This window comes from Caballeronia sp. BCC1704, assembly GCF_902833455.1.
Lineage (GTDB): Bacteria > Pseudomonadota > Gammaproteobacteria > Burkholderiales > Burkholderiaceae > Caballeronia.
Map to the genome: position 1 here is coordinate 114,359 of NZ_CADFFT010000005.1, position 57,671 is coordinate 172,029.

General features: G+C 62.9%; 50 protein-coding genes and 1 pseudogene (1 of these 51 cut by a window edge). 20 read left to right on the plus strand and 31 right to left on the minus strand.

Annotated features, from left to right (window positions below):
- Positions 1–365: 365 nt before the first annotated feature.
- Positions 366–1,163, minus strand: coding sequence for a PilZ domain-containing protein (locus tag HWX53_RS23605; protein WP_175945464.1), 798 nt, complete (start codon positions 1,161–1,163; stop codon positions 366–368).
- Between the two features lie 377 nt (positions 1,164–1,540).
- Between HWX53_RS23605 and HWX53_RS27965 the strand changes: the two genes are divergently transcribed.
- The 3 genes from HWX53_RS27965 to HWX53_RS23620 all read left to right on the plus strand — a co-directional run bounded on the left by HWX53_RS27965 (position 1,541) and on the right by HWX53_RS23620 (position 4,386).
- Positions 1,541–3,286 carry a methyl-accepting chemotaxis protein gene (locus tag HWX53_RS27965; RefSeq protein WP_175945465.1) on the plus strand — a complete coding sequence of 582 codons (1,746 nt, stop codon included), beginning with the start codon at positions 1,541–1,543 and terminating at the stop codon, positions 3,284–3,286.
- Positions 3,287–3,440: 154 nt separating this feature from the next.
- The gene (locus HWX53_RS23615) at positions 3,441–3,668 is read left to right on the plus strand and encodes a hypothetical protein (RefSeq protein WP_175945466.1); all 228 of its coding nucleotides are present in this window, start codon (positions 3,441–3,443) and stop codon (positions 3,666–3,668) included.
- Positions 3,669–3,705: 37 nt separating this feature from the next.
- Positions 3,706–4,386: a dihydrofolate reductase family protein gene (locus HWX53_RS23620; protein WP_175945467.1), complete on the plus strand. Its 681-nt coding sequence runs from the start codon at positions 3,706–3,708 to the stop codon at positions 4,384–4,386.
- A 28-nt stretch (positions 4,387–4,414) separates the two neighbouring features.
- Here the strand turns inward: HWX53_RS23620 and HWX53_RS23625 are convergent, their stop codons facing one another.
- The 4 genes from HWX53_RS23625 to HWX53_RS23640 form a co-directional block, all read right to left on the minus strand.
- Complete coding sequence (locus HWX53_RS23625) at positions 4,415–5,293, minus strand: hypothetical protein (protein WP_175945468.1); 879 nt, start codon at positions 5,291–5,293, stop codon at positions 4,415–4,417.
- 140 nt (positions 5,294–5,433) lie between these two features.
- Positions 5,434–6,342 carry a transglutaminase family protein gene (locus tag HWX53_RS23630; RefSeq protein ID WP_175945469.1) on the minus strand — a complete coding sequence of 303 codons (909 nt, stop codon included), beginning with the start codon at positions 6,340–6,342 and terminating at the stop codon, positions 5,434–5,436.
- Complete coding sequence (locus HWX53_RS23635) at positions 6,342–8,924, minus strand: circularly permuted type 2 ATP-grasp protein (RefSeq protein ID WP_175945471.1); 2,583 nt, start codon at positions 8,922–8,924, stop codon at positions 6,342–6,344. The genes HWX53_RS23630 and HWX53_RS23635 overlap by 1 nt, the downstream gene beginning before the upstream one ends.
- A gap of 40 nt (positions 8,925–8,964) precedes the next feature.
- Positions 8,965–12,429 carry a transglutaminase family protein gene (locus HWX53_RS23640; protein WP_175945473.1) on the minus strand — a complete coding sequence of 1,155 codons (3,465 nt, stop codon included), beginning with the start codon at positions 12,427–12,429 and terminating at the stop codon, positions 8,965–8,967.
- Positions 12,430–12,554: 125 nt separating this feature from the next.
- Between HWX53_RS23640 and HWX53_RS23645 the strand changes: the two genes are divergently transcribed.
- Entirely contained in the window at positions 12,555–13,616 is a 1,062-nt protein-coding gene (locus tag HWX53_RS23645; RefSeq protein ID WP_175945475.1) for a putative zinc-binding metallopeptidase, read from the plus strand.
- A gap of 9 nt (positions 13,617–13,625) precedes the next feature.
- Here HWX53_RS23645 and HWX53_RS23650 read toward each other — a convergent pair whose 3' ends face one another.
- Both HWX53_RS23650 and HWX53_RS23655 read right to left on the minus strand, forming a co-directional pair.
- On the minus strand, positions 13,626–14,696 hold the full coding sequence (locus HWX53_RS23650) for an alpha-E domain-containing protein (protein WP_175945476.1): 1,071 nt from the start codon (positions 14,694–14,696) through the stop codon (positions 13,626–13,628).
- A gap of 43 nt (positions 14,697–14,739) precedes the next feature.
- A complete protein-coding gene (locus HWX53_RS23655) occupies positions 14,740–16,212 on the minus strand; it encodes a circularly permuted type 2 ATP-grasp protein (RefSeq protein WP_175945479.1) in 1,473 nt (490 codons plus the stop codon).
- 425 nt (positions 16,213–16,637) lie between these two features.
- On the opposite strand from HWX53_RS23655, the gene HWX53_RS23660 reads away from it, so the two are divergent.
- The 3 genes and pseudogenes from HWX53_RS23660 (at position 16,638) to HWX53_RS23670 (ending at position 19,577) form a co-directional block, all read left to right on the plus strand.
- Complete coding sequence (locus tag HWX53_RS23660; RefSeq protein WP_175945481.1) at positions 16,638–17,342, plus strand: YceH family protein; 705 nt, start codon at positions 16,638–16,640, stop codon at positions 17,340–17,342.
- A pseudogene (mnmD, locus tag HWX53_RS23665) lies at positions 17,339–18,049 on the plus strand (tRNA (5-methylaminomethyl-2-thiouridine)(34)-methyltransferase MnmD); the annotation flags it as partial. The gene HWX53_RS23660 and the pseudogene mnmD, both read left to right, overlap by 4 nt.
- A 61-nt stretch (positions 18,050–18,110) precedes the next feature.
- Complete coding sequence (locus HWX53_RS23670) at positions 18,111–19,577, plus strand: amidase (RefSeq protein ID WP_175945485.1); 1,467 nt, start codon at positions 18,111–18,113, stop codon at positions 19,575–19,577.
- Between the two features lie 25 nt (positions 19,578–19,602).
- Here HWX53_RS23670 and HWX53_RS23675 read toward each other — a convergent pair whose 3' ends face one another.
- Positions 19,603–20,031, minus strand: a complete 429-nt coding sequence (locus HWX53_RS23675; RefSeq protein WP_175945487.1) for a DUF3331 domain-containing protein — start codon at positions 20,029–20,031, stop codon at positions 19,603–19,605.
- A gap of 321 nt (positions 20,032–20,352) precedes the next feature.
- Between HWX53_RS23675 and HWX53_RS23680 the strand changes: the two genes are divergently transcribed.
- Complete coding sequence (locus HWX53_RS23680; RefSeq protein ID WP_175945490.1) at positions 20,353–20,622, plus strand: DUF1488 family protein; 270 nt, start codon at positions 20,353–20,355, stop codon at positions 20,620–20,622.
- Between the two features lie 24 nt (positions 20,623–20,646).
- On the opposite strand, the gene HWX53_RS23685 is transcribed toward HWX53_RS23680, so the two are convergent.
- The 11 genes from HWX53_RS23685 to HWX53_RS23735 form a co-directional block, all read right to left on the minus strand.
- Positions 20,647–21,939, minus strand: a complete 1,293-nt coding sequence (locus HWX53_RS23685) for a cytochrome c (RefSeq protein ID WP_175945492.1) — start codon at positions 21,937–21,939, stop codon at positions 20,647–20,649.
- A gap of 11 nt (positions 21,940–21,950) precedes the next feature.
- Positions 21,951–24,191 (minus strand): xanthine dehydrogenase family protein molybdopterin-binding subunit, encoded by a 2,241-nt coding sequence (locus tag HWX53_RS23690; protein WP_175945494.1) that lies wholly within the window; start codon positions 24,189–24,191, stop codon positions 21,951–21,953.
- A 1-nt stretch (position 24,192) separates the two neighbouring features.
- Entirely contained in the window at positions 24,193–24,648 is a 456-nt protein-coding gene (locus tag HWX53_RS23695; RefSeq protein WP_175945496.1) for a (2Fe-2S)-binding protein, read from the minus strand.
- A 337-nt stretch (positions 24,649–24,985) separates the two neighbouring features.
- A complete protein-coding gene (locus HWX53_RS23700; RefSeq protein ID WP_175945498.1) occupies positions 24,986–25,270 on the minus strand; it encodes a hypothetical protein in 285 nt (94 codons plus the stop codon).
- Positions 25,271–25,361: 91 nt separating this feature from the next.
- On the minus strand, positions 25,362–26,453 hold the full coding sequence (locus HWX53_RS23705; RefSeq protein ID WP_175945500.1) for an alcohol dehydrogenase catalytic domain-containing protein: 1,092 nt from the start codon (positions 26,451–26,453) through the stop codon (positions 25,362–25,364).
- Positions 26,454–26,488: 35 nt separating this feature from the next.
- A complete protein-coding gene (locus tag HWX53_RS23710) occupies positions 26,489–27,523 on the minus strand; it encodes an NAD(P)-dependent alcohol dehydrogenase (protein WP_175945501.1) in 1,035 nt (344 codons plus the stop codon).
- Positions 27,524–27,590: 67 nt separating this feature from the next.
- A complete protein-coding gene (locus HWX53_RS23715; RefSeq protein WP_175945503.1) occupies positions 27,591–28,337 on the minus strand; it encodes an SDR family oxidoreductase in 747 nt (248 codons plus the stop codon).
- A 7-nt stretch (positions 28,338–28,344) separates the two neighbouring features.
- Positions 28,345–29,325 (minus strand): sugar-binding transcriptional regulator, encoded by a 981-nt coding sequence (locus tag HWX53_RS23720; RefSeq protein ID WP_175945505.1) that lies wholly within the window; start codon positions 29,323–29,325, stop codon positions 28,345–28,347.
- A gap of 35 nt (positions 29,326–29,360) precedes the next feature.
- Positions 29,361–30,242 carry a carbohydrate ABC transporter permease gene (locus HWX53_RS23725; RefSeq protein WP_244140234.1) on the minus strand — a complete coding sequence of 294 codons (882 nt, stop codon included), beginning with the start codon at positions 30,240–30,242 and terminating at the stop codon, positions 29,361–29,363.
- Positions 30,239–31,180: a sugar ABC transporter permease gene (locus HWX53_RS23730; protein WP_175945507.1), complete on the minus strand. Its 942-nt coding sequence runs from the start codon at positions 31,178–31,180 to the stop codon at positions 30,239–30,241. Before HWX53_RS23730 ends, HWX53_RS23725 begins: the two co-directional genes overlap by 4 nt.
- A gap of 29 nt (positions 31,181–31,209) precedes the next feature.
- Positions 31,210–32,580: a sugar ABC transporter substrate-binding protein gene (locus tag HWX53_RS23735; protein WP_175945509.1), complete on the minus strand. Its 1,371-nt coding sequence runs from the start codon at positions 32,578–32,580 to the stop codon at positions 31,210–31,212.
- Between the two features lie 257 nt (positions 32,581–32,837).
- Between HWX53_RS23735 and ugpC the strand changes: the two genes are divergently transcribed.
- Entirely contained in the window at positions 32,838–33,959 is a 1,122-nt protein-coding gene (gene ugpC / locus HWX53_RS23740) for a sn-glycerol-3-phosphate ABC transporter ATP-binding protein UgpC (RefSeq protein ID WP_175945511.1), read from the plus strand.
- A 308-nt stretch (positions 33,960–34,267) separates the two neighbouring features.
- Entirely contained in the window at positions 34,268–35,131 is an 864-nt protein-coding gene (locus HWX53_RS23745) for an EAL domain-containing protein (RefSeq protein WP_175945513.1), read from the plus strand.
- 43 nt (positions 35,132–35,174) lie between these two features.
- Here the strand turns inward: HWX53_RS23745 and HWX53_RS23750 are convergent, their stop codons facing one another.
- The 5 genes from HWX53_RS23750 to HWX53_RS23770 all read right to left on the minus strand — a co-directional run bounded on the left by HWX53_RS23750 (position 35,175) and on the right by HWX53_RS23770 (position 40,350).
- The gene (locus tag HWX53_RS23750; protein ID WP_241270131.1) at positions 35,175–35,471 is read right to left on the minus strand and encodes a DUF4148 domain-containing protein; all 297 of its coding nucleotides are present in this window, start codon (positions 35,469–35,471) and stop codon (positions 35,175–35,177) included.
- An 88-nt stretch (positions 35,472–35,559) separates the two neighbouring features.
- Positions 35,560–36,003 (minus strand): MarR family transcriptional regulator, encoded by a 444-nt coding sequence (locus tag HWX53_RS23755; RefSeq protein WP_175945515.1) that lies wholly within the window; start codon positions 36,001–36,003, stop codon positions 35,560–35,562.
- Positions 36,004–36,097: 94 nt separating this feature from the next.
- Positions 36,098–38,164 carry an EAL domain-containing protein gene (locus HWX53_RS23760; protein ID WP_175945517.1) on the minus strand — a complete coding sequence of 689 codons (2,067 nt, stop codon included), beginning with the start codon at positions 38,162–38,164 and terminating at the stop codon, positions 36,098–36,100.
- 117 nt (positions 38,165–38,281) lie between these two features.
- Positions 38,282–39,553, minus strand: a complete 1,272-nt coding sequence (gene cls, locus HWX53_RS23765; protein WP_175945519.1) for a cardiolipin synthase — start codon at positions 39,551–39,553, stop codon at positions 38,282–38,284.
- Between the two features lie 68 nt (positions 39,554–39,621).
- Positions 39,622–40,350: a DUF4410 domain-containing protein gene (locus tag HWX53_RS23770; RefSeq protein ID WP_175945521.1), complete on the minus strand. Its 729-nt coding sequence runs from the start codon at positions 40,348–40,350 to the stop codon at positions 39,622–39,624.
- A 239-nt stretch (positions 40,351–40,589) separates the two neighbouring features.
- On the opposite strand from HWX53_RS23770, the gene HWX53_RS23775 reads away from it, so the two are divergent.
- Positions 40,590–41,378 (plus strand): SDR family oxidoreductase, encoded by a 789-nt coding sequence (locus HWX53_RS23775; RefSeq protein ID WP_175945523.1) that lies wholly within the window; start codon positions 40,590–40,592, stop codon positions 41,376–41,378.
- Here HWX53_RS23775 and HWX53_RS23780 read toward each other — a convergent pair.
- From HWX53_RS23780 to HWX53_RS23790, 3 genes are all read right to left on the minus strand, one after another.
- Positions 41,375–42,808, minus strand: coding sequence for a UdgX family uracil-DNA binding protein (locus tag HWX53_RS23780; protein ID WP_175945525.1), 1,434 nt, complete (start codon positions 42,806–42,808; stop codon positions 41,375–41,377). The genes HWX53_RS23775 and HWX53_RS23780 overlap by 4 nt on opposite strands.
- Positions 42,809–42,810: 2 nt before the next feature.
- The gene (locus HWX53_RS23785; protein ID WP_175945527.1) at positions 42,811–44,022 is read right to left on the minus strand and encodes a putative DNA modification/repair radical SAM protein; all 1,212 of its coding nucleotides are present in this window, start codon (positions 44,020–44,022) and stop codon (positions 42,811–42,813) included.
- 95 nt (positions 44,023–44,117) lie between these two features.
- Positions 44,118–44,513 (minus strand): DUF3140 domain-containing protein, encoded by a 396-nt coding sequence (locus HWX53_RS23790; RefSeq protein WP_175945529.1) that lies wholly within the window; start codon positions 44,511–44,513, stop codon positions 44,118–44,120.
- Positions 44,514–44,653: 140 nt separating this feature from the next.
- Here HWX53_RS23790 and HWX53_RS23795 point away from each other — a divergent pair, with 140 nt between their 5' ends.
- The 3 genes from HWX53_RS23795 to HWX53_RS23805 all read left to right on the plus strand — a co-directional run bounded on the left by HWX53_RS23795 (position 44,654) and on the right by HWX53_RS23805 (position 45,993).
- A complete protein-coding gene (locus HWX53_RS23795) occupies positions 44,654–44,875 on the plus strand; it encodes a hypothetical protein (RefSeq protein WP_175945531.1) in 222 nt (73 codons plus the stop codon).
- Positions 44,876–45,019: 144 nt separating this feature from the next.
- Entirely contained in the window at positions 45,020–45,343 is a 324-nt protein-coding gene (locus HWX53_RS23800; RefSeq protein ID WP_175945533.1) for a hypothetical protein, read from the plus strand.
- A gap of 356 nt (positions 45,344–45,699) precedes the next feature.
- Positions 45,700–45,993 carry a hypothetical protein gene (locus HWX53_RS23805; RefSeq protein ID WP_244140235.1) on the plus strand — a complete coding sequence of 98 codons (294 nt, stop codon included), beginning with the start codon at positions 45,700–45,702 and terminating at the stop codon, positions 45,991–45,993.
- 86 nt (positions 45,994–46,079) lie between these two features.
- On the opposite strand, the gene HWX53_RS23810 is transcribed toward HWX53_RS23805, so the two are convergent.
- Both HWX53_RS23810 and HWX53_RS23815 read right to left on the minus strand, forming a co-directional pair.
- Positions 46,080–46,994: an aldose 1-epimerase gene (locus tag HWX53_RS23810; protein ID WP_244140236.1), complete on the minus strand. Its 915-nt coding sequence runs from the start codon at positions 46,992–46,994 to the stop codon at positions 46,080–46,082.
- Positions 46,995–47,035: 41 nt separating this feature from the next.
- Positions 47,036–47,836 (minus strand): phytanoyl-CoA dioxygenase family protein, encoded by an 801-nt coding sequence (locus HWX53_RS23815; RefSeq protein ID WP_175945537.1) that lies wholly within the window; start codon positions 47,834–47,836, stop codon positions 47,036–47,038.
- A gap of 190 nt (positions 47,837–48,026) precedes the next feature.
- Here HWX53_RS23815 and HWX53_RS23820 point away from each other — a divergent pair, with 190 nt between their 5' ends.
- From HWX53_RS23820 to HWX53_RS23840, 5 genes are all read left to right on the plus strand, one after another.
- A complete protein-coding gene (locus tag HWX53_RS23820) occupies positions 48,027–49,130 on the plus strand; it encodes a LacI family DNA-binding transcriptional regulator (RefSeq protein ID WP_244140237.1) in 1,104 nt (367 codons plus the stop codon).
- A gap of 120 nt (positions 49,131–49,250) precedes the next feature.
- Entirely contained in the window at positions 49,251–50,252 is a 1,002-nt protein-coding gene (locus HWX53_RS23825; protein WP_175945539.1) for an ABC transporter substrate-binding protein, read from the plus strand.
- Positions 50,253–50,320: 68 nt separating this feature from the next.
- Positions 50,321–51,883: a sugar ABC transporter ATP-binding protein gene (locus HWX53_RS23830; RefSeq protein ID WP_175945541.1), complete on the plus strand. Its 1,563-nt coding sequence runs from the start codon at positions 50,321–50,323 to the stop codon at positions 51,881–51,883.
- A complete protein-coding gene (locus tag HWX53_RS23835; protein WP_175945543.1) occupies positions 51,880–52,887 on the plus strand; it encodes an ABC transporter permease in 1,008 nt (335 codons plus the stop codon). The genes HWX53_RS23830 and HWX53_RS23835 overlap by 4 nt, the downstream gene beginning before the upstream one ends.
- Before the next feature lies 1 nt (position 52,888).
- On the plus strand, positions 52,889–53,845 hold the full coding sequence (locus tag HWX53_RS23840) for an ABC transporter permease (RefSeq protein ID WP_175945545.1): 957 nt from the start codon (positions 52,889–52,891) through the stop codon (positions 53,843–53,845).
- A gap of 31 nt (positions 53,846–53,876) precedes the next feature.
- Here HWX53_RS23840 and HWX53_RS23845 read toward each other — a convergent pair whose 3' ends face one another.
- Complete coding sequence (locus HWX53_RS23845; RefSeq protein WP_175945548.1) at positions 53,877–54,365, minus strand: low affinity iron permease family protein; 489 nt, start codon at positions 54,363–54,365, stop codon at positions 53,877–53,879.
- Positions 54,366–54,447: 82 nt separating this feature from the next.
- The gene (locus HWX53_RS23850; RefSeq protein WP_175945549.1) at positions 54,448–55,362 is read right to left on the minus strand and encodes a tetratricopeptide repeat protein; all 915 of its coding nucleotides are present in this window, start codon (positions 55,360–55,362) and stop codon (positions 54,448–54,450) included.
- A 561-nt stretch (positions 55,363–55,923) separates the two neighbouring features.
- On the opposite strand from HWX53_RS23850, the gene HWX53_RS23855 reads away from it, so the two are divergent.
- A protein-coding gene (locus HWX53_RS23855) for a response regulator (protein ID WP_175945551.1) crosses the window boundary here: on the plus strand, positions 55,924–57,671 show its 5' portion. It continues 3,118 nt past the right edge of the window; only the first 1,748 of its 4,866 coding nucleotides appear in the window; its start codon is at positions 55,924–55,926; its stop codon lies off the right edge, out of view.

The window sequence follows — 57,671 nt, forward strand, 5'->3', positions numbered from 1 at the left end:
GGACGGCCGGTTTCTACGCTGCCCCGGCGCTTAGAGTATGGACCACTAGAAGCAACGTTCAATGCGTTATTTGCATTCCGAACTATGAAGTGTGCGGTAGGCCACAGAACCGCCTACGCATGTGTGCACGCGCTCCACGATTGAAGCGCACGGCGCTCGAACGCGATCGTTCGAAGCTGCGCCCGCCTTTGCTTGTAGCATTTAAGTAGCTTGCGCGGTTTCGCCTCATGACGAGAACGGCCGGCTGACTTTGCGCAAGCACTGAGGCTGCGGCCCGCCTCGGGGCTCTAATTTCTTAGGACGCATTTCGTTGTACGAACGATGTGCCGTCGCCTCGCTCGTCGATGCGCCGATGGTTCGGACGCTCACTCCGACGCGCTGCCTGTCGCGGTCTCGAACATATGAATCCGGAGCAGCGCCGTGGTATCGACGGACCGGTTGCTGAACTCCGCCCCGACAAGCACGGCGCCCGCCGCTTGCCGCAGATTGCGCACGATGCAGTTGAACACTACCGCATGAACCTTGCCGTCTGCGCGCAGGCGCAACGCGAGTTTGAAGTGCTCGCCGACATTGACGAGCGCGTCCGCCAGACGCAAGGCCACACCGCCAAGGCTGACGTTGACCACTGCGACGTCGAAGCCCGCCGCGACACAATCGTTTCTGATGAGACGGCCTGCCAGTTCGGTCGAGACTCGAACGTCTTTGCGCACGACATGCGTCTGCACGGCCTGCGGATACGCGAGATAGACGACTTTCACAGGCGACTCACTCCGTCCGATCACCGTGCTTGCGAAGCGGTAGATCTTTCGCCCGAGAAGCCCCTTGCATTCGACGGACACGCCCGCGTCTAACAACTCGTGCATGCTCCCTGCGGTGACGACCAGCGCGCTGCCCGCCACGGAACCGACGAATTCGGCTTGCACCGGCGGGTGATCGCAGCCGACCAACGTCAGCTGCATGCTTTCCAGCGTTTTCGGCAAGGTGCCGGTGACGGCGGCCACACGATCGACCTTGGGACGGTGGATAGGCGCATCATGCTTCGCGGTCGATATCAACAGTTCGCCCGGCATGACGCCTTCCCCATGCGGCCGCTCGGTCGGCGCGTCTTCGTCGCGGAACCCGCCCGCTGCGAGAATCCGGTCGCGCTGGCCTTCCGATCTCACGCAGTAACCTCTCGTCAGGAGAAGTTTGCCGCTTGCTGAGTAGACGGCGAACGGAAGGGGCGTGCCGACTTGCAGTTCCTGTGCGCTTAGTTTGACCAATACCATGTTCGTATCTCGATGTGGCAGATGCCATCCCTCTACGCGGGGATGATTCGTATCTCCACGCGTACGTTAGCGCGCGGGCCACAGCGCTTAAGTACGGTAACGCGCATTCATCAGACTATATGCAGCACGACATGCCGCTTCGCTGTGACAGACAAAACAATCCTTTGTCCCGGCGCTCGGTCGGCTCCAGAGCAAACGTTCAACTTTCCGGGAAAACAGCCGATATCAACCCTGTCGGCAAAAATTTCACGTTGAACGCAAGGGCGAGACAAATGCAGAGAATGAGTTTGAAGGCAACACTGTGGAGCACCGTGGGATTCGTGTGGCTGAGTTTGATCGTGCTCTCGCTGTTGAGCGCGACCATGACGCGCACGTTGATGATGCAGGACCGGCAGCAGTCGCTGGCCGAGCAGGTCCAGTCCGCGGTAAGCGTGGTGAACTTCTACGTGCAGCAAGCGCAAAGCGGCGCGATGCCAGTTGACGAGGCCAAGCGCGCGGCCATCGCGCATCTGCGGCCGGTGCGCTATGGGCAAAGCGGCTATCTGCTCGTCGTCGACTCGACGATGCTGCAATTGCTCAACCCGATTCGTCCCGAGACCGAGAACAAGATCAACGATCTGGTCGACAAGACGGGGAAGCACTTTACGGCGGCGATCGTCAAGCACGGGCTCGACGGCACGCACGTGACCGATTATCTCTATCCGAAGCCGGGACAAACGGAGGCGCTGCCGAAGATCGCTTACGGCGAGTATGTTCGCGCGTGGGACTGGCACGTCTATACCGGCGCTTACGTCGACGACATCAATCGTGAATTCGGCCGGCGTCTCATCGCGATGCTTGCGATCGTCTGCATGGTCGGTCTTGCGTTGACCGTGGCGATGGGCTGGATCATCCGCAATGTACTGCGCAAGCTCGGCGGCGATCCTAAGGACGTCGCCGACGCATGCAAACGCATCGCTGCGGGCGATCTTACGCAGGCTGTGCCTGTCGCGGCGGGCGACGATGCGAGTCTGATGGCATCGGTGCGGGCCATGCAGGACCGGCTGCTGCAAACGATGGGTGCTGTGACTTCGTCTGCCAACGCCATTGCGGGCGCGACGAAGGAAATCGCGGCCGGCAACACGGATCTTTCGTCGCGCACGGAGGAACAGGCGGCGTCGCTACAGGAGACTGCGGCGAGCATGGAAGAACTGACCTCGACGGTCAAGCAGAACGCCGACAACGCGCGTCAGGCCAGCGATCTCGCCGAGAACGCGAGCGCCGTCGCCAACGAAGGCACGGCGATCGTCGGACAGGTCGTGGAAACGATGGCGGGCATCGAAGAAAGCTCGGGGAAGATCGCGGAGATCATCGGCATGATCGAAGGCATCGCGTTCCAGACGAACATTCTCGCGCTCAATGCCGCAGTCGAAGCGGCGCGCGCAGGCGAACAAGGCCGTGGCTTCGCGGTGGTGGCAGGCGAAGTGCGCAGCCTCGCGCAGCGTTCGTCGAGCGCGGCGAGGGAAATCAAGGCGCTGATCGAGACGTCGGGCAGCCGCGTCGGGGCGGGCACGGAGCTCGTCGCGAAAGCAGGGGAAACCATGCGCAGCGTGCAGTCCGCGATTCAGCGCGTGACGGACATCATGGGCGAGATCGCGTCCGCATCGCACGAGCAGAGCCGCGGCATCGAGCAGGTTAATCAGGCCATCTCGCAGATGGACGAAGTCACGCAGCAGAACGCCGCGCTCGTCGAAGAAGCGGCTGCAGCGGCCGGCTCGCTCGAAGACCAGGCCGAAGCGCTTCGCAAAGCCGTCGGCGTCTTCCGTACGAGCCCGAGCGCAGCCGTGGTCCACGCCCTCGCGGCGAAGCCTCTGCCGGGAGAAAGCCGCCCGCGCCCGGCAACGGCTGCGACAGTGCAACGCCCTGCCGCGCAGGCATTGCCGCGAACGAAGCCGACGCCGACGGCAAAGCGCGTCGAACCCACGGTGCCTAAGTCCATGGCGACTTCGACGGATAGCGGCGACTGGGAGACCTTCTAACGTTCTCGTTAGTCATCCTATTGAGCTGGACGGATCACGCACTTGTGATCCGGACCCGATACCACGCGCGCCTGCGTCGTTGAGCCACGACGGAGAGTTGGCTTGCCGCTTGCTACCAATCTGACGTGTCTAATTGACCGAATCGGAGGATACGATGACGACGCATGCCGGACGATCGCAGGAAGACCGCATTCAGGCAGAAACAGGGGAAAAACTGCCCGCACAGGAGCAGGCAGGCGGAAAGATGGCCGTGGAAGGCACCGAAGCGGGCAAGGACTCGAGCAGCGGCAAGCTCTCGGAGGCAGGAAAGGACGTCTGGCGTCAGGGCAGCACGATCGACCAGGAAGGGCCTTTGCCGCCGGACGAAAAGTCCGGCGCTTGAGACGCAAACTCAGTGCAAGACCGACACGGGGGAACCGATGTACATCGTCTGTCACATGATGTCTTCACTGGATGGCCGAAGCCTGACGGACGGCTGGCATCTCGACTTCGCCAGGCCTTGTTATGAGGAGACGGCCGCCAGCTTCAACGCGAATGCCTGGGTCTGCGGCCGCGTCACGATGCAGGAGATATCGCACGCAAAAGACCGGGAGTATCCACGCGGTCTCGCCAAGAGCGCGTTGCCACGCACCGATCATTTCGCCAAGCGCGACGCGAGCCAATACGCCGTGTCGATCGACCCCAAGGGCCGCGTCGGCTGGAAAACCAACACCGCGCTCGACTCGCATATCGTCGAAGTTCTGGCGGAGAGCGTGGAAGACGACTATCTCGCGTACCTTCAGTCGATCGGCGCGTCGTTTCTTTTCGGCGGCAAGGACGACATCGATCTTCACCGCGTCGTCGAGACGCTCGGCCGCGAACTGAAGATCGAGAAGCTGATCGTCGAGGGAGGCGGTCACGTGTCCGGGGCATTCGTCAACGCGCAACTGGCAGATGAAGTCAGCGTGTTACTGATGCCGCTCGTCGATGGACGTGAAGCGCATCCATCGTCTTTCGAAGTGGCAATGGATAAGTGGCAGAAGCCGGCTTATCTGAAGCTGGAGTCAGTCGAGAAGCTGGACAACGATGTCGTTTGGGTCCGGTACAAGCGCAAGGCTTGAGACTCGCTTATCGCGCGATAAGTGCCTTTCAAGAGGCGCGCTCCGACGCGCGCCGCTTGACTTCTTCCAACGGCGCTTCCGCAAGCCAGTGGCAATAGCCGCCGATTTTGCGGATATCGATATCTTCCAGCGCCATATGCGCGTACTCGCCGTTGCGAAAACGATGCTTCGACCAATACGTGTCCGTATGCCATGCATGGATGTGCAAGACGTCGTTGCCTAGCGCGCGATCCGCAAAGGAGAAGTGGTCCAGCAATCCGAGGGAACAGGCTTGCGGATAAGTTGATCGCAACGCGAGTTCGCCCGCATACATGGTCAGGACCTGCTTGCACCAGCCGGGCCACGCGCCTTCGAAATCGCGGAATTCTTCATCGAGCAGCCGGTTGCACGCTTCGCTCTGCGCGGCCAGATAGTGTCGCAGCCATTCTGAAGGCCCGAGCAGCGAAGCCCCGACGTTGTGAAGTCCGGTGTGCGGATAACCCCAACGTGCGGAGATTTCCGAAAGGCGTGCGCGAACCGAAGCATCGTAGGCATACGCGCCGAATCCTGCGCAAAGACCGGACGGGCGAAAGTCTTTCAGCGCCGGCGTAACGAACGTATCGCAGTCCGTCTTCAGAATGTAGTCAAAGCGGGCGCATGCCTCGCTCACCGCAGGGTCCGCAAGATTAGCGACGGAGTTGATGTAGCCGTATCCGTGCCACTGCGGATTGCGCTCCGCATAAGGTACGCTAGGTATGACTTCGATGCGAGCGTCCTCGGGCAACCGGTCTGCAAGCGCCGGGTGAGACACCGCAACGATTCCCCCAATTTCGAGTACGCCCGAATAGACGAGGCTCTTATAGAGCCAGCCGAATTCCTCGAGCATCTGCTCGCTGTTGTCGATATAGACGAGTATTCCAAGTTGCATGATGTTCTTCTCTCGGGCTTGCCGCGCCGTCACCGAAGCGGAGAGTCGAGAAAGCGGAGCGGCGACAGCAGCCCTCCATGCTATAGAAAAACGTTGAATCGCTGCCGCCGTCGCGCATAAAAGCACAACTATGCCGGCTTTTATAGCGCGAGAACGTTCACGGCAACGTCGACATGATGCGATCCGCCGCCGAGTATCATGCCGCGCAACAAGGACACGTCGCTGTAATCGCGGCCTGTTGCAAGCGTCACGTGGTCGAGATCGGCGAGCACGTCGTTGGTCGGATCGAGGTCGATCCACCCGCTTTGCGGGCAATGCACCGACACCCAGGCGTGCGACGCATCGGCGCCGATCAGTCTCGGTTGACCGGGCGGCGGGTCGTTGCGCAGATAGCCGCTCACATAACGCGCCGGCAAGCCTAACGTGCGCAGACAGCCGATCATCACTTGCGCGAAATCCTGACAGACGCCGTGGCGCAATTCGAAAGCGCGCGTGGCGGGCGTATCGAATGCGGTGGATGAAGGCCGGTATGTGAAGTCGGCATGAATGCGGTGCATGAGATCGATTGCGCCCGCGATCAGCGCCGTGCCCCGCTTGAAGCTCGGCAACGCGTATGCACGCAACGCCTGAGTCAACTCAATGTTGGGCGACGCATAACAGTATTCCGATTCACGGACGAACGCCGCACCGGCTCTATAGCGCAGCCGTTGCGCGACATCTTCCCAGGGCGACGTCACGTGCGGATCCAGGTTCGTCCAGCGTGGGCTGAGACGCACCGTGGTTTCGCTCGTCATCGAAAGACGCTCATGCGGCGCGTCCAGCGAGAAATAGAGCAAATCATTGCCGAATGCATCGACGCGGCTATGCACGTATGACGGCGCCGGTTCGATGCGTTCCGTATGAGCGATGACCTGCTGCCACGGAGTATGCAGGGGACGAATGGTGGCAAGGTGCTGCGCAATCTCGACCGGCGTGGAATAGCGATACGTCGTGCGATGCGTGACTGCGAGCGTCGTCGAGCTTGTCGCCTTTCCGGTCGTTGCGATCATTAGGACACCTGCGCAGCGATGGAATTCGCGTGACTGAAATAATGGGCGCTGACTTCATTCGATGCCGCGCTCACCGACGCAAGCAGCCGATCGCACAACAGGACGAGCGCGCCGAACCGCCCGTTCTCGTCTGCCTCGCACAAGGCATCGAGGGGTGGCAAGGTATCGATATCGAGCGAAATGCCCGTGAAATGCGCGCGACGTGCCGCGCCCGCGGTCTTCACCATCTCATCCAGCTTCGCGCGCAAGCGGGCCAGCACGCCATACAGTCCGCGCGGGTTTGTCGGGTCCACGACGATCAGGTCGATCAACGCGGCCGCTTCGAGCCGGCCGGGATAAAGCGAGCGATAGGTGAGCGTGGTGTCGAAGAGTTGCAGGAGCAAGTCGAAGCCAGCCGGATGCGTCAACGTGCCTTGCGCCGCGAACACGCGCAGAAACGTCGCCATCGTCGACACGCGCTCGATCATCCTGCCAATGAAAATCATGCGCCACGCTTCATCGCGTGTCATGCGATCGCCTTGCGCGCCGCTGATCGCGAGCAGTTGAGTCGCGAGATGTTCCAGCGCGCCGCTCAGCATTACGCGGTCATAGTCTCGCGGCATGTCGGGCGTGATGAGGCCGATGCGCGCCAGTGCATCGCGAAAGTCATTGCGCGCCGCGAGAATCGTGCGCCAGTGATCGGTGGAGAGCCGGTCGCGAATCTCGCCGCATGCATGCGCCTGATTCGCGAGATTGCCGCCGACGCTCGTGGCCGATGCCGCTTCCGCCAGTCCAGCGACGAGCACGCGCTCGAATGCGTGTGGCGAATTTCGCGCAAGCGTATCGATGGACGGAATGAGGCCGCATTGCGCGGCCAGTTCGACGAGCGTGGGGAACATCTCATCGGCATCACTGGCTTCGAGCGTGCCGAGCAACAGACGGCAAAGACGCACGTTGTTCTCCGCGCGTTCACCATAACGTCCGGCCCAGAACAGATTCTCGGCCGCGCGGCTCGACACCACGCGATGCTTGCGCAACTCACCGGGCGGCACGGGCGATGGACGCAGCGGCACCGCAGGACCCGGATGGCTGCACATCACCCATGTATCCACGCTGCTGCCACCGAATTGCATAGATACCGTGGCTCGCTTGTTCGCTGCGAGGCGCGTGAAGCCGCCGGGCATCACGCTAAAGCTTCCGTCGGGACGCGCTATCGCATAGGCGCGCAAGACGCACGAGCGCGAGCCGAGAGCGCCATCGTGGAAGCGCGGCGCGCTGGAAAACGGCAGATCCTCCTGCACGGTGAACATGTCGGGCGCGCGCTCGATGCGCTCACGCCATCCAGCAAGCGCCTGCGATCCTGCTTCGATGCCAGGTGCGCCATCCTCGTGCGAGCCGCCCCAGGTGGGCACCACGAAAGCGCGATCGAGCTTTTCGAAGGCTTCTTGTCGCGCGGCGTCTTCGCCGCACCACCACGTCGGCACGGTCGGCAGATGCAAATCCTCGTTCAGCAGCGCACGCGCAATGCCTGGCAGAAACGCATGAAGCGCAGGCGATTCCGTGAAGCCCGCGCCGGGCACATTAGAGACCGCTACGTTGCCCGCGCGCATGACCTGCAACAGTCCCGGAACCCCGATGGTCGAATCCGCGCGCAACTCGACAGGATCGCAGAACGCATCATCCAGACGCCTCAGCACGGCATGCACGCGGGAGAGGCCCGCCAGCGTTTTCAGGTACAGCTTGTCGTGGCGTACTGTCAGGTCCTTGCCTTCCACGAGCGTCACACCCAGATAACGCGCAAGGAAGATGTGCTCGAAGTACGTTTCGCTGAACGGCCCCGGACTCAACAGCGCAATGTGAGGCGCGTCGCCACGGGCGCTTTCGTCATCGCGCATGATGGCTCGGGCAGCCTGTGCCAGCGTCGCGACAAGTTGCGAATAAGTCGATGCAAGCCCGTTGATGCGCAGCGTCCGAAAGGCATCGCTTAAAAGACTCGCCACGATCATGCGGTTCTCGAGCGCGTAGCCCAATCCCGACGGCGCCTCCGTGCGATGCGCGATGACGGTCCATTCGCCCGAGGGCGCACGCGCGAGATCGATCGCGACAATCTGCAAATAGCCCCCGTTTGCAGGCACAAAACCTCTCACGGGGCGCAGATAGCCCGGATGCCCGAAGACGAGCGCAGCAGGCAAGAGCCCTCGTTGCAAAAGCGTTTGCGCACCGTACACGTCGGCAACGATGGCCTCCATCAGGCGGGCGCGCTGCGCAACGCCCCGTTCGATGACCGCCCATTCGCGCTCGTCGATCAATAGCGGCAAGAGATCGAGCGACCATGCGCGCGGCTCGCCGTTATCGGCATAGACGTTGTAGGTGATGTCGTTATCGCGCACCTGCCGCGCGACGGCTGCCACGCCGTCGTCGAGACGCGCGATGCCCTGCTCGCCGAGCAATTCGAAGAACCGGCGCCACGGCTCGCGCATGTGCCCCGAAGCGTCGCGCAATTCGTCCCAATGCCCTTCCCGCACAGGCAACGCGCGCAGGCGCGCCAAAGCGTCGGTGCGCGCGGCCGTGGTATCGAAAGGCAGTGTCGATTGAAACGCCAAGATGGCCTCACTTGTCATGCCTGCGCGTTTTCATTGGCTTTCATGTGCGGCGCAAGTCGAGCGTGAACGGAAATTCGAGGCTGGGCTCGCGTGTTCCCACATGCATCGCGCCCGGTGTATGACCACTCGCGAAGAAGCGCGCGCGCCGGCGACTCTCAGCCTCGTACGCGTTCACAGGGAACGTCTGATAGTTGCGGCCGCCCGGATGCGCGACATGATACTGGCAGCCGCCGATCGCGCGACCGGTCCATGTATCCACGATATCGAAAGTCAGCGGCGCATGCACGCCGATGGTCGGATGCAACGACGTCGCTTGCGCCCACGCGCGAAAGCGCACGCCCGCGACGAACTCGCTGACGCGCCCGGTGGGTTGCAGCGGCAAGCGTTCACCGTTCACAGTCACGACATGACGATTGCCGTTGAGCCCGAGGACGCGCACTTCGAGCCTTTCGACAGACGAATCGACATAGCGCACGGTGCCGCCGATCATGCCCTCCTCGCCCATTACGTGCCACGGTTCCAGCGCGTGGCGAATCGTCATCGCGATGCCGCCTGTTTCATATGCGCCGACGACCGGAAAACGGAATTCAAAATGCGGTGCGAACCAGTCCTTCTCGAAAGCGAAGCCCGCGTCGCGCAGTTCCGCGATGACATCCTCGAAGTCCATCTGCACGAAGGTGCCGAGCATGAAGCGATCATGCAGCTCCGTGCCCCAGCGCGTGAGCCGCGCCGTATAAGGCTTCTGCCAGAACCGCGCGACGAGCGCGCGCAGCAACAGTTGCTGCACGAGACTCATGCGCGCGTGCGGCGGCATTTCGAATCCACGCAGTTCGAGCAGACCGAGGCGGCCGGTGGGACCGTCGGGTGAATACAATTTGTCGATGCAGAATTCCGCCCGATGCGTATTGCCGGTCACGTCGATCAGGATGTTGCGCAGTATCCGGTCGATGAGCCACGGCGGCACTTTGGCACTGCCGCGCCCGCCGAGCAGATCGACTTGCCGCTGCAATTCGGCGAACGCGATCTCGAGCTCGTACACCTGATCGTTGCGCGCTTCGTCGATGCGCGGGGCCTGGCTCGTCGGTCCAATGAATAGCCCTGAAAACAGCATCGATAGCGACGGATGGTTGTGCCAGTACGCGATCAGGCTCGCCAGCAGATCCGGGCGCCGCAGAAACGGGCTGTCGGGCGGCGTCGCTCCGCCGAGCACGAAGTGATTGCCGCCGCCCGTGCCGGTATGCCGGCCATCGAGCATGAACTTCTCCGGACTCAGATACGACTCGTGCGCGGCGTCATAGAGGTATTCGGTGTGCTCGACGAGCTCCGCCCAGTTGGACGCCGGATGAATGTTCACTTCGATGACGCCGGGGTCGGGCGTCACCTGGAGCACCTTCAGGCGCGCGTCCCGCGGCGGCGGGTAGCCCTCGATGATGACCGGAATGCCGAGATCGGCGGCGGTCGCTTCCACCGCCGCGAGCATGTCGAGATAGTCGTCGAGCGCAACGAGCGGCGGCATGAAGACGTGCATCAGCTTGTTGCCCTTGCCTGACTTCTCGAGCGCTGCCGCTTCGACTTTCGGACCGGCCGCGCGCGCCGGGTCGCGTGCTTCGACGCAGATCGCCGTACGCGCGATCCAGCCGGCAGACTCGCCGCGCTCGGGCATGCGGCTTTTCGCGGCGGCGGTAGCGGCTTGCGTTGCTTCGCCGGTGGGGTCGTCAGTCGCGTCGCGCGGAATTTTGCCTTTTGCATGCTGCATGCCGAATGCATCATTACGGTCGGCGTACTGCATGCGCAGTTCGGCGGCGCGCCGCAGCGGCACCGACGGCGCGAACGGATCGTGTTCGTGCTGCCAGGGGTAGTCGGCTTCGGCAACCCATGGCAGCGAGTCCAGCGGCAAGCGATAGCCCATCGGCGAATCGCCCGGAACCAGGTACATCCGCTCATCGCGGAAGAACCACGGGCCGGTTGTCCAGCGGCCCGGCCGGTCACCCGCGCCTTCTTCGCGGGCAATCGGCAACGCGTAGCCCGTGACCGACGGCAGCCCTGCATCGAATACCCGGCGCAAGCGCACGCGCTCGAGTTCGTCGTCCAGGCGCGAGTCGAACGGGTCCACGTTGACGGGCAGACGGCGTTCGCGCCACAAGTAGTACCACGTGTCCTCGTAACCCGGCTGAATGTATTCTGCATTCAAAGACAGCTTGCCCGCGAGGTGACGGATAAAGCGGGCGGCGTCGTCCGCGGTGTAATTCGCGGTCTGCCTTTCGTCGGCGAAGAGCGTGGGATCGTGCCAGCAAGGCTCGCCGTCCGCGCGCCAGAAGAGCGACAGCGCCCAGCGCGGCAGTTGCTCTCCCGGATACCACTTGCCCTGCCCGATATGCAGGAAACCGCCCGCGCCATACTGCGCGCGCAGCTTGTCCATCAGCGATACCGCGTACGCGCGCTTCGTGGGTCCCAGCGCGTCGGTGTTCCACTCCGGTGCATCGCGGTCGCGCACGCAGACGTAGGTCGGCTCGCCGCCCATCGTAAGACGCACGTCCGACGCGTCGAGTTGCGCATCGACCTGTTCGCCCATGCGCAGCACGGCCTGCCAGTCGTCCTCGCTATAGGGCTTTGTCACGCGAGGCGTTTCACGCACGCGCGCGATCGACATGGAATGCCCGAACTCGACTTCGCATTCGTCCACTGCGCCGGAGACAGGCGCCGCGCTATCCGGCTCGGGCGTACACGCGACCGGTATGTGACCTTCGCCCGCGAGCAGGCCCGAGGTCGGATCGAAGCCGATCCAGCCCGCGCCCGGCAAAAAGACTTCGCACCACGCATGAAGATCGGTGAAATCGACGTCGGTGCCACTGGGACCTTCGAGCGACTTGACATCCGGCGCAAGCTGCAGCAGATAGCCCGAGACGAAGCGCGCTGCGAGCCCGAGATGCCGCAACGTCTCGACAAGCAGCCAGCCCGAATCGCGGCAAGAGCCCGCCGCGCTCACAAGCGTTTCTTCCGGCGTTTGCACGCCCGGCTCCATGCGAATGAGATAACGGATCTCACGCGAGAGGCGCTGATTCAGTCCGACGAGAAAGTCGACTGTGGGTTGCGCCGAACGGTCGATGCTCTCCACAAACGCGGCAAATCGCGGCGTCAGTTCGCGCTTGATCATGTAGGGCGCGAGGTCGTGCAGCAACTCGGGCGCGTAGCTGAAGGGAAACGATTCAGCAGACGGTTCGAGGAAAAAGTCGAACGGGTTGTAGACCGCCATCTCGGCCACGAGATCGACCGTTACCTTAAATTCACGCGTTTTCTCGGGAAAAACGAGGCGCGCCTGGTAATTGGCGAATGCGTCCTGCTGCCAGTTGATGAAGTGATCCACCGGTTCGACACGCATCGAGTAAGACAGAATCGGCGTGCGGCAATGCGGAGCGGGCCGCAAGCGAACGACTTGCGGCGAGAGACCGACGAGCCGGTCGTAGCGATAATGCGTAACATGGTTCAACGCGACACGTATGGACACACCGACTCCTTTTTCGATTTGCAGCTAACGACTGAACCCTGAACCTTTGCAAGAGGCACGTTGTTTGCAGCATGGCGCTGACTTCCGGGCAGCACCCGGACCCATCCCTCCTTCCGGCTCACACAATGAAGACCTTTCACTGCAACCGCTGCGATCAGCTTGTGTTCTTCGAAAACACCCATTGCGAGAACTGCGGCGCGAAGCTCGGCTATGTTCCCGAACTCAGTCAGATCAGTGCATTCGACGAGACGGAGGACGGCACGTGGAAGAGCCTGCATCCGCTCGCCAAAGATCAGCTCTATCGCCCGTGCCACAACTATGCGGTCGAGAATGTCTGCAACTGGATGGTCCCTGCGGATTCCGAAGAGCCGCTTTGTTCGTCGTGCCAGTTGACGAGCACCATCCCTAACCTTGAGACGCCCGGCAACCGCCTTTACTGGTATCGGCTGGAGACAGCCAAACGCCGCCTGCTCTTCACGCTCTCGGATCTCGGCCTGACCGTGCAGTCGCGTCAGCAAGACCCGGAACATGGCCTCGAATTCCAGTTCCTCGAAGGAGACGAGGAAGGACGCGGCGTCATGACAGGACACAACAACGGGATCATCACGCTCAACATCGCCGAAGCCGATGACGCGCATCGCGAGAAAGTGCGCTCCGCGATGCATGAGCCGTACCGCACGTTGCTCGGCCATTTCCGCCATGAAACAGGGCACTATTTCTTCGATCGCCTCATCGCGGACACGCCGCGCGTCGTGCCGTTCAGAACCGCATTCGGCGATGAACAGCAGGACTATGCGGCCGCGCTGGATCGCCATTACAAGGAAGGCCCGCCCGCGAACTGGGCAGAGAACTACATCAGCGCGTATGCAACGATGCATCCGTGGGAGGACTGGGCCGAGACGTGGGCGCATTACCTGCATATCGTCGATACGATGGATACGGCCGTATCGTGCGGCCTCGTTCTCGTGCCGGACAGCCCACATGAACCGACGCTCACGGACACCACGCCTATCGAGGAAAGCACGTTCGACGACCTCATGAAACGCTGGTTTCCGCTCACGTATGCACTGAACAGCCTGAACCGGAGTCTCGGCATGCCGGATGGTTACCCGTTCACGCTGGCCCCGCCCGTTATCGACAAGCTGCGTTTTGTTCATCGTGTCGTCGCTGCCGCGGCCAAGCGTTGAACGCACGGTTCAACTCGACGAACTCTGTGACTGCACCGGCGATTCCGCTTGCGACTGAGCTTGCGATCCGCCGTTCGTCTGAGTCTGGGTCTGGGTCTGGCCTTGGCTCTGACTCTGAGTGGGCGGCGGCAATTCAGCCGCTATTGGCAAGAGAAACTCGCGGCTGATGCTGCTCGCGAGCTCATTCACGCGTGCCAGAAAACTCACGAGGTACGCGTGCAAGCCCCCTTGCAGAATCTCGCCGATATCGCCGTTTCTAAGTTCCGCACTGAGTTGCGCCGCAAGCCGCACGGCTTCGGCATCGCGTCCCTTCGTCACGTGAATGATGTGCTGCTCGACTTCCGCGAGACTCGCCGCGAGCGAACGCGGCCAGTCGCGATACAGAATGAGCAGATCGGCAACGCGCTCGGGTGTGATGACATCGCGATAAACCTTGCGATAGACCTCAAAACCCGAAACGGAGCCGAGTACCGCTGTCCAATGGTGATAGTCGAACGGCTGCGCGGACGTGTCGGCGCGCTGCTCCATCATTTCGAACTTGACGTCGAGAATGCGCGCCGTGTTATCGGCACGCTCGACGAAAGTGCCGAGACGCATGAAGTAAAACGCGTCGTCCTTGACCAAAGTGCCGAGTTGAACGCCGCGCGACAAGTGCGAGCGGAACTTGACCCACTCGAAGAATTTGTACGGCTCGCGCTCCAGAATGCCGTCATCGAGCATGCGCTGACAGTCGAGCCATGTCGTATTGAGTGTCTCCCATAGCTCGCTGTTAGTGGAACTGCGCACGGCGCGCGCGTTCTCGCGCGCCGCACGCAGGCAACTGACGATGGACGACGGATTCGAGATATCGCGCGCCATGAAGTCGATCACGTCGCGGCTTTTCATGCTGCGATGCGCGGCGGAATAGATGCCGCTCAATTCGGAGATCGAGAGCATCGCCCGCCAGCCGAGTTCCGCATATTCGTCGGACTGAGGCAAGAGCGACAGTTGATAATTCGCGTCGAGCATCCGCGCGGTGTTTTCGGCACGCTCGGTATAGCGCGCCATCCAGAAGAGATGATCCGCGGTACGGCTCAGCATGGGTAGTCTCGCGTATGTATTGTGATGGTCTCGAGTGCGTGTTCTAGCGTTCCAATACCCACGTATCCTTGGTTCCGCCGCCTTGTGACGAATTCACGACCAATGAACCTTCGCGCAATGCAACGCGCGTCAGTCCGCCCGGCACCATGCGCACGTCCGTGCCCGACAGGACGAACGGACGCAAGTCGATATGACGCGGCGCGATGCCCGCTTCCACGTAAGTCGGACAGGTGGACAACGCGAGTGTCGGCTGCGCAATGTACTTCTCGGGATTCGCTTCGAGCACCGCCCGAAACTCGGCGATCTGCGCGGCCGTGGACGACGGCCCGACCAGCATCCCGTAGCCGCCCGCGCCATGCGTTTCCTTGACGACCAGTTCCGGCAAATGATCGAGCACGTACTTCAAGTCATCGGGCTTGCGGCACATCCACGTTGGCACATTGTTGAGTATCGGCTCCTGACCAAGATAGAAGCGCACCATGTCCGGCACATACGGATAAATGGACTTGTCGTCAGCGATACCCGTGCCCACCGCATTGCACAATGAAACGCGCCCTTCGCGATAAGCCGATATAAGCCCCGCTACGCCCAAAGCCGAATCCGGGCGAAAGACGAGCGGGTCGAGAAAGTCGTCGTCGACGCGCCGGTATATGACGTCCACTCGCTGCGGACCTTGCGTCGTGCGCATATAGACAAAGCCGCCGTCGACGAAGAGGTCTTGCCCTTCCACCAGTTCGACGCCCATTTGCTGCGCAAGGAAAGCGTGCTCGAAGTAGGCGGAGTTGTACATGCCGGGGGTCATCACGACGATGGTCGGATTGTCCACGCCGGCGGGCGCAGCCGCGCGCAACGTATCGAGCAGCAAGTCGGGATAATGCGCGATCGGCGCGACGCGATTGCGGGCGAAGAGATCGGGAAAGAGCCGCATCATCATCTTGCGGTTTTCCAGCATGTACGACACGCCAGACGGCACGCGCAAGTTATCCTCGAGGACGTAGAACTCGCCCTGACCGGCACGCACGATATCGATGCCGGCAATATGCGCGTAGATATTGCGCGTCACATCGACACCGCGCATCTGCGGCCGATACTGCGCATTGCCCACGATCTGCGCTTCCGGAATGATGCCCGCGCGAATGATGTCCTGATCGTGATAGATGTCGTGGATAAAGCGGTTGAGCGCGTTCACGCGCTGCCTGAGACCGCGTTCGAGCGCCTTCCACTCATCCGCCGGAAAAATGCGCGGAATGACGTCGAACGGAATGGTGCGTTCGGGAATGATGCCCGGTACGTCGCTCTTGCCATAGACCGCGAACGTAATGCCGACGCGGCGAAAGTTCAGGTCCGCCTCCGCGCGCTTGAGATCGATCTGCCTTTCGCTTTGCGCGCTCAACCACTCCATGAATTCGCGGTAGTGCGTGCGGGGTGCGCCCGCGGCAGGAAATGCCGACGCCGGTACTCCCCGCGCTTCGAGCTGGCTTTGCTCGAACATCTCGTTGAAGAATGCTTGCGTCATGGCGGGTCTTTCCTATCAAGTGCGTGCCGGGAACGGATCCCCTTGTGGTTTGTGTTCTGGTTGCACTCGCAATGACTTGAAGAGCCTGACGACGCGACGCACCGAATGACCGTGCGGCGCATTCGGCTTGCGGGTTTCATAGGCGACCTCGAAGCGCGATGCCTTCGGTCCTTGCATCCATTGCGCGGGCGGCCCAGTGCCGAGAATGGAACGAGCAACTTCGATGCCAAGTCGTAAGCAGACGTCCAATTCGTTGAACGCATGGAAGAAGCATCGAGCAATGAGTCACCGTTGCACCAAAAGAGCGCGGCCCCGCGCCTCTTGCACACTGCCATAGCCAATGTCATGCCGCACGACGGTGCGCTTCGTTGGCACGCGGCGGGCGCCGGTATCATAGGGATCTTGGCGAATCACTCTGACCGTTCATGAACACACCTTCTCAAAGCGCCCCTCGTTCCAGCTTGCGCGAACTCACTCCGCTCGAGGCGCGCGTGCTGGGCGTGCTCGTCGAAAAGCAGCAGACGGTGCCCGACACCTACCCTCTATCGCTGAATTCACTCACTGCGGGTTGCAATCAGAAGACCGCGCGTTCGCCGGTGATGAGCGTGACCGAAGACGAAGTGCTGACGACCATCGACGGCCTGAAGCGCCTTTCGCTTGTCATCGAGGGCAGCAGCAGCCGCGTGCCGCGTTTCGAGCACAACATCAATCGGGTGATGGGCATTCCCAGCCAGTCCGTCGCGTTGCTGGCGACGCTCTTCTTGCGCGGCCCCCAAACAGCGGCCGAACTGCGCGCGAACAGCGCGCGCTTGCATAGCTTCGCCGATATATCGTCAGTCGAAAGCTTTCTCGAAGAGCTCGCCGAAAGCGACCCGCCCCGCGTGGTCAAACTTCCGCGTACGCCCGGCGAGCGCGAGAGCCGCTGGATGCACTTGCTATGCGGAGAAGTGAGTCTGAGCGATGCGCCTTCGCAGGACGCGTCAGCGAGCCCGTCGCATTCACCGTCTGAATTCGAGGCGCTGAAGGCGGACCACAGGCGGCTTGCTCAAGAAGTGACGGAATTGCGCGCGATGGTCGAGCACATGGCGAGTGAATTGGGCATTGCACTGGACAAGCCATCGCAGACATGACGACGCCGATCTTGCCCGCGTCGCTCGCCTTTCGCGCCGACGGCACGCCGTTTTGTCCGAGGCACGACGATATTTATCACAGTGCGTCGGGGGCGCTCGCGCAAGCACGCTATGTCTTTCTGGAAGGAAATGGTATGCCCGAACGTTGGCGCGGACAAACGTCCTTCAACGTCATCGAAACCGGCTTCGGCATGGGAATCAATTTCCTGGCGACGTGGTCGATGTGGCGCACACATCCACATCGCCCGGAAAGGCTCGAATTCGTGTCGATCGAAAAGCATCCGTTTAGCGCAGACGATTTGAGGCGCGCGCATGCGGCCATCATCGACGATGCGTCCATCAGCCCGCTCGCGGATGAGTTGGCTTGCGCATGGCCGCCGCTCAGGCCGGGCGTGCATCGACTGATGTTTGCGTCCGGCGCACTGGCATTGACGCTGATTTTCTCCGATATCGCCGATGCGTGGCCTTTGGCTCTGGCACTCGGCTTCACCGCGGATGCCATCTATCTCGACGGCTTCGCGCCGAAGAAGAACCCGGATATGTGGACGCCCGACACTTTCGCCATGCTCTCGCGCCTCGCGAAACCCGATGCGACCTTTGCCACTTACACGAGCGCCGGGCTCGTGAAGCGGGCGCTGCTCGAACATGGTTTCGTGTATCGCAAGACGCCGGGCTTTGCAGGCAAGCGTGCCATGCTCACCGGCCAGCGCGCGACATCATAAGCACGCGCTGATGTCCGCTAATGCTTCAGCTAAAAGGAAAGAGGCGATGCCCACAACGCACTCTGATTCGCATGCGCAAAACGATATCGTGTCGCTCGATGCCCGCGCGCTTTCCCGAGCCATTCACGCCCGCGACGTCTCATGCGCGGAAGTGATGCAGGCGTATCTCGCGCAAGTGGACCGCCTGAATCCGCGAGTCAATGCAATCGTCGCCATGCAAGATCGCGATGAGCTTCTCGCTCTCGCGCAGGCGCGCGACGCGCAGTTATCGCGCGGTGAAAGTCTCGGCCCGTTGCACGGATTTCCTCAAGCACCTAAGGACATCCTGCCTGTCGCAGACATGGTGACGACCAAGGGATCACCCATTTTTGCAGGCGAAGTCAGTCAGGCGGATGCCATCGTGTTCGAGCGTATGCGGCGTGCCGGCGCGATCTTTATCGGGCGAACCAACTCGCCTGAGTTCGGCCTCGGCGGTCATACCTATAACCCTGTGTATGGCACCACGCGCAATGCGTTCGATCTATCGCGGTCGGCGGGCGGGAGCAGTGGCGGTGCGGCCGTTGCAGTCGCGCTTCACATGCTGCCTTTCGCCGATGGCACCGACATGATGGGCTCGCTGCGAACACCCGCCGCATTCAACAACGTATTCGGATTTCGCAGTTCGCCCGGATGCGTGCCTTACGGTCCCAGCGATGATGTCTTCTTCCAGCAATTCAGCGTCGTAGGCCCTATTGCGCGCTCAGTGGAAGACCTCGGCTTGCTGCTGTCCGTTCAGGCGGGCTTCGACGCGCGCGCGCCGCTCTCTCGTCGGAGCGACGCGCCTTCCGACTTCTCGTCCACGCTTGAACGCGATATGCGCGGCACGCGCATCGGTTGGCTGGCAGACCTCGACGGTCATCTGCCGATGGAAGTCGGCGTGCTCGACACGTGCGCGTCCGCGTTGTGCCACTTCGAAGCGGCTGGGTGCTCGGTAGAAGCGGCGCGCGTGGACTTCGATATGGAGCGCTTATGGCAAGCGTGGCTCGACTTGCGCAGCTTTGCGTTCGCCGGTGCCAATGCGCCGCTTTACCGCGACGAAACGCGCCGCGCGATGCTCAAACCCGAAGCCGTGTGGGAAATCGAGCGGGGGCTGCGGCTTTCGGGAGAACAGGTGTATGACGCCGTGCGCGACCGCTCGGCGTGGTATCGGGCGATCAACGCGCTCTTCGCACGCTTCGACTTTCTGGTGATGCCGGCCGCAAAGGTCTTCCCCTTCGATGCGGAGATGCACTGGCCGTCTTCAATCGGCCAGCGCAACATGGACACCTATCACCGCTGGATGGAAGCGGTGGTGCCGGCAACAATGGCTTCGTTACCGGCGCTATGCGCGCCGGCCGGCTTCGGTTCCAACGGCCTGCCGATGGGCCTTCAGATCATCGGCGCGGCGCAGACGGACCTTGCCGTGCTGCAAATGGGACTTGCGTATGACCGTGCCAGCGGCTATTCGAAAACGCGCAGCCCTTTGCTCAGTTAAGTCGGGTGACAGGTTGAGCCCGACGTCATTCCGTCGACTCGTGAACGGCGGGCGTAAGCGCGAGTGCAAGAATCATCGCACCGCTATTCAACGGCACTGAACTGCCGACGCGCCGCGGCCGATAGACGGGTTGTCCACGGCGAATGGCCTGACCGCTCAGCGCGCAGACGCCGCCTTTGCGCGCAGTGCAAAGCGCCCACACTTGCTCCGAATAGTTGAACGATGTCGGGTCGTGCCATGAAAGCGCGAGCGTGGATTCGCTCAGGCGCTCGAGTAACCGAATGTTGGCCGCAGGCACGTGACCGTTCGAGGTGGTCACATTGCCGCGCCCGCGGCTTTCGACAGAGCGCAACACCGGCGCTGTCGCTTGCGCGGAATGAGCGCAGCGGCCCGAACGATTGTCGAGCATGGCGAGGGTACGGCTCCACGGATCCAATAGCGAGGGATGCTTCATGCTCCGCTCCGGCTTGTCGCAATGCGCGCCTGTCTCGCATTACGTGTTGACGTTGTAGGAAACACTGCGAGCGCGATGGATCGACTCTGCGCTCACTCATACGAAGACGGTTCTAAGGGTAGTACAACTGAGCAAGCGTCGTTTCATTTTCTTGCCCGGCTTTTGTCAAGCCGTCAAGCGCTACATCACGCGCGAACGAGCGTTCGAAAAACTGCCCTGCCCGCGTGTGGCGGCTGGCGCACGTTGCAGCGGAACGAGGATGCGCACCCTCTTCGATTTCTGACAAAATAAAAGCAGCGAACGCAAACCTCCTGTCGAATCATGACAAGCAAGCTCTGCATTAATGCGACCATTTCGGCGGACCGTGCCACGGTCAGCTTCGTCGCGTTTTCCCGCGAGCGGGAAATTCACTGCAACATCACGCGCAAGGCGCTGGAACAATGTTTCTGGGCGCCCGTCGGCGCGAGCGACGAGCGCCTGCTGAAAGCCTTGAACGACGGCTACGAACGCATTAGCGCGCGCGTGCATCGGAAGTTTTTGGCGCATCCGTCCAATTCCATTCATTTGGACGTGATCGATTTTTCCTCCTGACGCCGCGCGCCCCTAAACACGCGGCTAGCGCGCGGCCTCTGTTGCCTTGCGCATCTTCGCCACGTCCTCGGGCTGCACAGCCGGCATGTTGTTGTTCCATGCGCCACGGATGAAAGTCACCACATCCGCTATCTGCTGATCATTCAGAACGGGCGCGTAGCGCGGCATCGGATACGGCGCGGGCACGCCTTGAATCACGAGATTGTCAGTGCCGTTCAGCGTCACATTAATCAGCGAAGAGGGATCTTTCTCCAGCAGATTCGGATTGCCGGCAAGCGGCGAAAGCATTGGCGCGAAACCCCGCCCGTCGATGCCGTGGCAATGCATGCAGAAGGCCGCATACACCCGCGCGCCGGAATCCGATGCCGGACGCGTCAACGACACTTTCGTCGCCTTCGAATCGTATGAATAAGGCGCGTTGCCGTTGCCGCCCGCGGCCGGCAATGACTTCAGATAATGCGCCATCGCGGTCACGTCCTGATCGGTGAGCATCTGCGTGCTGTTGTTGACCACGCTCGTCATCGAACCGAACGCAGTCGCGTGCGCGTTTGCGCCCGTCTTCAGGAACGCGACAAGGTCCTGCTCCGACCAGCGCCCGAGCCCGGCGTTGTGCTCTCCAGTCAAATTGGAACCGAACCAGTTGTCGAGCACGCCGCCCGTCAGATACGCCGTGCTGCTCTCGTCGAGCCCCTTCTCCTGAAACGCGATGCCGCGCGGCGTGTGGCACGCGCCGCAGTGCCCGAGACCTTGCGTCAGATACGCGCCGCGGTTCCATGCCACGTCCTTACCGGCCTTGTCCTTATAGACGCCTTTGTCGAGAAAGACCGCGTTCCAGAGCTTGAGCGGCCAGCGCATGTTGAGCGGCCATTTGATATCCGCTGCGCGGTTCGCCTGCTTGACCGGCGTGACGCCATGCATGAAGTAAGCGTAGAGCGCATGCATGTCCTCGTCGTTGATCTTCGCGTACGAGGGGTAAGGCATGGCCGGATAGAGATTGTGGCCGTCCTTCGCGACGCCTTCGCGCAGTGCGCGCGCGAAGTCTTGCTCGGTATAGCGGCCGATGCCCGTATCCGGGTCCGGCGTGATGTTCGTCGTGTAGATGGCGCCAAGCGGGGTCGTCATGGGCAAGCCTCCTGCCATGGGCTTGCCGCGTGGCGCGGAGTGACATGCGATGCAATCACCCGCCTTCGCGAGGTAAGCACCGCGAGCAACGAGCGCGTCGCTCGACGCATCCGCGCGCGCCGTCAAAGGCGCTGCCACGAGCGCGACAGTCGCCGCAAGAAACGCGGCCGTGAAGGGCCTGAGGGCAAATTTCATGGCGGGTCTCCTTAGGCGCTGCGCAACTGGTTGCCGACCGGTAGCTGCCTGAGGCGCTTGCCCGTCGCGGCATAGATCGCATTGGTGATGGCGGGCGCGAGCGCCGCCGTCCCAGGCTCGCCGATTCCCCCCGGCGCTTCCGTGCTCTTCACGATATGCACTTCGATAGGAGGCGTTTCGTCGATGCGCAACATCCGGTAATCGGTGAAGTTGCTCTGCTGCACGCGGCCGTTTTCAATGGTGATCTCGCTATAGAGCGCAGCCGTGATGCCGAAGATGATGCCGCCCTGCACTTGCGCTTCCACCGTATTGGGATTGACGACCATGCCGCAGTCCACCGCGCACACGATGCGATTGACCCGCACCTCGCCGTCCTTGTTGACGGTGACGTCGGCGACCATCGAAAAGAAACTGCCGAACGCATGCATGACCGATACGCCGCGTCCCTGGCCCTGCGGCAAGGATCTCTTGCCCCAGCCGGCCGCCTGCGTCGCGACATCGAGCACATTGCGCGCGCGCGGTGTCTTGTTGAGCAGGTTTCGCCGGTATTGCACGGGATCGATCTTGGCTTGCACGGCGAGTTCGTCGATAAAGCTCTCCACGACGAACGTGCCGCGCGTCGGGCCCACGCCGCGCCAGAAAGCAGTCGGCACATGCCGCGGCTCCTGACGCACGTATTCGATCACCTGATTCGGGAAGTCATACGGAAGGTCGGCCGCGACTTCGATGGCGTCCGGATCGATACCGTTCTTGTAAGCGGGCGGCGCGAACCGCGCCATGATGGACGAACCCACGATGCGATGCGTCCATGCGATCGGCTTGCCATTCGCATCGAGGCCGGCCGAGAGCTTGTCGTAGTAGTACGGCCGGTACATGTCGTGCTGAATGTCTTCTTCGCGCGACCATGTGACCTTCACCGGCGTGCCGAGTTGCTTGCCGATCTTGAGCGCCTGCGTCGCCATGTCGACTTCGAGCCGTCTGCCAAAGCCCCCGCCCAGCAGATGGTTATGCAGCACGATCTTCTCGCGCGGCAATCCGGTGATGGCCACGCCCGCGTCGACGATGCGCGTCGGTACTTGCGTGCCGAGCCAGATGTCGCAGCCATCGGGGCGCACATGCACCGTGCAGTTGACCGGCTCCATCGTGGCGTGCGCGAGAAACGGCTGTTGATAGACGGCATCGACGCGTGTCTTCGCGTCATTGAATCCCTTGCCGACATCGCCGTCCTTTCGCGCGACGGCGCCTGACTTCTGCGATGCAACGGCCAGTTCGTCGATGATCTGCTTCGTGGACACATTGCCGTCCGCGCCTTCGTCCCAATGAATGGACAATGCCGCGGCGCCTCGCTTGGCAGCCCACGTGTGATCGCCGACGACCGCAACGCCGTTGTCGAACTTGATCACTTGCCTCACGCCGGGGATCTTTCGCGCGTTGGTATCGTCGACGGAAGCGAGCTTGCCGCCGAACACGGGGCAATTGACGATGGCCGCATAGACCATGTCAGGCAAACGCACGTCCAGCCCGAACATTGCAGTGCCATCCACCTTTTCCGGCGAATCCAGGCGTCTGACCTTCGTGCCGATGATCTTGAAGTCTTTCGGGTCTTTGAGCTTGATATCTTTGTCTTGCGGAACCGGCATGCTTGCCGCCGCTTGCACGAGCTCGCCATAGCTCGCCGTGCGATCTCCCGATGCATGCACGACCTTGCCGCCTTCTGCATGACATGTCGATGCATCGCATTGCCACTGCTGCGCGGCCGCCGCGATCAGCATCATGCGCGCTGCCGCGCCCGCCTTGCGCATGGGCTCCCACGCGTAGCGCACGGAGGTGGAGCCGCCTGTCAGCTGACCACCCAATAGCGGATCCATGAAGAGTTTCTCATCGGGCGGCGCATGGTCGATGGTGACGCTATCGATCGGCACTTCGAGTTCTTCTGCAATGAGCATGGGCAACGACGTATAGACGCCCTGCCCCATCTCTACCTTCGGAATGATGAGCACGACCTTGCCGGCCTTGTCGATCTGCACGAATGCGTTGGGCGCGAAGACGCCCGCCTGAGCCGGCTCCACGCCATCGCCGCCGATGACCGACTTGCCTTTGCTCTGGTCCTGACTTGCGGCGGGCAAGCTGAAGCCGATGAGAAAGCCGCCACTCGCGGTCACGCTGGCGGTCAGGCCGAACTTCAGAAACGAACGGCGCGAAAATCCGGCGGAAGCCGCATGACGTCCCGCTTCGAGTAGTCCTCGCGACATGTCACGCTCCCTTCGCTGCTTGCTTGATGGCCGCGCGGATGCGGTTGTACGTGCCGCAGCGGCAGATGTTGCCGGTCATGGCGGCGTCGATATCGGCATCGGTCGGATTGGGCACTGCTGCAATCAACGCGGCAGCGGACATCACTTGTCCGGACTGGCAGTAGCCGCATTGAACGACATCGAGTTGATTCCATGCGTCCTGCACTTTCTTTCCGGCAGGCGTTGCGCCGACTGCTTCGATCGTCGTGATCTTCTTGTCGCCGATGGCCGCGACGGGCAGCACGCAGGAGCGCACCGCGACGCCGTCGAGATGCACGGTGCACGCGCCGCATTGGGCGATGCCACAGCCGAACTTGGTGCCGGTCAAGCCGACCAGGTCGCGCAACACCCAGAGAAGCGGCATGTCTGGGGGCGCGTCGACAGTGTGTGACTGACCATTGATGGAAAGCGTAGTCATGAGCGGCTCCGGCTTATGCGTTGGTTTTAGCGAATGGCGCGATCGCGGGGCTGCGTGCGACGGCAGTGGCGCCGGACGGTGCTGTACGTTGACGCCGCTATAGGGCGCCATGAGACGCAAGGACGCGTGCGGCTGGCTGTATAGGGACGAGAGATTGTAGCGCTGCTTTAAGAAATGAGCGTGAATGAAAAAAACGGCCTTGCTTTACGAAATTGCAATGTGGACCGATACGCTGTCTGAGTTGAGTGGCGTGGACGGCAAAGACAGTTAGTTGCTTTCGAAAGCGAGAGATCGAATCGCTCCATCAGTGAGTTTGCGTTCGTGCGTCTCATCCGAATCAGACGATCTCTATGAGTCCCTTGCGCGCGAGTTCTTCGGGAAAGACGGTGGTCTCCAGATATTCGTGCAGATCCACGGAGACCGCGCCGCGCATGCGCGGGTCGGCATCGACGAACACGAGCGTGTCGTCCTCTTGATGCGCTTCGTAGACGCCGGGCGCGATGTGAATCCTGATGCCGTCTTCGGCACACCCGGAGAGTGCGTCTGTCAGCACCCGAATATGGAAGAGCGCGTTCACTGCCGTGTCCTGGGAGAGCGGTCCAGCGGTTGGGGGTTTGCTCATAAGAGCAAACCGCGCGCCAAACCGCAGCGTTGTTGCCGTTCTCTCCCCGGATTCGACCTTCGAAGACCAACTCACTCGTCTTGCATGGCGATTATTTGGGCCGCAAGAGCACCTTGATCGAATCGAGTGAATTGGCGACCTCGATAGCCGCATCCCATTCTTCGAGCGTGAAGCCGTGCGTGACAATGCCCTTCGACGTCACCAGTCCGCGCGCCAGAAGATCGATGGCGATTGGATAGCAATACGGTCCAAGATGCGCGCCGCGTACGTCGAGCTCTTTGCGATCGCCGATGATCGACCAGTCGACGGTCGTATCGCTTCCGAACACCGAGAACTCGACGAAACGCCCCAGCTTTCGAATCAGTTCGAGACCCTGCGACACGCCCGAAGGCGAACCGGTAGTCTCGATATACACGTCGCAACCGTATTGATCCGTGATGGAGCGGATCATCTCGAGCGCGTTGTCGTTCTTCGGGTTGATCGTGACATCCGCGCCGTATTCGCGCGCGAGCGCGAGGCGCTCGTCGACGAGATCGATGACGACGAGTTTCTTCGGCGTCTTGAGATGCGCCACCTGCACCATCATGAGTCCGAGCGGGCCTGCGCCCGCGATCACGACGACATCGCTCAATTGAATATCGCCGCGGTTCACGGTATGAATTGCGCAAGCAAGCGGTTCGATGATGGCCGCGTCTTCAATCGAGATACCGTCAGGTATCTTGTGCACGATGGCCGTAGGCGGAAAGCGCATGTATTCGGCCATGCCGCCGTCCGCGACTTCGCGCTGAAAGCCGAAGATGTTATGTACTTCGCACATCCAGTACTGACCGGACTTGCAATAGCGGCACTTCGCGCAAGGCACGATCTGCTCGGCGATCACTCTGTCGCCCACTTGCACGCCGAAGTGCTCGGCCGCGCCGTCCCCGAGTTCTTCCACATAGCCGAAGAATTCATGGCCGGGTATAACCGGCGCTTTGACCCACGGATTCGGGCCGCCCCAGAACATCTTGGCGCCCGACCAGCACTTGCAGTCGCTCGCGCATATGCCACACGCAGCAATGCGGATCACCAACTCATTGCGTCCGGCGCGCGGGCGCTTCACGCGTTCGACGCGATAATCCTTCGGTGCGCGGCATACGATCGCCGTCATTTCGTCACTGTTGTCAGCCGATGCCGTGCTCATGCTCGCGTCTCCCGTCATGTATCGTCAGCGCTTGGTCATTCCATCACGATCTGTACTTTCACATCGGTCGGCACGCCGCTCGCCGCTTCTTCGAAAGCCTTGATGCCTTCCGCGAACGGGAACGTGCGCGAGATGAAAGGCTTCACATCCAGCTTGCCCGATGCGATCAACTGAATGGCGCGCGGGAAGATATTCGCGTAACGGAATACGGATTCGATACGCGCTTCCTTGATCTGCACCGCGACCACATCCAGAGGAATAGCGCGCTGCGGCATGCCGACGAGCACCAGACAGCCACCCGGGCAGAGCAGATCGACAATGCCTTCGAACGCTTTCTCATTGCCGCTTGCCTCGAACACGATATCCGCGCCCCAGCCGTCGGTCAGCCGCGACACGACGTCCTGCACGCGCTCGTCGCGAATGTTGACCGCCGTTACGCCCTGCACGCCGCCGATCAGGTCGAGCTTCTCCTGCACGAGATCGCACACGATCGCGCGGCTGCAACCACCGGCCAGCGCGGCCAGCGCGCACATCATGCCGATGGTGCCCGCGCCGAGCACCACGGCGACATCGCCGGGCTTGATCGCGGCCTTCTTCGCGGCCTGCAAGCCGATGGAAAGCGGCTCGACGATCGCGCCTTCGGCGAAGCTCACGTTGTCCGGCAGCTTGTAGGTGAACGCGGCGGGATGCACCACGTAGGGGGCGAGACAACCGTGCACCGGCGGCGTGGCCCAGAAGCGCACTTTGGGGTCGAGGTTGTACATGCCTTCGCGCGATGCACGCGATTCCATGTCGGGCACGCCCGGCTCCATGCATACGCGGTCGCCCGCTTTCAGATTCGTCACTTCCTCGCCGACTTCGACCACCGTGCCGGATGCCTCGTGCCCGAGAACCATCGGCTCATTGACGACGAACGGACCGATTCGGCCGTGCTGATAGTAATGAACGTCGCTGCCGCAAATGCCGACCGTGTGAATGCGTATGCGCACATCGCGCGGCCCGACGACCTGCGGCAAGCTGAACGGGCGCAGGCTGATGCGGCGTGCTTCTTCTAGAACCAGTGCTTCCATTGTCGTTCCTTCGTGCTGTTCGTTTGAGTCGATTGAGTCGGATTGAATCTGTTCAATGCGTCGTGAGCTATCCCGCCTGAAAGCCGCCGTCGATCGCGAGGCTCACGCCGCTCACCATGCTGGAATCGTCGCCGAGCAGATACGCGATGGTGCGCGCCACTTCCACCGGCTGCACGAAACGATTGAGCGGAATGCGCGCGAGCATGGGGCCGGATTTCGCGGGATCGCTCCAGGCTTTCTCGGCCATCGGCGTCATGGTCACGACGGGATTGACCGCGTTCACGCGGATGCCGTGCGGTCCCAATTCGACCGCCATCACGCGCGTCATGGCATCCAGCGCGCCCTTCGATGCGCAATACGATGCGTGCAGCGGCAAGCCGACATTTGCCGACAGACTCGACACGTTCACTATCGCGCCGCCCGCCTGGCGCGCGATCATGCTCTTCGCGCACTCCTGCGCCACGATCATCGCAGCGCGAACGTTGACGTGCATCGTGAGATCGAAGGCATCGACGGTGGTATCGAGAAAAGGCTGCAATTCGACGAGGCCCGCGCAGTTCACGAGCAGGTCCACCGGCTGCGCGGCGCGCGCGGCCTCGCGGGCTGCATTGGCATCGGCCAGATCGACGGCGAAGGTCTCGCAACCGGTCTCGCTCGCCAGCGCGGCGAGATCCGTCGCGCTGCGGCTCAGCGCAATCACGCGCGCGCCGCGCTCGGTCAGCAGATGCACCGTCGCATGGCCGATGCCCTTTCCGGCGCCGGTCACGAGCACCGTCTTGCCGGCGAATTCGCGGTTTCTGTCGATGGTTGTCATGGACTCTTCAAGGTTCATCGCACAGACGTCGCGCGGTGTCTTCATCGGTGACGAGCACCGACGGATAGCGCCCGCGCAATGCCGCACGCGTGACATGAAACTTCTTCGCACCGCCGCTCACGAGGACCACGCGGCGAATCTTGCGCAAGTCTTCGAGCGTGATCGCCACGGTGCGGCGATTCAGCGGATGGTCGATCAACTCGCCGTCTTCATCCATGAAGTGACCGAGCATGTCGCCCACTGCGCCCGCTTTTTCCAGCGTGCGCAACTGGTCGGGATTGTCGATACCATAGGTCACGACGAGCGATTCCGTGAGGTCTCCGCACGTTAGCAGCGCCAGGTCCGCAGAACGCGCGAGTTCATAGGTTTCGCGCACCGTGCCTTCCTGCAAGATCACGTCGCGCGCTTTCTGGCTGCTGACATAGATAGGCGCGGCAAAGAGATACCCGTCCGCCCGGCAGATGTTCGCGAAGTCCGAGACGATGTCGAACGTGTTGATGCTCGGGCAATGCGACAAGCCTCCTTGCAGCGACACCGCCGACACCGCGCCATAACTGCGTTGCGGCATGGCACGCAGGACCGCGCGAATCGTGCGGCCCCAGCCGAGTCCGATGGTCTGCCCCGCGACGATCTGCTTCGCGAAGTACGAAGCCGCGCCGATGCCTAAAGCCGTGTTATTCGCCTCGGTATTCGCGCCCGTCGGCACGACCACCGCGCATTCCAGCCCGAACCGCCGTTCGAGCGCGCTTTCCAGCGCCACGCACGGCGCGATCTTGCTGTTGATGGTGATCTGCACCAGTCCCGATTCGCGGCTCGCCGCGAGCAGCCGGTTCACGCGCACGCGATTGCTGCCGATACGCTGAGCGATTTCCTGCTGCGTCAGATTGCCGACGTAGTAGTGCCAGGCGACGCGCGCCTGCAGTTCTTCCTCCGAGTCGATGGACTCGTCTGTCTCTGCTAGGGCGATGGACGGCGCTGTCTTGCTCATGTTCTCACTGTGGTCATGCTGTAGAAGGCGCGAGTCTACTTCACCGCGCCCATCGTGAGCCCTTGTACGAGCCGGCCCGATACGAGCAACGCGAACACCACCATCGGCAGCACGATCAGCGTGCCGGTCGCCATGATTTCGCCCCACGGCAACTCATAGCCGCTCATATAGCTCGTCGCTGCGACCGGCGACGTGATCGCATCGGTACGCGTCAGCACCAGCGCATAGAGCAGATCGTTCCACGAGAAAATGAACGCGAAGATCGCGGAGACCACGATGCCCGGCATCGCGAGCGGAAGATTGATGCGCCAGAACACACGCCACGGCGACGCGCCATCGAGCCGCGCGGCTTCGTCCAGTTCGACAGGAATGTTGCGGAACTGGTCGGTGCAGATCCACACGACGATCGGCAACGAGAACGTCAGATAGAGCAGTATCAACACGATATGCGTATCGACGAGATCGAGCTTCGTCGCGATCAGAAAGAACGGCACCGCGAGCACCACGGGACTCACCATGCGGTTCGAGATGAACCAGAACCACAGGTCTTCCTTGCCGCGAAACTCATAGCGTGCGAGCGCATAGGCGGCAGGCGTTCCGAGCAGAATGGCGAGCACCGTCGTGCAGCTCGCAATGATGAATGAGTTGAGCAAGCTGCCTGCTACGTCGTGCTCGAAAAGCGCAGCGGAATAGTGATGCAAGGTGGGACTGAACAGCCATTTCGGCGGATACGCGAGCGCATCGGCCTGACTCTTCAGGCTCGTCGTCACCATCCAGTAGAACGGAAACACAGACGACAGGAACACGACCACGAGCCCGAGAAAGTGCCATACGGTCGCGCGCTTGCGTGCGGCGCGCGCGCGTCTCGCGCGCTGACTCGTGCCGTTGTTCGACGTTTGCAGAGCCGATGTGCTCACGCGGCCTCCCGATAAACAAAACGAATGTAGAGACGCGAAAGCACGATGGTCAGAATGAGCAGAATGATGGCCTGCGCCGACGCCATGCCTTGATCGAAGAGCCGAAAGCCCACGCGCTGGATATAGACGCTGATGAATTCAGTGGCGGTGCCGGGGCCGCCGCGGGTCATCGTGAAGACGGCGTCGAACATCTTGAGCATGTCAGCCGAGCGAAGAATGAGAATGGCGGTCAAGCCCGGCAATAGATACGGCCGCTGCAAGTGCCACAAAATCATGCTCCATTTCGGCGTTTCGAGGCGGGCGGCCTCTTCGGCTTCCTTGGGCACCATCGATAGCCCTGCCAACATGATGAGCGCGCAAAACGGCGTCCATTGCCACACATCCATGATCATCACGGACACGAACGCGAGCGTCGGATCGGCGAGCCAGTCCTGCGGCGGAATGCCGAAGAGGCTCGTCAGATAGTTCGCCACGCCGAATTGCCGGTTGAAGATGAGCCGCCCGATCAGACCGACGACCGCGTACGTGGTCGCCATCGGAATGACGAGACTCACGCGCGCCGCCGCTCGCATGAAGCGCAGGTCCGTGCGATGCAGCATCAGCGCCGCGAAAAGACCGAGCGCCACTTCGATCGGCAACGTCAGGCAAAGGAATAACGCCGTGCGTCCGAGCGCGCCCCAGAACGAAGGGTCCGAGAGCGTCGCCATGTAATTGTCGAAGCCGACGAACGACGTGCCCGATGCGAGATCCGCTAGCTTGTACTGGTGAAACGAGTTGTAGAGCGCAAGCAATAGCGGATAGATGCCGATGACCGCCAGCGCGAAAATAGCGGGAATCAGGAACCAGAAGGCTGGCGAGCGCGGCAGTAGCGCGAAGCGCCGCGCGCCGTTGCGCGGACCTCGTGCGTGCGTCGCGGGAGTTGCAGTGCTGTTCGCCATCCGTCGTCTCCGGTTCCTGATCGTCGTGCTTACTTCAAGAGCGGCTTCTTGCCGTCGTAATAGCCCGCTTTCTTCAGGATGTCCTCGGTCTTCTGGCCGATGGTCTGCGCGCCTTCTTTCACCGTCACCTGTCCGAGCATCATCTTGCTGCCCCATTCGCCGATCACTTCCGACACAGCAGGCCATTCCGGGAAGCGCGGCCGGTAATCAGGCACGCCGCCCTGCCACGACTCCACCATCGGCTTCACGAACGGATACTTGTCCTGCACGGCCTTGTCCTGATAGACCGCCATGCGCGCCGGCACGCCGCCCGCGTCGAGATAGGGCTTCGCCATTGCCTCGGACGTGATCCATTGAATGAAGAGCCACGAAGCCGCCTGCTTCTTCGCGTTCGACTTGGCGTTGACCGCAAGCGAGAAGCCGCCCAGCGCCGGCTTGAGACCCGCCGGACCTTTGGGCTCCGTCGTAATGGCGAGGCAGTTGCCGAGCTTCGACTTGCTCGGATCGGTCAGCGTCGGATAGAACGCGGACCATTCGGTGATCATCGCCACCTGCCCTTGCGCGAGCGCGTTCACTGCTTCGGCGTGATCGAAGTCGACGATGCCCGGCGGCATGTACTTCATCAGCTTCTGCCGATATTCCAGGCCCGCCTGCGATTGCGGCGACATGAGATTCGACTTGAACTTCGCATCGAGCAGCGAGCCGCCGTTGGGCCATAGCACGCGCATGAAGCTATCCGCCGATTGCGTTTCGCCACGGCGCGACTGCAACGCGAAGGCGAACTTGTCGCCCTTCGCGAGCTTCGGCGCATACGTGTTCAACAATTCGTCCCAGGTCTTCGGCGGCTCGTCGAAGCCTGCGTCCTTCAACATGCACTTGTTGTAGAACATGAGACCCGAATAGTTATCGAACGGCAGGCCGTAGGTGACCTTGTCCCACGTCCCGAACGAATCGAGCAGGATCGGGAAAAAGCCCTTCAGATTCAGGCTCGGGTCGGCGAGCTTCGCATCGTCCGTGAACTTCTTGATCGGCACGAGCCACTTGTTGCTCGCGAACTCGCCGATCCACACGACGTCGACGAGCACCACGTCCTGGTCCCCGCCGCCGACGAAGTTCAGCACTTCCTTCTCGCGCGTGTTCTCGTACGGAATGACTTCCCAGCGCACCTTGATGCCCGTTTCCTTTTCGAACTGCGGTATCAGGGTTTGTGCGGCCTTGTATCCCGGGCGATCGAGGAATATGGCTTTGATCGTAGTGCCCGAGTACGGCTGCGCCGCTTCTTTCAGTGTCCAGGCATGAGCGTTCGATGCGGCGAACGCGGCGCTTGCCGCAAGCAACGCAATAGCCGCGACGTGTTTGAGCGGGCCAACGTGCTTGGCCGGGATGAAGCGATTGTTCATGCCTGTCTCCTGTTTTTCTTGAGCTAATGGCTTGCGGATTCTTCGTCTGATTCTTCGTCTCTTTCCTTGCGTCCCACCGTGACCGAGGGATGTTCAAAGCGCGTCAGGCTGCGCCGTTTCACTTGTAATTTGCGTTTTACAATTGTATATTTGGGCCCGAACAGCTTGTCAAGAACTAAATCGACGGAAGCAATTCGATGCTGCACTGCGCGCGACCGAGCAGTTCAGCCTTGCACTCGTTCCGGTAGGAGACACGCATGAGCGCAGTCCATTTGCAGCAGATTCGCAAGTCCTTTGCGGGCGCCGATGTGCTGAAGGGCATCGACATCGAAGTAGCCGACCGTGAGTTCATGGTCTTCGTGGGTCCGTCGGGGTGCGGGAAGTCCACCTTGCTGCGCACCATCGCGGGACTCGAGCGAAGCGACTCGGGACAGGTGTTGATCGGTGGCGAAGACGTGACCGACCTCGAACCCTCGCAACGCGGCGTGGCGATGGTCTTTCAGTCGTATGCGCTCTATCCCCACATGACGGTCTACGAGAACATCGCGTTCGGACTGCGCATGCTGAAGCTCCCCGAAGCGCAGATCAAAGAGCGAGTGCAGCGCGCAGCGGAGATTCTGCAAATCGGACAATTGCTGGAGCGTCGTCCGCGGGCGCTCTCGGGCGGCCAGCGTCAGCGCGTCGCCATTGGGCGGTCCATCGTTCGCGAGCCGAAAGTCTTTCTCTTCGACGAGCCGCTTTCCAATCTCGACGCCGCGCTGCGCGTGCAGATGCGGCTCGAACTCATCAAGCTCCACAAGCAGTTGAACGCAACGATGATCTACGTCACGCACGATCAGACCGAAGCCATGACCATGGCCGATCGCATCGTCGTGCTCAATCATGGCCGCGTGGAGCAGATCGGTTCGCCGCTCGAGTTGTATTGCACCCCGCACAATCGCTTCGTCGCGGGATTCATTGGTTCGCCTAAGATGAACTTCATCGACGTGCGCGTGCTGCGCGTGGATCACGCCGGCGTGACCATCGAGCTGCCGGGTGGCGAGCCGTTGACGCTGCCTTTCGATGCGTCGTCGGTCAAGGTGGGAGAAACACTCACGCTCGGCATACGGCCCGAGCACTTCATCGAGGAACGAGGCGGCGATATCGACAGCGGTCTCGTCGGCGATGTCATGGTGATCGAACATCTTGGCGGCGAAACGCTGCTGCACGTTAGATTACCGAACGATCTCGTCATTCAGGTGAAGGGTTCGGGTGAATCGACCGCAGTCGATGGCCAGCGGCTGAACGTCGGCTTCAGCATACGGCACGTGCATCTCTTCGGCGAAGACGGCAAGGCGCTCGCGCGGGTTCGCTCGGTTGCGCAAGCCGCGACCATCTAATTGCGCAAGTCGTTGCACTAGTGCGGATTACAAACAATTGCCGAAACGTCAGCAGAAACTGCAAAGTCCGCCGCTGCCGATGAAGCGGCGCGAGGATAGTTATTACCTCTGCCGGTTGCAGCGCCGTCATTTTTATACGGCGCCCCGCTGTCTGTGTCGCCTTTGAAACGTTAACGGGTCCGAACCGTGCACTGCCTTGAGGCATAGGTCAGGGTTTGCCCTCGTCGCTGCAGATTTGCCCGACAAATGACGCTTTCGGGCATGACTCGTGCATTTAAGCGCGTGGTCCACTGGCAAGGCGGCATAGCATGAAGACAACTCCACTCCGCTCGCACGCATCGAATGTCGCGCTGAAGTCCGGTCACGCATTGAAAGCGCGGGTGTTGCAAGGGCTGGAAGCCGGCGAATTCTGCATGGCTTATCAGGGAATCTACCGCGTCGATAGCGGCGAGCTCGCGCAGATGGAGGCTCTGATTCGCTGGCGACATCCGGAGTTTGGCTTGCTGCTGCCGGGCGCGTTTCACGAAGCGCTCGATGATGAAGAAGTGATGATCGAACTGACCGACTTCGTGATGGACGCGGTCGCGCTCGACATCTCGACGTGGCAGGCCAACGGCGGTGGCACGTATCCCGTCGCGATCAATGTCCCGCCGTCGGTTGCCGCGCGGGTGGGCTTCGCCGAACGGCTCGAAGCAGTATGCCGCGATCACGGTATCGCGCCTTCGTCTATCGAAGTCGAGCTGTCCGAAAGTCAGGACCTGGCCCGCTTCCCGTCGATCGCCAAGGTTGTGGAACGTTTGCGCGCGCGCGGCATCAACGTCGCAATGGACGACTTCGGCACCGGCTTCGCGTGCCTGGCCGCGCTGGGTCCGATCAGCTTCGGGACGGTGAAGATCGCCAAGGAACTGCTGGCCGACGCGCCACGCAATGCGGATGCGCGCACTGTCTTCTCTTCGGTGCTCTCGCTCATGACGCGACTGAAGCTCTCGGTCGTGATCGAAGGCGTGGAGACGGCCGCGCAGGCGCAATGGCTCGCACAGTGGCCGCATGTTCTCGCGCAAGGCTTCTACCTCGCGCGGCCGGTGTTCGGCATTGGCAGCGTGCCCGGGGCTCGTATTGCACGGCCCATCGAGGCGAAGCATCGCGCGGTGCCGTTCGCGGACGCCGCCTGAATCACGCGCCGCTCGCAGGCGCGCGCGTGAACATGGCCCGTCCTCAGGGCGCCGATGCGGGCGCCGGCTGCCCGGCCTTCTCGGCGTTCACGCGCCGCTGCGCATTCTGCAGATTCTGCGGATAGTCGGTCTGCTCGCCCGCCGGGTTGTAGCCGTTCTTTTCGAGGTCGCGCAGCTCGGCATTCTTCTTGGCGCGCGCCGCCTTCCTATCCGCTTTCTTGATTTGCTTTGGCGTGGAAGCGCCTGCCTCCTGCGCATGCGCGGGCGTGCAGGGCACGGTGACGAGCGCGGCGACGGCCAGCGCGATGACAGCGAGCGGTGCGGTGCGAACGTTCAGCATGAGATTCTCCGGTGTGAATGACCGTCGCGTCGGACGGTCCGATTCTTTGCATAGCGCGTCACCGCCCTGCAAGAAGCGCTCCCAAGCGTCACCGGTCGACGATCCGGCTCAGATTGCTCCGCACACGTTGTAACAGCGCGATCAGTTGATCTTTCTCCTGGCGGCCGAGACCCGCGAGCGCTTCCGCCGCGATCTCGTCGCCGACGCGCCGCGCCTTGTCGAGCGCCTTCTGCGCCTTCGGCGTCATGCGCACCTGACGCTCCCGGCGGTCGTCCGGATTGAGCCGCCGCACGATCCAGCCGCCCTCCTCCATGCGGTCGAGCAAGCGGCCTGCGGAAATCGGGGCGACTTCCAGCAGCGACGCGAGCCGCGCCTGATTCACTTCGCCGTAATGCGACAGGTACGCGAGCACGCGACACTGCGCGCGCGTGAGATTAAGCGACGATTTCGCGAGTTCGTCGAAGCGGTTTCCGCACAGACGGTCTACATCTGCAATCAGAAAGCCGAAGCGTTTGTCGAGTTGAGGTTCCATCGCGCGATTATAGGGACCGGCGCGGCGACCGTGCGCGCACTGGCGCACATTGCATTGCTACGGCGTGCTAATTAATCTCGAACGACGCCCTGCCTCACACATTCACCCGACCGCTTTCGAGCAACGCGGCGAATGCGTCGGATGAAAGCGGCCGCGCCAGCAGAAAGCCCTGCATTTCGTCGCACCGCATGTCTTGCAGACGGCCGAGCTGCGTGCCGGTCTCCACGCCTTCCGCGACGACATCCATATCGAGCGAATGCGCGAGCGCGATGATTGCCGACACGATAGCGTGCCCTTCCTGCCCGTTCTCATCGAGGCCGTTGGTGAAGAAACGGTCGATCTTCAACTGCTTGGCGCGGAACCGCTGCAAATAGGCGAGGCTGGAATAACCGGTGCCGAAATCGTCGATGGCGATCTCACAGCCGTTGTCCTGAAACGCGCGAATCATCTCGGTGGTGCGCGGCGCGTCCTGCATGGCGACGGACTCGGTAATCTCGAACATCAGTTGATCGCTTCGCACGCCCTCTTCGCGCACGATCTGGAGCACGCGCGTGACGAGGTCCGCTTCGTTCAATTGCCGCGGCGAAAGATTGATGGCGACCTTCACCGCCGCCCGCCCGGACTCGCGCCACCGCACGATATGCCGGCACGTCTCGCGCACGACCCAGTAGCCGATATCGACTATCTGCCCCGAACGCTCCGCGATCGGAATGAATTCCATCGGCGTCAAAAGACCGATTTCCGGATGATTCAGCCGAATGAGCGCCTCCGCGCCCGCTAGCTCGCCGTCCCCGCGAAACTTCGGCTGAAACAGCAGGTAGAAGTAGCCTTCGGTCAACGCCTCATGCAACGCCTGCTGAATCTGCAGCGTGCGCACCGCCGCCTCGTTCATGCTCGCCTCGAAGAAGCGATACGTGCTGCGCCCGCCGCGCTTCGCCTCATACATCGCGACATCCGCATGCTTGAGCAGCGTTTCGACGCTGTCGCCGTCTTCGGGGAAAAGCGCGATGCCGATGCTCGGCATCACTTGCAGGGATTGATCCGCGACGACAAGCCCCTTTCTCATCGCATCGAGAATGCGTTCCGCGAGCTTCTCGGCATCCGTGGGCGTGCCTATTCCTTCGAGCACGACCACGAACTCGTCGCCGCCCAAGCGGCCGACCGCATCGCCGCCGCGCACGCATTGCAGAAGGCGCTTGGCGAACGCTTGCAGCACTTCGTCGCCGATCGAATGGCCGAGCGAATCGTTGATGGTCTTGAAGCCGTCGAGATCCATGAAGAGAATCGCGAAGCGGCTGCCGTTGTTCGTCGCGTTCCTGACCGCGCGGCCGATGCGCTCCGTCACGGTCCGGCGATTCGGCAGGTCCGTGAGCGTATCGAACGTTGCCATGTGAACGATCTGCCCATGCAGGCGCGACACGGAACCGGCGAGCAACTCGTTCTGCGCATCGAAACGCGACAGCACGAGCGTGATGATCAAGATGGCGAACGTGAACAGCATGACCGTCGTGGCGAGCCAATGCACGTCGACGTCGTTGGCCGCGCCGCAGATCGCGCCCGGCAGGAAGTTCGCGGCGGCGTTGCCCGTGTAGTGCATGCCGGTGATCGCGACGCCCATGACGAGTGCAGCCACCCCGCGCTTTTGCGTGATGTTCGACTGGTTCGCGTTGGACAGCACGCGTGCGATCCACAGCGCCGCGCCCGACGCGACCACGGCGATCACGACCGACGCGGCGAAAAGCAGCGGGTCGTACTGTATCGCCGGATGCATGCGCATCGCGGCATCGCCCGTGTAGTGCATGGCGGCGATGCCCGCGCCCATGAGCAAGCTGCTCGCGGCGAGGCGCTGAAACGTCAGCCGCACGCGGTTGATGACCGAGAGCGCGAAGAACGAAACCAGCATGGCAATCGCGAGCGACGCCGCCGTGATGCGAAAGTCGTAGCCGAGCTTGATCGGCAGCGAAAACGCCAGCACGCCGACGAAGTGCATCGACCAGATGCCGACGCCCATGGAGGCCGCGCCGCCCGCGAGCCAGACATGGCGCATGCGCGAATGCGACAGCATCGCGATGCGGCCGGAGATGTCGAGGGCCGTGTACGAGGCGAGCGTGGCGACGACGAGCGATGCCGCCACGAGCCAGAAGTTATAAGTGCCGTGCATGAAGTGCCGGAATCGAAGGGGCGTGTTTGCGTAAGCGTCTTATCGGCGCACACTGGCCAATCTTTAGGCCGCTCGAAAGCCCGGTGCAAGAACAGTTTTTGTCCATGCGCCGGCGCATCACAGTTCAGGGTCCAACAATGCCACAACGCGTTCCAGCATGCGTTCGCCGAGCCCGCGACGCTGCCAGTCTTCGAGCGTGATGCGTTTTGAACGCTCGATATCGGCATCGAAAATCGCGGTTTGCTGGCGCGCGAAATCGCGGTCGTAGATGTTGAGATTCGCTTCGTCGTTGAGCTTGAACGACCGGCTGTCGAAGTTGGTGGAGCCGACCGACACCAGAAATTCGTCGACGACGATGAGCTTGCAATGAAACATCGTCGGCTGATATTCGTACATCTCGACGCCCGCCGCGAGCAGATCGCCCCAGCACGCGCGCGACGCCTCGCGCACCGTATGCGTGTCGATGCGCTTGCCCGGCGTGATGATGCGCACGCGCACGCCGCGCCGCGCCGCCTCGACGATCGCGTTGATGGTCAGCTTGTCCGGCACGAAGTACGCGCTCGACAAGTGGATGGAATGCGTCGCGGCGGTGATCGCCATCAGATACATGAGCTGCATGTCGTCGCTGCCGCCCGAAGGCGAACTGCTGAACATGTGCGCGAGACCGTCGCCCGCGCGCTCGATCTCGGGAAAATAGTTCGCGCCGTGCAGCACGTTGCCGGTGGCCTTGACCCAGTTGTCCATGAAGACCGCCTGCATCTGCCCGACCGCCGGACCTTGCACGCGAAAGTGCGTATCGCGCCAGTGCTTCTCGTCTTGCGCATGGCCTGTCCATTCGTCCGCGATGCCGACGCCGCCCGTGAAACCCGTGCGGCCGTCGATCACGAGGAGCTTGCGGTGCGTGCGGTCGTTCATGCGGCCGAGTCCCGTCCAGTGCGGCTTGTGATACTGAATGACCTCGGCGCCCGCGTCGCGCAGCGTCTGCAAGTAGCGCTTGTCCATCTTGGACGACCCGACCCAGTCGAGCAGCACATGCACCGACACGCCGGCGCGAGCCTTTTCGGCGAGCGCCTCGGCGATCTGCTCGCCTATCGCGCCCGACCAGTAAATAAACGTCTCGAAGGTGATCGTCTTCTTCGCCGAGCGGATGCCTTCGAGCATCGAGGGAAAGATTTCATCGCCGTTCACGAGCACCTCGAAGCGGTTGCCGTCCACCACGGGCGGCCCGAGCAGCAGACCCATCGACCGAAGGAACTGCGGATCGTCGCTCGCGTAGAGACGCTCGATCTTGTGCTCGATCTTCTTTTCACCGCTCGTCAGGTTGGCGATCACCAATACCACGATCACGGTCGCGACGACGGTCAACGCAATCAGGGCAAGCGTGGGCATGCAGGGCCTCGCGAAGCGAACATCCGTCCGGAACCGGTAGTGTATGTGGTTCCGGAACGCGCGGGCCATCAGGTTTGCGCGGATTGCCCGATCTGCTTGGCAATGGCGTCGCCCAGGCGCTGTTCATCCGATGAAACGCCCGCGCGCTTCGTTTCGGAAACCGCGTGCAGTCCGCCCGATACGGCGAGCGAGCTCACCGCGTGACCCGCCACCGCGCCGACGCCCGCCGTTTCCGCGACGCCCGGCGCGTGGCCGCTGTCCGCGCTGGAATCGAACTGTTCGATCAATTGCGGCGCGCCGTGCGCCGGCTTGAACACGAGCTGCACAGTGGCCGTGACCTTGCTTTGGCCCGCGCCGAGTCCGATCAGCATGCGGCGGCGGCGATTGCCCGCGTCGATCTTGTCGATGCTGCCGACGACTTCGAGCGCGTTCTGGTCATCGGGCGGCGCGACGTCGGCGCGGACCGCGCGCAGACCCATCGACTGGAGTTTCGCGACGATTTCGTCGGCCACTTCTTCGCGCGCCGCGATGGCGTCTTGCGCCTGCTGCTGGGCTTGCGTGTCGCCGGACATGGCCGTCTTCAGCTTCGACGCGAGGCCGTGATTGTCGAGCTTCACGTCGCCCGCGTCGCTTGCGAAGGGATACACGTAGATCGTGGTGTCCGCGGGCACCGCAGCGCTCGCCGCGTTCGCCGAGCCCGCGAACAGCGCGACACCGGTCACGAGGCCCGCGACGAGCGCGCGGCGGGCGTGGCGGACGAGTGATTCGAGCGAGGAGACGTTCGTTACATGAGACATGTCGGCACCTGAGTTCGTTGGCTGAATTACGGTCTGCGGGTCTGCAGGTCTACGGTGGGGCTGTCGATCACCGTGGCGCCACTATGGACGATGCCCGCCGCGCACGCCATCCAACATTTATGTCGCCGGGTGTCAGGCCTGCCAAAGCCGCTTTTGAGCATGAACACGCGAGTCTCGCTACCATGCCTCGAACGCGCGCTCAAGCGCCGCCATTCAACCCACGCTTCGAAGGAGCAACGATGGACCTCCAAATCGCCAACAAGCTCGCACTCGTGTCCGGCTCGACGAAAGGAATCGGCCATGCCATTGCCGTGGCGCTCGCGCGTGAAGGCGCGCGCGTGATCGTGAACGGACGCTCGCAATCATCCGTCGATGCCGCGCTCGACAAGCTGCGCCAGCTCGTGCCAAGCGCGCAGGCCGAAGGCTTCGCAGGCGATGTCTCCGACGCCGCGCAAGTCGACGCGCTCGTGCAGCGCTTCCCCGAGGTCGACATCCTCGTGAACAACATGGGCATCTTCGAGCCCAAGCCGTTCGAAGACATCTCCGACGACGACTGGCTGCGCTTCTTCAACGCGAACGTCATGTCGGGCGTGCGGCTGTCGCGCGCCTATCTGCCGAAGATGAAGCAGAAGAACTGGGGCCGCGTGGTGTTCATCAGCAGCGAAAGCGGCATCCAGATTCCCGTCGAGATGATCCACTACGGTCTGACCAAAACCGCGCAACTGGCGCTGTCTCGCGGGCTCGCCGAAACGTGCGCGGGCACCGGCGTCACCGTGAACTCCGTGTTGCCCGGCCCGACAAGTTCGGAAGGCGTCACCGAGTTCGTCGAGAAGCTCTCCGGCGGCAAGAGCATGGAGGATGTGCAGAAGTCGTTCTTCGAGGAAGCCCGGCCGAGTTCGCTGCTCAAGCGCTTCATCGCGCCGGAGGAAATCGCGAACATGGTGGTGTACGTGTGCTCGGCGTTGTCGTCGGCGACGAACGGCGCGGCGTTGCGCGCGGACGGCGGTGTGGTGCGCGCCGCGTTCTAGCCCGGCTGCGTCTGCGCGGCCAGCGACCGCGCCTTGGCGAGCGCATCGACGATATCGGCGATGGTCTTGTCGCGCGCGGTGTCGTCGAGTTGCCTGAGCGCATACGACGGGTGATATGTGGCGACGATCAGCTTGTCGCCATACGGCGTGACGCGGCCGACATGCGCCCGCAACGTCGCGCGCTTGCCGAGCAGCGCGGTGAGCGCCGTCGCGCCCAGCGTGACGATGACGCGCGCGCCGGTCTGTTCCAGCTCGCGCTCCAGCCAGTAGGAGCACGCTTCGATTTCCTGCTGCGCGGGCGTCTTGTGCAGCCGCCGCTTGCCGCGCGGCTCCCATTTGAAATGCTTCACGGCGTTGGTCAGATAGACCTGCTCGCGCGGCACCTGCGCCTGGCGCATGGCGTCGTCGAGCAACTGTCCGGCGGGGCCGACGAACGGCTCGCCTTTCAGGTCTTCCTGATCGCCCGGCTGCTCGCCGAGCAGCATGATGCGCGCATCGGCCGGGCCCGCGCCGTGGACGGCTTGCGTCGCGTGACGCCACAGATCGCAGCGGCGGCACGTGTCGAGCGACGTGGGCGCGTCGCGTTCCGGCTGCGCGTCTTCCGCCTCCACCTGCACGATCTTGCCGCCGAGCGCGCCGACCGCCCGCGCCTGCGCGACGCGCCGCGCGCCGCCGCGCGCATCGCTGACGAGCTGCGGAATGAGCGCGCCTTCCGGCAATCCCTTCCAGAAGCGCACCGGCATTTGCTGCTGGAGCACGGATTCGTTCAGACGCGCAGGGTTGAAGATGCTGCGGTAATAGGTCATCCACAGATCTTCGGCGGCGTCCGGCGTGTCGGACGGATGGTCCGACGCAAGCGCGCGGCGTCGCTCGATCTGCAGACGCTCGCCGTTCCACATGGCCGCACCGTCCGGCGTTGTGATGAGCCACGTCGACTGACCCATGCGCGCCGCGAAATGCTCCGCCCCCCAGGCGAGCACGTCGTGATCCGGCTCGTACCACGCGACGAATTCCGGCGGTCCGAGCGACGCCTCGCGCTGCCGGAAACGCACGTATGCGATCATATCGTGCTGCGCGCGGCGCACCGCCTTCGCCATCTTGTAGAGCCGCGCGCCGTCTTCATCGGCCGCCGACGCCACCGAGCGGTCGCCATGCGTCCAGCGCCACAGCACGCGATACAGAAAGCTGAAGCGCCGCTCGTCGCGGAAATGCGCGGCGTCCTTGAGCAACGCCGCGAGTTCGCGCGAGACGCGCACTTGCGGTGCGCCAGTGGCCGGCGCGGCCGTTTCGGTAGATGCCGCGAACAACGCGGGCGTGTCGCCTTGCTGCGTGCGCCATTCGATCGACTCGGGCTTCAGGTTTCGGGCGAGCGCGTCGAGTGCCGCGCTGCGCCACGCGTCGAAGTCGTCGTCGATGGTGATGACGTGCATCGTTAGATGAGCGAAAGCTGCACCGGCTGCGTGGCAAGCGCCTTTCGCAAATGTTCCGACGATGCTTCGGCGAGCGGCGGCCGATAGTCCTCCGTCACGACGAAAGGCTTCACCTTGTCCATCGCGCAGCGCAGCCGCGCAAGATCCGCGTAGCGCACGCGCCGCGCGCGGCGCAGTTCCGCGATGCGCTTCGCGTTGCGCATGCCGATGCCCGGCACCCGCGCGATCATCCGCACCGGCGCGGTGTTCAGATCGACCGGGAAACGCTCGCGATGCGCGAGCGCCCATGCGAGCTTCGGATCGACATCGAGCGGCAGATTGCCTGCATCGCCGAGCAGTTCGGCGGCATTGAAGCCGTAGCCGCGCATCAGAAAATCAGCCTGATACAGCCGATGCTCGCGCAAAAGCGGCGGCGCCTTGGACGGCACGCCGGACGGACTGTCGGGAATCGGGCTGAACGCCGAATAGTAGACGCGCTTCAACTGGTACGAGCCGTACAGCGTTTCGGCGGTGCCGAGAATGGTGCGGTCGTCGGTCTCGTCCGCGCCGACGATCATCTGCGTGCTCTGCCCCGCCGGCGCGAAGCGCGGCGCGCGCGGCTCCGCTTCCGACTCCTCGCGCGCGACGCGAATGTTGCCCATCGCCAGCTTGATGGTGCGGCCGCTCTTTTCCGGCGCGAGGCGCTCGAGGCTGATTTCAGTCGGCAGCTCGATGTTCACGCTCAAGCGGTCCGCATAACGCCCCGCCTGCGCGATCAGGCCGGGATCGGCATCGGGAATCGTCTTCAAATGGATGTAGCCGCGGAACTGATGCTTCTCGCGCAGGGTCTTCGCCACGAGCACCAGTTGCTCCATGGTGTAGTTCGAGGACCGAATCACGCCCGAACTCAGGAACAGCCCGTCGATGTAATTGCGGCGATAAAAGTCCAGCGTCAGCGTGACGACTTCTTCCGGCGTGAACCGCGCGCGCGGCACGTTGCTGGAGCGGCGGTTGATGCAGTACTGGCAGTCGTACAGGCAGAAGTTCGTGAGCAGAATCTTCAGCAGCGACACGCAGCGGCCGTCCGGCGTGAAGCTGTGGCAAATGCCCGAGCCCGTGCTTGCGCCCAAGCCTTCGACGCCGCGCGACTCGCGCTTGGGCGCGCCGCCGCTCGCGCACGAAGCGTCGTACTTCGCGGCATCAGCAAGAATTTCGAGCTTTTCGGACAGTTCCATCTTGGCTATGATACTGTATATACATACAGTATGCTAATCGTGTCGGGGGAAGTTTGCAAACCGCGCGGTAGGGCAAACATGGCGCCGCCGCGCTGCTATTTCAACGGATCATGGCCCCAGTTCATCAGCGAGTAGCGCCACTTCGTATGCTCGATATCGCCTTGCGGGCGCTGCGCCAAATGGCGTTTCACATAGCCAATGACCTTGCGCATGTGGCCGTAGTCGTCGGCATGCAATTCGCTCTTCTTCGCGCCGAGCAATTCGATAATGCGCCGCCCGGACTGATGCCCGACCGACTCCGCGTTCCCGTCTTTTTGGCCCACGGCCTGAGATTCATCCGTCGCCAGCCATTTTTCGAGCTGATGCGCCGTCATGTTGACGAGCGTTTTGAATTCGTCGAAGGTCGCCTTGTCTTCGGCGTCCGCGGATTGTCCATGCTGCTGTTGCGTCTTCGCTTGCGTCTTCTCTTGCGTCCTTTCGTGCGTGGTCATGAGCGCGCTCCGTTGGTGAGGTCAGCCGCATCACCGGCATCGAGCAAGCACCGCTCCAGCGGTGTTTATTGCACGCCTGTCGGCCCCGGCTCCCGAATACCAGCCACGACGCCACGCACTCTCATGTGGAGAACTTCCTAATGCGTTTTGACTACAAGAACTTTCATATCGACTGCACCGCTCGCCATGATGAAGATGGCAGCTTTTATGCGCGCGCCCGAATCACCAGCGCGCCCAATGAATACACGCCGAACGTAGAAGTTCACGAATCGGGCGATCTCGACTCTTTCCCGAACGAGTGGGACGCATTGCATTGCGCGCGGGCGTGGGCCATCGAATGGTGTGACGAAGCGCTGGCATGACGAGATCGGCTTGCCTTCCGAAGTGCGGCACTCGCAAGCGCCGACGCTTACAACTGCGGCACACGGATTGCACGGTGTAAGGCGCGACGCCGCGCAGGCAAACGCAGCGGCGCGCGTCACATGACCAAATTCAAGGGAGGCACCATGAAAATCGCCAAGAAGAGCTTGCTGGTATCCGCAATGATTCTGAGCCTGTCGGGCGCCGTGTTCGCGCAGGGCGCAGGCGGCGGCGCCGGTGGTGGCGCGGGCGGCGGCGGGACGGGAGGCGGCACGGCAGGCGGCAACGGCGCGGGTCAAGGCGGCACCGGCATGGGCACGCCGAACGCGAATGGCACGACGGGCGCAACGTCGGGCGCAACGGGCTCCTCCACCATGGGCTCGGGCAGCGGTTCCAGCAGCAAGACGAACAAGATGCACAAGAAGAGCGGTTCGGGTTCGTCCGGTAGCGGTACGTCGAGCTCGCAATAACGCGTTCCCTTTTTGCAAGGCCGCCCGGTTCGCGTCGTTCGTTGCGCGGGCCGGGCGCAACCCCTCCTGAGCTTTAGCACTCCCCCCGTACGCATCCCTTCCACATAGGGATTTCGCGTCTTCTTCCCAGAACCTAATGTGTGCCTGCGCGGTTAGTCATCGCGCCCGCCGCATACGAGCGACTTCCCGGCGTTTCATCACGCGGGCTCGGTCGTGCCGTCTGCGTCGTTGTAGGTCGTCTGCGGCCGGCGAACGCCCTGGCTTCGCATGGTCGCGGCGCGCCATTCTTCCACCGCTGCAAGGAGTCCGGAAACGTGTGCCGGCTGCTTGTGCATTCGCTTCTGAGGAGCTGGAACATGAAGACGAACGTCAACCCGAAATTCATCGCAATGATGGCGGCCTGTGCGCTGGCCGCGGGCATCGGCAACGCGCGCGCGCAAGGCATGCCCGACACGGCGCAACAAGTCGTTCAGACGATGCGTCCGATGGATTCCTCGCACACCGCACGGCAAGCCGACGCCGCAAAGACCGACTCCGCATCCGGCGAACAGGCCTACGGCGGCACGAAAGCCGGGACGAGCATGTCGGCTGGCGGACGGACCGAGACATGCAGCGGCCTGCCGCAATGCGAGGTGTTCTTCGGTCACTGAGCACAACGGCTGCGCGACGAGCGACATGCCGAACAGAAGCGCATGCGCTCGTCGCGCCAGCCGCCAGCCGCCAGCCGCAAACAGCCCTACTCGACCTCAGGCGTCAGCCAGAACCGCGCGCTGACCGACTCCCCGGCCGCAAGCACGCCGCCGCCCTTCAGCGACGCGTCGACATCGAGATTCACCCAGTCCGCGACATTGCTGACCGGCTCGACACACAGCAGCGAACCGAACGACGAAGGCACATAAATCACCGTGAAGTCGAACGGCGCTTCCGCTCGCAGCGTGACCGAGCGATGCTCGCGCGGCCACGCGACCGACGTCTCGCGCGACCAGCCCGTGAAGTTATTGTCGAGATCGAAGGCATCGGCGGACATGCCCTCGCGCGATGCCAGAGCGTCGATGCACGAATGCGGGCCGGCGTGCGTGGGCAGCGGCTCGGGCGTCGTATGCCACATCGACCCGACCCGCGTGCGCACAACGGTGTGCCCGGTGCGCGGAAAGTACGGATGATGTCCGAGGCCGAAGGGCATCGGCCGGTCCGACAGGTTGCGCAGCGACATGGTCACGTTGAGCGACTGCGCATCGAGCGCGATGTCCTGCGCCGCTTCGAAAGCGAACGGCCAATGATGCGCCGGTTCCTGCGAAGGCACGTGCGACAACGTGAGACGTGCGCTCGCCTCGGAGACGGCATCGACGCGCCACGGCCGCCGCCATCCGTTGCCGTGCAGCGCGTGCGGGAACGCGTTGCCGTCGCCGGACAGATCGACGAGCGCGCCATCGAATGTAAAGCGCGCATCGCGAATACGGTTGCAATATGGCACGAGCGGAAAGCTCGCCATGCCGAGCGGATTGCGCGCGGCGAGCGCATCGACGGTGGCGGGACGCAGCCAGTGCAGCGCGCCGCCTTCGTTGGGCTCGCGGGCGTCGAAGAAAGCCGCAATCGCGCCGCCGACGTGCGGGGCGAGCAGCACACGCCGCGCGCCGTGGCGCAATTCCACGAGCGCTTCGTCCGCGCGCCCGGACGGGGTCCGATCCGCGCTCAATATGCGAACTGCCGGTAGTTTTCGTCGAAGATGCGCTGCGTGCGCTCGACCACCGGGTTGTAGCGCAGCAGTCGTTTCGCGCGCGGCGGCAAGTCGGCGAGCACGGCACGCGGCACATCGATATGTACTTCCGGCCGGAAATACCATGCGCGGCTATAGCCGATCACGACCATCGGACGCGGTTCGTCGATGTAGTTCGGCGTGCCGCGATGCAGCCCACGCACGTCGCGGATCATCACGTCGCCGACGCGCATCGGCACGCGCTCGGGCGGGAAGCGTCCATCGGCGAGACCGGCGAGCGCTTCTTCGCGCGAGATGCGGTGCGTGCCGCGCGTCGTTTCGAGCGAGCCGTTGCGCTCGTCCACATCGACGAGCGGAAAGTTCACGGCAAGCTGGAACGACGGCGTTTCGGGCGCGTCGTCGAAAAGCGGCGGCGTATCGCGATGCCAGTCCTGAAAGTCCGAGCCCAGAACCGGCGTATCGGTCGCGAGCTGGCACATGACCGGATCGCGTCCCGCCACGCGCTCGACGATGCCGACGATGTCCTCGTCGCAAATGATCGACGGGTCCGCGAACTCGCCTTCGAACGGCAAGGTCACGTAATAGCGGCCCGGCCCGCGATTGCCGCTCGCCGATGCCTCGCGCGCTGCATCGACATGTGGCTGCAACAGCGGCGCGAATGCCTCGCGCCACGCTTCGAGCTTCGCGCGCTCGAAGTGATCCGGCAACAGCACGAAACCGTCTCTCTCGAACGCTTGTGCAAGCGCGTCTCTCGTCGTCTCGTCGTATCGGCCCATGCGCCGCTCCTTTCGGTCGTCAATCGGTCGAAAGAGAATCGCACGGTAGTAATCGCGTCGTCAATATTATTAGTAATACTCGGTGAAAACCCTGTGCCGTCCCATGTTCCGGCTAGGTGGTTTCCGTGTTGTTCATCACTAATATTAGTGTTAAGGTCTGTCGCCAAGCCCCATAAGCCGCACCCGTCCGATGAAGAAAACCACGCAGCGCCGCCCGACGATGACCGACATTGCGAAGCTCACCGGAGTTTCGCAGTCGACGGTGTCGCTCGTGCTCAACAACGCGAGCGGCGCGAAGTTCTCGGACGTCACGCGCGACAAGGTGCTGCGCGCGGCGCAGGAGCTCGGCTATCGCATGACGCCGCGCGAGCCCGCCGCGCTGGATGCCTTCGACACACCCGGCGCGCAGAGCGAGCGCAATCTGATCGTGTATCTCGCCGATGAGATCTCGACGAGCCCGCATCCGGTCGTGTGCATCGACGGCGCGCGCGACGCCGCGTTCGCGCATGGCCGCCTGCTCGCCGTCTATTCGACGCACGGCAACGCGGAGATCGAGGCGCGCGTGCTCGCCGCGACGCTCGACCATCCGAACCTGCTCGGCGTGATCTACGCGACCGTCTACACGCGGCTCGTCGCGCTGCCCGCGGCGCTCGCCAAAGTGCCGACGGTCCTGCTCAACTGCTACGCGAGCGAGGCGAACCTGTCGTCGGTCGTGCCGGCGGAAGTCGCGGGCGGGCACACGGCGACGGACTATCTGCTCGCGGCGGGGCATCGGCGCATCGGCTATATCAACGGCGAGCCGTATCAGGACGCGGCGCGCGACCGGCTGAAGGGCTATCGCACCGCGCTCGCGACGGCGGACTTGCCGTTCGCGCCGGAACTCGTGCGCGAAGGCGACTGGAGTTCGGGCGCCGGCTTCGAGCAGACGCTCTCGCTCATGCGCGAGCCGAATCCGCCGACGGCCATTTTCTGCGCGAACGATTTAATGGCGCTCGGCGCGATAGAGGCGCTCAAGCAACTCGGGCTGCGCGTGCCCGACGATGTTTCCGTGGTCGGCTACGACGATCAGGAGATCGCCCGCCACACGCATCCACCGCTATCGACCGTGGTGTTGCCGAACTACGACCTCGGCCGCTGGGCGGTCGAAACGCTTCTGCAAGAGGAACACAACCGCGCCGTCGGTGCGCCGTTGCGGCGCCGCACCGTCAAGCTCGACGGCCCGCTGATCGAGCGCGGATCGGTGAAGGTCATCGCCGAAGCGCATCAGTTCGCAATTAATAATATTAGTGATTAGCCGCCAATAAGACGCTCATAAACAGCGCGCTGGGCAGCAGCATCTCTCGCATCAGACAGACCGGGCAACAACAAGCATCGGCATTACCAACAAGACGAATCATCCATATCGGAGGAAGACATGCTGTCGCTAAACAAGAATCTCCGCTCGGGCCTGCGCCCGCTCGCCGCCGCGCTCACCGTTCTGACGGTCGCAGCCGGGGCCGCGCACGCCGCCGACGACGCGTTGCCTAAAATCCCGAACAAGAAGCCGCTGCGCGTGGGCTTCGCGCAGACGGAGAGCAACAACCCGTGGCGGCTCGCCGAGACCAAGAGCTTCAAGGACGTGGCGTCGAAATGCGGCTGGCAGGTCATCATCACCGACGCGAACAGCTCGGCGGCCAAGCAGGTGTCCGACATCCAGAGCATGATCGCGCAGCACGTCGATCTGCTGGTGTTCCCGCCGCGCGAAGAAAAGCCGCTCGCGCCCGTCGTGTTGCAGGCGAAGAAGGCCGGCATTCCGGTGATTCTCGTGGACCGCAACATCGACCAGTCGATGGCGAAGGCCGGGCGCGACTACATCACGTTTATTGGATCGGACTTCATCGATCAGGGCCACCGCGCCGCCGACTGGCTCGTGAAGGCCACCAACGGCAAGGCGACGATCATCGAGCTCGAAGGCTCGACGGGCGCCTCCGCTGCGAACGACCGCAAGAAGGGCTTCGACGAAGTCATCGCGAAGAATCCGGGCATGAAGATCGTCGCGTCGCAAAGCGGCGACTTCGCGCGCGACAAGGGCCGCCAGGTCATGGAAACGCTCTTGCAGGCCCATCCCGACGTGACCGCCGTCTACGCGCACAACGACGAAATGGCGCTCGGCGCGATCGCCGCGATCAAGGCGGCGGGCAAGCAGCCGGGCAAGGACATCGTGCTCGTGACGATCGACGGCACGAAGGGCGGCCTCGAAGCGATCAAGGCGGGCGAACTGGGCGCGAGCGTGCAGTCGAGCCCGTTCTTCGGACCGCTCGCGTGCGATGTCGCGCAGAAATACGCGAAGGGCGAGACCATTCCGCCGTGGGTCAAGGTATCCGATCGCTTCTACGACAAGAGCAACGTCGACGCCAGCATGCAGTACGGCTATTGAGCGAAGCAGTCTATGTTGGTTCGCGGGCGCCTTCGGGCGCTCGCTTTTCTAAAGGACGGAAGCGCCGCATGGCCACTGCTCCCCTACTCGACATGCAGGACATCGACATTGCCTTCGGCGGCGTCGCGGCGCTCAAGCACGCGCGCCTCACCGTCGCGGCCGGCGAAGTGCACGCGCTCATCGGCCAGAACGGCGCGGGCAAGTCGACACTCATCAAGATTCTCACCGGCGCGTATCGCAAGAGCGGCGGAACCATCCGCTTCGACGGACGCGAAGTGGATTTCCGCACGCCGAAGGAAGCGCGCGAAGCAGGCATCAGCACGATCTATCAGGAGATCAACCTCGTGCCGTTTCGCTCGGTGGCCGAGAACATCTTTCTCGGACGCGAGCCGCGCCGCTTTGGCCTGATCGACTGGAAAACGGTGCAGCGGCGCGCGACTGAACTGCTCGAATCGTTCGGACTCCATATCGACGTGCGCAAGCCCGTGCGCGACTATTCGACCGCCATTCAGCAGATGGTCGCGCTCGCGCGAGCCGTTTCGTCGGATGCGAAGATGGTCATCATGGACGAATCGACGTCATCGCTCGACGAGCGCGAAGTCGAACTGCTTTTCGGCGTGGTGCGCCGCTTGCGCGACGACGGGCGCGCGGTCATTTTCGTGTCGCATCGGCTGGACGAACTGTATGCGCTGTGCGACCGCGTCACCGTGATGCGCGACGGTCAGACGGTCGCGGAAAGCACCATGCAGGAGATGGACAAGCTCAAGCTCGTGACGACGATGCTCGGCCGCACGCTCGCCGCCGTCGTGCACGAAGACAGCGCGGTGAAAGAAGAGAATCTGGCGAAGCGCGGCGCGGTCGCGTTGAGCGCGCAGTCGCTCGCGGCGGGCGCGAAAGTCACGAACGTATCGCTCGACGTGCATGCGGGCGAAGCAGTCGGTCTCGCCGGATTGCTCGGCTCGGGCCGCACGGAGACGATGCGCCTTCTGTTCGGCGCGGACCGTCCCTCGCGCGGTTCGCTCACGGTGGCCGGCGAAAGCGCCTCGTTCAAGTCGCCGAAAGATGCGATCACGCGCGGCATCGCGTATCTCACCGAAGACCGAAAGGCCGAAGGCATCGTGCCGGAGCTTTCCGTGCGCGACAACCTCACGCTGGTCTGCCTGCCCGCGCTCACTAAGCGCGGCGTCGTAGACGTTGCGAAGCAGCGCGAAATCGTGGACGGATTCATCGCGTCGCTCGGCATCAAGCTGCGCTCGCCCGATCAACCGATACGCGAACTCTCGGGCGGCAATCAGCAAAAGGTCTTGCTCGCGCGCTGGCTCGCGACGAATCCACGCCTTCTGCTGCTCGACGAGCCGACGCGCGGCATCGACGTGGGCGCGAAAGCCGACGTTGCGAAGATCGTGCGCGAGTTGCGCGATGCGGGCATGGCCGTGCTGTTGTCGGCGTCCGAACTGGAAGAACTCACCGCCGTCGCCGACCGCGCGGTCGTGATCCGCGACGGCGAAACCGTGGCGCAACTCGACGGCGCGCAGATGAACGAGGCATCGATCATGGATGCGATCGCCTACGGCTCGGGTGAAACATCGACGCTCGCGCAAGCGACGGCCGCGCAAGGAAACGAGTCATGATCGACAAGACACAACCTGCTGCACGACCCGTAGCGCCGCTCGCTGCGGACGCGCAAACGGCGCCTGCCAAGAAACGGCGCGGCGTCGCGATTCAGCGCGAGATCATCGTGCTCGTCGCGATGATACTGTTCAACCTGTTCTTCACCGAGCACTTCTGGTCTCTTCAGACGTTCAACGTGAACTTGACGCAGGTGGTGACGATCGTGATCGTCGGCATCGGCATGACGCTCGTGGTGGCGACAGGCGGCATCGATCTGTCCGTGGGCGCGTCGATGGCGATTGCCGGTGCCATCGCGCCGATGCTCTTCATGAACATCGAAGGGCCGCTCGGCATTCTGCTCGCCTTCACGCTGCCCGTGATAGCCGCCGCAGTGTGCGGTGTGTTCAACGGACTGCTCGTCACGCGGCTTCGCGTGCAGCCCATCGTCGCGACGCTCGTGCTCTTCATCGCGGGACGCGGCATCGCGCAAGTGATCACCGACGGCAGCCTGCAGGCGTTCAACAATCCGGCGTTCCAGTGGATCGCGCTCGGCAAGGTCGCGGGCGTGCCGTTCCAGATTCTGCTGATGCTCGCGCTCGTCGCCGTCTTCACATGGATCGTGCGCAAGACCCTATTCGGCAAGTATCTGCTCGTCACGGGCGGCAATGAGGACGCGGCGTATCTTTCCGGCATTCCGACAGCGCGCGTCAAGCTGATCGCCTATACAGCATGCGCGGCGCTCGCGGGTCTCGCCGGGCTCATTTCGATCTCCGTGAACTCGTCGTCGGATGCGAACGTGGTCGGCCTCGGCGTCGAGCTCGATGCCATCGCGGCCGTCGCGGTCGGCGGCACGGCGCTCACAGGCGGCAAGGCGTATATCACGGGCACGCTGATCGGCGCGCTCATCATCCAGCTATTGCGTTACACACTGCTCGCGCACGGCATTCCGGACGCCGCCGCGCTCGTGCTAAAGGCCGCGATCATCATCGCCGCCGTGTACGTGCAGCGCCGCCGAGGCTCATGACATGAAGAAGAACCTTCCTATCCTGATCGCGCTCGTCGCGTTGCTCGTCCTGGGCGTGGTGCGGTACGAGCACTTCGCCTCCGCCTACAACGTGACGTCGTTCTGGCGATACAACTCGATGTTCGCGCTGATCTCCATCGGCATGGCGTTCGTCATCATCACGGGCGGCATCGATCTGTCCGTGGGCGCGGTGGCCGCGCTCGCCAGCGTGGTCGCCGCGCTGGCGAGTCCGCACGGCGGCGTGGCGGGCGTGCTCGCCGGGGCGTTCGCGGGGCTGGCGGTGGGCGTGCTGAATGGCATCGTCATCACGCACATGCGGATTCTTCCCTTCATCGTCACGCTGGCGACGAGCCTCGGCGCGCATGGCCTCGCGCTGCTGCTCGGCCATAACGATGCCGTCGCCATCTCGTCCGACACGAACTTCGCCGCCTTCGGACAAGGCGACCTGTTCGGGCTGCCAATTCCCGGCATCGTGTCGCTGGTCGCGGCGGTGCTTGCCTGGATCGCGCTACGCAGTTCGCGCTTCGGCCGTCATGCGCTCGCCATCGGCGGCAGCGAAGAGGCGTCGCGGTTGATGGGCCTGAACGTCGATCGCACGCTGGTCGCGGTGTATGCGTTGAGCGGCTTGCTCGCCGGCATCGCGGGGGCGATTCTCGCGGCGCAGTTCGGCGCGGGACAGCCGAACGAAGGCGTCGGCTGGGAACTGTTCGCGATCTCGGCGGTGGTGCTCGGCGGCACGCGGCTGACGGGCGGCGAAGGTTCCATCGCGATGACGATTGCAGGCGTGGCGCTGCTCGGACTCGTCTTCAACCTGCTGAACTTCGAGAACGGGCTCGGGTATATCAGCCTGTCGGCTTACTGGCAGTCGGTGATTCGCGGGCTTTTCTTGTTGCTCGTGATTGTTCTGCAAGCGCGCGTGCTGAACCGGCGCGTCGCGCCGGCGAAAGTCACGCATTGAATCGACAGGAGCCGATGCTCGTCGCGCGGCCTCAATTCTTCTTCGCCGCGCTACTGGGCGACGCTCCGGCCACCGCCTCGGCGCCTTCGGATGCCAGCCGCAGATACGCCGCCGCGAGCCTGCGCAGTTCTTCTTCGCTCGCGTCCTCGATGCCGATCAGGTGATTGCTCGCCGCGCGATGCGTCGCGAGCAGTTCATTGAGCTTGAGATGCAGCGCGACGCTGTCCTTGTTCTGGCTCTGCTGAATCAGAAACACCATCAGGAACGTGATGATGGTCGTGCCGGTGTTGATGACGAGTTGCCAGCCGTCGGAATACTGAAAGATCGGTCCGGTGACGACCCACGCGACAATGCTCGCCACCGCCAGCCCGAAGGCGAACGGCGAACCCGCCCAGCGCGTGACGAGGCTCGCGAAGCTGTCGAATGCGCGCATCAACGGATGCGATTTGGCGTAGGCGGGGCTGGACGTGTCGGGAATGGTCTCGAGTTGGTCGGTCGAGGCTCGGGGTTTGCTTTGCATATCTTCCTCCCTTTGTGTCTGAGGGGCGCCAAGCAAGAGTCATTCCTTTCAGTAGCATTCCGGCCGAGTCCGCCGTCGCTGATCAGGCGGACGGATCGCGCGGCGCAATCAGCGCGTCGACGCTCGTTTGCACGCCGGGACGGGACTGCGCTCGGGGCATCGCGAGCGCGGCGTTCAACGCGTTTTTCAAATCTGCGTCGTCCGGCTTGAGCGATAAAGCCTGACGCAGCGCGCCTTCCGCTTCCTGGGCTCGGCCGAAAGCGAGCAGCACGAGGCCGAGACCGCGGCTCGCTTCGAAGAAGGTCGGACGCAAGGCCAACGCCTGGCGGTACTCGGCTTCGGCGCTCGGCAGATCGTAGCGGCGGTGTGCGACGTTACCGAGCCCGCAATGCGCTTCCGCCGACTGGGGATCGATCGCGAGCGCGCGATTGAACGAGGCGTCGGACTCGGTCAACCGGCCCGCCGCGCAGAGAACATCGCCCATCGCCAGATGACCGTTCACGACCTGCGGCGCCAGGTCGATGCCTCGGCGGCATGCGGTTTCGGCCTCGGGCAAGCGCCCCTGCAAGAACCGCGTATGGCCGAGACAAACGTGCGCCTGCGCGAAATCCGGCTGCGCGGCGATTGCCTCCGAGAACGCCTTCGCGGCATCGTCGAGGCGGCCCTCGTTCTGGAGCAGGCCGCCGAGCACGAACTTGGCCGCCGGAGAATCGGGACGAATGGCCAGCGCCTTCTCCAGTAGCGCCCGGCCGTCATCGTTGCGCTGTTGATCGAGCGCGACCAAGGCGAGGTTCACCAGAACATCGGGGGAATCGGGTTGCAGCGCCAGTGCCTGCCTGAACATCTGCTCCGCTTCCGGAAGACGGCCCAACAGGCGCAGCACGACGCCCAGATTATTAGTCACGGCGGCCGAGTCGGGACGCAGCGCGAGTTGCTCGCGAAGCACCGCTTCCTGTTCAGCGAGGCTACGCATATTCGAATCGATGGGTTCGTTCATGATCGTGATGTGAAACGAAGTTAAATATCGCGGATGATTTTATTGATAATGGTGAATAAAGCGTCCGCGAATTAAAAACGCCATTGGCCACTATGTTGATATTGAGCGGCCGCCGGACGACATTCTTAGAAGGCGTGCACGAAGGCCTCGGCAAACGCCCGTCCGACTGGGCGAATGCCGCGATTGCCCTGCGAAAACGAATTAACCGGCGCCGCGAGAACGTGCTTAACGGTATTCCCGGTTCGCGCAGAAAAAGGACGATAACGGATTCAGCTGAGTATAGTGCAAAAATATATGTCGATTTCGAATCCGGGATTGCGAAAGGCAGTCTCAGAAACATATTGATCGACTAACACGCGGGCCAGATTTCCGGCTCGGCGCGCTCGGTCACGAACCTTGCTATAGCCCCTGCGAACGCGCATGCCGGAACGGCTCCGAGCCGTTTCCGTGCGAGAATCCGGAAGCCCTTCCGGTCGCGCGTTTCTGTCAGCTCATCCCAAGACACGCCTTTCAACCCCATGCCGCTTGGTCGCGAGACCTTAGCGAGGAGATTCAGCGTCGATGACTCCCGAGAATCTGCCCCCGGACACGAGCGCGAGCAGCGTCGACCCTAGCTTTCTGCTCGGCGGCGGAGAAATGGGCGTGCTCATCCGGGGCTTCGACTGGACGCAGACCTCGCTCGGCGCGCCGGAGGACTGGCCGCAGAGCCTGAAGACGGCCATTCGCATCATGTTGACCTCGCGCCAGCCCATCTGGATCGGCTGGGGCGACGAGCTGTTGTTCTTCTATAACGACGCCTACCGGTCGATCATCGGCGGCAAGCATCCGCAGGCGCTCGGCCAGCCAACTTCGGTCGTGTGGCGCGAGATCTGGGACGACATCGGGCCGCTGCTCGACACGGCGCTCGCCGGCGTCGAAGGCACCTTCGTCGAACAGAAGCTCCTGATCATGGAGCGCAACGGTTTCCCGGAGGAGACGTACTACACGTTCTCCTACAGCCCGATTCCGGACGACCGTGGCGACGCGGGCGGCATCATCTGCGCGAACAGCGACGACACGCAGCGCGTGCTGGGCGAACGGCAACTGACGGTGCTGCGCGAACTGGCGACTTCGGCCGCCGACGCGCGCACGTGGCTCGAAGCCTGCGAACGCTCGATGAACGCGCTAAAAAGCGCGCCGCGCGATCTGCCTTTCGGCCTGCTCTACGCGGCCGACCCCGGCAACGAGACCGCGACGCTCGTCGGCGCCTGCGGCATCGCGCCGGGGCATCCGGCGGCGCCCGCTACGCTGAACGCCAATAAGCGCGAGCCGTGGCCGTTTCAGGACGCGCTGCTCGAAAACCGCCCGCAGCTCGTGACGAACCTGCATCAGCATGTGGGCGCGTCTTTGCCCACGGGCGCGTGGAAGGCCGCGCCGACCACCGCCGTCATGGTCCCGATCGCCCCGACCGGCGAGACCGGTCATGCAGCCGTGCTGGTCGCGGCGCTCAATCCGTATCGACTGTTCGACGACGGCTATCGCACCTTCATCAATCTCGTCGCCGGACAGATCGGCGCGGCGATCGGCTACGCGCACGCCTACGACGAAGAGCGCCGCCGCGCCGAGGCGCTTGCGGAGATCGACCGCGCGAAGACGACGTTCTTCTCCAACATCAGCCACGAATTCCGGACGCCGCTCACGCTGATGTTGGGCCCGCTCGAAGAAATGCTCGCGGACCGCAACCGCGTGCCGCCCGAGGACCTGCGGCTCGTCCAGATCATGCATCGCAACGGCATGCGGCTGCTCACGCTCGTCAACGCGCTGCTCGACTTTTCGCGCATCGAGGCGGGCCGCATCGAGATTCATCGCCAGCGCACGGACATCGCCGCGTTCACCGCCGAACTCGCGTCGCTGTTCCGCTCGGCCATCGAGACGGCCGGCTTGACGCTTCGCACGAACATTCCCGATACGCCCGTGCTCGCCGACATCGACCGCGACATGTGGGAGAAGGTCGTGATGAACCTGCTATCGAACGCGTTCAAGTTCACGTTCGAGGGCAGCATCGAGGTGGCGCTTGCCGTGCGCGGCGGCGTGATCGAAGCGAGCGTGTGCGATACCGGCATCGGCATTGCGGAGCACGAGCAGGCGCGCGTGTTCGAACGGTTCCATCGCGTGGCGGGCGCGGCGGGCCGCTCGGTGGAAGGCAGTGGAATCGGGCTTGCGATGGTTCAGGAGCTCATCAAGCTGCACGGCGGCAGCATCGCCCTGACGAGCCGCCTGGGCGAAGGAACGTGCTTCACCGTGACGCTGCCGGCCGCGCACGAGGGCGC

Excerpts from the sequence above, each read along its gene's own strand:
- HWX53_RS27965 (WP_175945465.1), top strand. The coding sequence starts at position 1,541 with ATGCAGAGAATGAGTTTGAAGGCAACACTGTGGAGCACCGTGGGATTC.
- HWX53_RS23615 (WP_175945466.1), top strand. The coding sequence starts at position 3,441 with ATGACGACGCATGCCGGACGATCGCAGGAAGACCGCATTCAGGCAGAA.
- HWX53_RS23620 (WP_175945467.1), top strand. The coding sequence starts at position 3,706 with ATGTACATCGTCTGTCACATGATGTCTTCACTGGATGGCCGAAGCCTG.
- HWX53_RS23625 (WP_175945468.1), bottom strand. The coding sequence starts at position 5,293 with ATGCAACTTGGAATACTCGTCTATATCGACAACAGCGAGCAGATGCTC.
- HWX53_RS23630 (WP_175945469.1), bottom strand. The coding sequence starts at position 6,342 with ATGATCGCAACGACCGGAAAGGCGACAAGCTCGACGACGCTCGCAGTC.
- HWX53_RS23645 (WP_175945475.1), top strand. The coding sequence starts at position 12,555 with ATGAAGACCTTTCACTGCAACCGCTGCGATCAGCTTGTGTTCTTCGAA.
- HWX53_RS23650 (WP_175945476.1), bottom strand. The coding sequence starts at position 14,696 with ATGCTGAGCCGTACCGCGGATCATCTCTTCTGGATGGCGCGCTATACC.
- HWX53_RS23655 (WP_175945479.1), bottom strand. The coding sequence starts at position 16,212 with ATGACGCAAGCATTCTTCAACGAGATGTTCGAGCAAAGCCAGCTCGAA.
- HWX53_RS23660 (WP_175945481.1), top strand. The coding sequence starts at position 16,638 with ATGAACACACCTTCTCAAAGCGCCCCTCGTTCCAGCTTGCGCGAACTC.
- HWX53_RS23670 (WP_175945485.1), top strand. The coding sequence starts at position 18,111 with ATGCCCACAACGCACTCTGATTCGCATGCGCAAAACGATATCGTGTCG.
- HWX53_RS23675 (WP_175945487.1), bottom strand. The coding sequence starts at position 20,031 with ATGAAGCATCCCTCGCTATTGGATCCGTGGAGCCGTACCCTCGCCATG.
- HWX53_RS23680 (WP_175945490.1), top strand. The coding sequence starts at position 20,353 with ATGACAAGCAAGCTCTGCATTAATGCGACCATTTCGGCGGACCGTGCC.
- HWX53_RS23685 (WP_175945492.1), bottom strand. The coding sequence starts at position 21,939 with ATGAAATTTGCCCTCAGGCCCTTCACGGCCGCGTTTCTTGCGGCGACT.
- HWX53_RS23690 (WP_175945494.1), bottom strand. The coding sequence starts at position 24,191 with ATGTCGCGAGGACTACTCGAAGCGGGACGTCATGCGGCTTCCGCCGGA.
- HWX53_RS23695 (WP_175945496.1), bottom strand. The coding sequence starts at position 24,648 with ATGACTACGCTTTCCATCAATGGTCAGTCACACACTGTCGACGCGCCC.
- HWX53_RS23700 (WP_175945498.1), bottom strand. The coding sequence starts at position 25,270 with ATGAGCAAACCCCCAACCGCTGGACCGCTCTCCCAGGACACGGCAGTG.
- HWX53_RS23705 (WP_175945500.1), bottom strand. The coding sequence starts at position 26,453 with ATGAGCACGGCATCGGCTGACAACAGTGACGAAATGACGGCGATCGTA.
- HWX53_RS23710 (WP_175945501.1), bottom strand. The coding sequence starts at position 27,523 with ATGGAAGCACTGGTTCTAGAAGAAGCACGCCGCATCAGCCTGCGCCCG.
- HWX53_RS23715 (WP_175945503.1), bottom strand. The coding sequence starts at position 28,337 with ATGACAACCATCGACAGAAACCGCGAATTCGCCGGCAAGACGGTGCTC.
- HWX53_RS23720 (WP_175945505.1), bottom strand. The coding sequence starts at position 29,325 with ATGAGCAAGACAGCGCCGTCCATCGCCCTAGCAGAGACAGACGAGTCC.
- HWX53_RS23730 (WP_175945507.1), bottom strand. The coding sequence starts at position 31,180 with ATGGCGAACAGCACTGCAACTCCCGCGACGCACGCACGAGGTCCGCGC.
- HWX53_RS23735 (WP_175945509.1), bottom strand. The coding sequence starts at position 32,580 with ATGAACAATCGCTTCATCCCGGCCAAGCACGTTGGCCCGCTCAAACAC.
- ugpC (WP_175945511.1), top strand. The coding sequence starts at position 32,838 with ATGAGCGCAGTCCATTTGCAGCAGATTCGCAAGTCCTTTGCGGGCGCC.
- HWX53_RS23745 (WP_175945513.1), top strand. The coding sequence starts at position 34,268 with ATGAAGACAACTCCACTCCGCTCGCACGCATCGAATGTCGCGCTGAAG.
- HWX53_RS23750 (WP_241270131.1), bottom strand. The coding sequence starts at position 35,471 with ATGCTGAACGTTCGCACCGCACCGCTCGCTGTCATCGCGCTGGCCGTC.
- HWX53_RS23755 (WP_175945515.1), bottom strand. The coding sequence starts at position 36,003 with ATGGAACCTCAACTCGACAAACGCTTCGGCTTTCTGATTGCAGATGTA.
- HWX53_RS23760 (WP_175945517.1), bottom strand. The coding sequence starts at position 38,164 with ATGCACGGCACTTATAACTTCTGGCTCGTGGCGGCATCGCTCGTCGTC.
- cls (WP_175945519.1), bottom strand. The coding sequence starts at position 39,553 with ATGCCCACGCTTGCCCTGATTGCGTTGACCGTCGTCGCGACCGTGATC.
- HWX53_RS23770 (WP_175945521.1), bottom strand. The coding sequence starts at position 40,350 with ATGTCTCATGTAACGAACGTCTCCTCGCTCGAATCACTCGTCCGCCAC.
- HWX53_RS23775 (WP_175945523.1), top strand. The coding sequence starts at position 40,590 with ATGGACCTCCAAATCGCCAACAAGCTCGCACTCGTGTCCGGCTCGACG.
- HWX53_RS23780 (WP_175945525.1), bottom strand. The coding sequence starts at position 42,808 with ATGCACGTCATCACCATCGACGACGACTTCGACGCGTGGCGCAGCGCG.
- HWX53_RS23785 (WP_175945527.1), bottom strand. The coding sequence starts at position 44,022 with ATGGAACTGTCCGAAAAGCTCGAAATTCTTGCTGATGCCGCGAAGTAC.
- HWX53_RS23790 (WP_175945529.1), bottom strand. The coding sequence starts at position 44,513 with ATGACCACGCACGAAAGGACGCAAGAGAAGACGCAAGCGAAGACGCAA.
- HWX53_RS23795 (WP_175945531.1), top strand. The coding sequence starts at position 44,654 with ATGCGTTTTGACTACAAGAACTTTCATATCGACTGCACCGCTCGCCAT.
- HWX53_RS23800 (WP_175945533.1), top strand. The coding sequence starts at position 45,020 with ATGAAAATCGCCAAGAAGAGCTTGCTGGTATCCGCAATGATTCTGAGC.
- HWX53_RS23805 (WP_244140235.1), top strand. The coding sequence starts at position 45,700 with ATGAAGACGAACGTCAACCCGAAATTCATCGCAATGATGGCGGCCTGT.
- HWX53_RS23815 (WP_175945537.1), bottom strand. The coding sequence starts at position 47,836 with ATGGGCCGATACGACGAGACGACGAGAGACGCGCTTGCACAAGCGTTC.
- HWX53_RS23820 (WP_244140237.1), top strand. The coding sequence starts at position 48,027 with ATGAAGAAAACCACGCAGCGCCGCCCGACGATGACCGACATTGCGAAG.
- HWX53_RS23825 (WP_175945539.1), top strand. The coding sequence starts at position 49,251 with ATGCTGTCGCTAAACAAGAATCTCCGCTCGGGCCTGCGCCCGCTCGCC.
- HWX53_RS23830 (WP_175945541.1), top strand. The coding sequence starts at position 50,321 with ATGGCCACTGCTCCCCTACTCGACATGCAGGACATCGACATTGCCTTC.
- HWX53_RS23835 (WP_175945543.1), top strand. The coding sequence starts at position 51,880 with ATGATCGACAAGACACAACCTGCTGCACGACCCGTAGCGCCGCTCGCT.
- HWX53_RS23840 (WP_175945545.1), top strand. The coding sequence starts at position 52,889 with ATGAAGAAGAACCTTCCTATCCTGATCGCGCTCGTCGCGTTGCTCGTC.
- HWX53_RS23845 (WP_175945548.1), bottom strand. The coding sequence starts at position 54,365 with ATGCAAAGCAAACCCCGAGCCTCGACCGACCAACTCGAGACCATTCCC.
- HWX53_RS23850 (WP_175945549.1), bottom strand. The coding sequence starts at position 55,362 with ATGAACGAACCCATCGATTCGAATATGCGTAGCCTCGCTGAACAGGAA.